Genomic DNA, 57,671 nt, shown 5'->3' with positions numbered 1-57,671 from the left:
ATTCCCCTGTTAATGAATTATAACTATTCTCTAAATCAGGTTCGACTCCCCATTTATATTCAAAAGACACGAAATCTTTAGCCTTAAAATTGGCATACCTAAACTTTTCCTGATAGTAAACGATGCAATAAATTAAAAATGGAATTACTACTGTTAAAATTAAAAATATCTCTTTACCTCTTGAACTCATATATTAATTTCCGCTGTTTCTTCACTATTTGGATCAAATTCACCTTCCCATTTGGCAATCACCACAGAAGCCAAGCAGTTACCGATAACGTTCACTGAGGTTCTTGCCATATCCATCAGTTCATCAATTCCTAAAATGATAAAAATTGGCCACGTTGGTAGTCCAAATGACGCCGCTGTACCTAGTAATATTACAAGGGACGCTCTAGGCACTCCAGCAACTCCCTTGCTGGTTAACATTAACGTAAACACAATGATCAGTTGATGTCCTATAGAAAGATCAATATTTGCCGCCTGGGCAACAAAAATTGAAGCTAAGGCCAAATAAAGTGTGGTACCGTCTAGATTGAAACTATATCCAGTAGGCATTACAAAAGCTACGATTTTACGCGGAACCCCAATACTGACCATCGCTTCCATCGCACGCGGCAACGCAGCTTCCGAACTTGTAGTGGCAAATGCAATCGATACAGGTTCGGCAATTGCTTTAATAAACTTCCGAATAGGAAGCTTGATAATTAACGCAACCGGAACAAATACCAGCAAAATAAAAACAGTTAACGCCACATATAGCGTAAGCAAAAGCTGAAATAAGTTAACAAGGACCCCGAGTCCCATATGACCTACCGTATAAGCCATGGCCGCTCCAACACCTATCGGCGCAAAAAACATTACGATGTTCGTAAACTTAAACATAGTTTCCGATAAACTCTCCGTAAGGCCTAATAAAGGCTTACGCTGCGCCATAGGAACCATAATCAATGCAATACCGAATAATACACTGAAAATGACAATTTGTAACACATCCCCACCTGCCATCGACTTGACAATACTATCTGGAAAAATATGTAGAATAACCTCCTTAGCTGTTTGAGCTTCAACCTTTGGTATTTCTTGAATAACTGCATCAGCTTGTTTAATACCCACTCCTGCCTTGCTAATGTTAATGGCGGCAAGACCAATGAAAAGCGCGATGGTAGTTACAATTTCAAAATACAACAATGATTTCCATCCCATTCTACCCACTTGCTTAATATCTGAGTGACCAGCAATGCCATAAACTAACGTAGCAAACAGTAGCGGAGCTATAATCACCTTAATCAACTTTAAGAAAATCTGACTAAATATTTGCAAACTTTGACCGAAGAATGGAAAATCGTGCCCAATTGAAATACCTACCAGCAAGGAAACCAAAATCCAAAAAGTAAGCGTCTTTTTAACAAAGCCATAAAAGACAATTATTCCTAGTAATACCCATCTTAATACGTAGAAAAACTGCTCTATCGCAACAGTCATATTAAGACCAAAATCAAACTGTGCATTTAAAAAAAGAAGGGCGTTATAAGATAAAAAGGAAATTAACAACAGCGAAAAAACGCCAACCATTAATTTCTTAGGTAAAAAATACAATAACAAACCACCAATACCTAAACAATAAAGTGGCAGATAATCCGAAATCATCAATGCATCAGCCGAGTCCTTCCCTCCATTAAGCACTTGAGAAACCCCAAGTAAGTTAATCAACACAGCTAATAAAAAAACGCAGCAAACTGCGATAAACATAGGTTTGTTTCTTGTCATAAAATGATTTGGTTAAATACAAAAGTAATTATTTGTGCAAAGTAAGCAAACAAATCTTATTTTTGAGCATAATACAGGTGTAACATCCTGGGTGAAATATTATCTAAACGAACAGGACAACAACTTAATGACCCAAAAAGACGTTTTATTTAAAGAAATATTCGATAAAAACTCTAAGAAGATTTTTCACTTATGTTATGGGTATACTGGTGATAAAGACTCTGCAAACGATCTTTTGCAAGAAACATTTTTAAAAGTTTGGCAAAACCTGGATAAGTTTAGAAATAAATCGCTTATTTCCACTTGGATCTATCGCATTGCCGTTAACACTTGCCTAACTTATTTACGATCAGAGAAGAGACAGGCAAAGGATGAGCTGACCGAGAACATTATTGAAAATAAAATCGAAGAATTCTCTGAAAAAAATGAGCAGGTTGCACTTTTGTACAAATCCATCTCTAAATTGGAAGAAAATGATCGCTTAATCATTACAATGGTACTGGATGAACTTCCTTATAATGAAATTGCAGATATCTCTGGTATCAGCGAAGGAAATTTAAGGGTTAAAATTCATCGTATTAAACAAAAATTAACCGAATTATACAATCAGCATGCAAGAATTTGATCAAATAGAAGCACTTTGGGCATCGCATACGGTTGACGTTAAGATATCTTCCGATGAGATGCTTAGACAAGCAAAAAAGGAGGTAAGCAATATGCGTACGAAATCGCTCTTAAATATAGGCGGTATGGTACTCTCTCTGTTGATTGTAGCCAGCTTATGGCTCTTCAATTTCGAATCGTCAACGACTCATATCGGAATTACTATTCTTGTTGTCGCCATTGCGGTATATACCGTTATCCTCTACAATGATTATCGCATTATTGCCAAAAGTGATTTCACCATTAATCCCTCCGAATTTATCTCACAATTAAAACTTTATCAATTAAATCGCCATCGCCTTTATAATCAACTCTACTGGTTTTATGCAGTTGCGTTGTCACTAGGCACCACTCTTTATTTTTTCGAATTACTCACGCACTTACAGTTGTGGGCGCAAATTCTTTTTGTAGGGTTGAGCTTTGGCTGGATGATATTTTGTTCGACGTTAGTCCGCAAAGCCGTAATAAAAAAGGATAAAGAACGAATTGCCTTATTAATAGAAAAATTTGAGCGGATTAGCGGACAATTTAAAGAACAACAATAATTTATTGGCACAGCTTTCGTTAGAGTAAAATCTATGAAGAGGAGTTGTAAAAAAGTGTTGGTCACTTTAAGCCTATTAGGTACGATCTTATTTTCCGGTTTTAATACCCAAGAACAAGAGGTTCTCCCAGAAAAAATCAATTGGCACTCGCACTTTTTGGCATCGCCTGATGAGCATTCACCTTATTTTGCACTAACTGCTACCCGTTGGCAATACAGTTATAATGCTCACATAAGAGGAAATAACCTCCATATCGATTTTAATTTTTTTGCAGGTGTAGACCCTGATAAATCATGGGTTAAACTAAACAAACTCAGAGGAGCAGAAAGTAAAAGGAAATTGCTTAATCATGAGCAAGGCCATGTAAATATCAATTTCCTGCTTTTAAAAGACGGAGAACAAAAAGTTCGTTTTCAACGATATACAATTCGTAACTATAAAAAATCAATTAAAGAAAACGCCAATAAAGTTAGTGCCTATTACACAGCCATGCAAAAGCAATACGATGAAGAAACTAAGCATGGGTCTGATGATATAAATCAAAAAAGATGGGATCGCCTTATTGAAAAAGAATTAATGAAGTATTTAGAATAGCTTTGACCTTATTCAGGCTTAACTTCTTTTGTTGAAAAGCGATTATCATTAAGTTTGTACTCAATCTTTTTAACTATTTTATCATTGTTACTCAAAGTAACGGGTACCGATCTAAAAAGCCCCCCATTTCTAACAAAGAATTTATCATTCCCATCATAACCCTTTTTAAGATCAGCGTTTAGTCCTGGAAAACTTATTTTCTCAAAACTGTTGGAATTAAACTCGTATACATTAAGATCATTCACGTTTTTTCTAACTACATATTGAATATATAACTCAGGGTTACCGTCGTTATCTAAATCCATATTCCATGCATCAGTAATTATCCCCTTACGTTCAATGGATAGAGATCTATAGTTGTTTTTAACGGAATCAGACATCAATAATAAATAGCCCCCGACACTATCAATTCCCCTGCCCCAGCTTACAATTTCAAAATAATAACCAGGTTTAATTTCAATGCTTCTATAAAAAGGAAATGGATTTTCAGATTTAGCCACTACTACTGCTGTTTTATTGGTTTTAACAGCATCATCGCTCCCACAAGCGGCGAAAACTAAAACATACATTCCCAAAAATACAATTTTGACAGCGCTTAAAAGTTTCATTTTCTATTATAATTCCCTAATGTTAATTTATTAAAAATTTTATTTCGTTTTTACTTCCGGTGCGCCATTATCAAACACAGTTTCTGCAACAACACTCCTTTTGCCACTAGGTGCAATAACTATCGTCTTTAATACTTTCCTTTGACCTTTCGGAACGTTTATCTTGATAGCTGTAACATATGCTGTAGCATTTTCCGACGGGCGATAATTATCTAAAGTATAGAAAATCTTCCCTCCTAGAATAGGTGTTTTCAATTCAATGGTAAAATTATCGCCTTGCTGCATTTTATCAGGCTGTCCGATTGCAGTAGGCACCCAGTAGTTTGTATTGGTTTGGTCCAACCGCGCTAAATGCAAAGGCACTCGTTCCTCTGAGAAATTCTTAAAGTCCTTATTGCTAGGTTTAGTCCATGCAATTTCCGCCAGAGAATATAAACGAGGTAAAAGCATAAATTCAACCTTAGCAGGAGTTTCAATATATTCCGACCAAATATTTGCTTGCACGCCTAAAATATATTTCTGTTGATCTGCAGTTAATTCTTTCGGAATTGGATCATATGCATAAACTTTGGCATAAGAGGCCAAACCACCGATAGTAAGTGGTTCATCTGGAGAGGCAGACTGTTTGTGGTCAAAATAAAGTCCTGCAGAACCAGGTGTCATAATTACATCGTGATTTTGTTGTGCGGCAGCAATACCTCCACTTTCTCCTCGCCAGCTCATAACTGTAGCATTTGGAGCCAAACCTCCTTCTAAAATCTCATCCCATCCAATAATAGATCTGCCTTTGCCATTAATATATTTTTCCATTCTTTGAATAAAATAACTTTGCAAACCATGCTCATCCTTAAGGTTATTATCTTTAATAAATTGCTGGCAGAACGGGGATTGCTTCCAATATTCCTTCGGGCATTCATCACCACCAATATGAATATACTTAGATGGAAATAAAGTAATTACTTCATCAATTACATTTTCTAAAAATTTAAAGGTATTTTCTGATGGGACAAAAACATCATCAAAAACGCCCCATGTTTGCTGTACATGCTTACCTTTTCTACTCCCAGACCAAGGAGTTTTATCACTTACAAAAGTATCTCTATCTGGAAAACAGCTCAATTCTGGATATGCCGCAATCGCAGCAGAAGCATGACCTGGCATCTCGATTTCCGGCACTACATTGATAAACTTAGTGTCCGCATAAGCAACTATCTCCTTCACATCTTCTTGTGTATAATATCCTTTGTAAACCTCGTCGTCTGTACCTCCAGTTCCTGGATAATTGCCTATCACTGTTCCATTTCTACTAGCTCCAATGCTGGTTAATTTAGGATATTTCTTAATCTCTATTCTCCAGCCCTGATCATCAGTTAAATGCCAATGAAAATTATTCATCTTATAGGACGCAAGAAGATCAATATATTTTTTAACAAAAGAAACCGGAAAAAAATGTCTTGCAACATCAAGATGGGTTCCCCTATATTTGAAACGAGGAAAATCATTAATAGTAGCAGCTTGAATGGTAATTTTATCAGCGTTCTTTTCAGGCATTAATTGCATAATCGATTGTACTGCATAAAACAATCCAGGTCCAGAACCAGTAACTTTGATCTGATTAGTAGATATCTGAATAGTATAACCTTCTTTGGGAAGAGATTCTGCCCCCTTTGATGTGAGAATTATAGCTCGTTGGCCTCCTGGTACTGACTTAGCTTCTCTCAGGGCAAACCCACCCTTCGTCACAATAAATGCGTTCAATAAATCGGCAGTTTTAGCATTATTTACTTCGTTACTGACTAGCACAACAGTTTTATCAAGTATAAAACTACCGTTCGCTTTTACAATACTCGAAGGTGCTGGGATGATTCCCATATTCACATCATGCTGAGCAAATACGTTAACAGTGAAAGCCAAAGCGGCCAAAAACAATACTGGTTTCTTCATTCTTAAATTGGATTTTGATAGGGTAAGATAAGGAAAAAAGACCAAAAAAGGAAACAAAAAAAGCTCTTTGAATGATTTCAAAGAGCTTTTTCAATTACTATAGCTATTACTAGAACAAAACTTTCACCTCATCAGTCTTTGCTGCCAAGTAGCGTTCTGCATCAAGTGCTGCCATACATCCCGAACCCGCAGCCGTAACCGCCTGACGATAATAATGATCCTGAACATCCCCACAGGCAAACACACCTTCAATATTTGTTTTAGCTGTACCAGGGATTGTTTTTAAATAACCAGTATCATCCATCGTTAACCAGCCTTTGAAAATATCAGTATTTGGTTTATGTCCAATAGCAACAAAGAAACCTTCAATATCCAGCGTAGTCTCGTTGTTAGTCTTATTGTTTATCACTTTAAGACCAGTTACATTTTTCCCGTTTCCTAAAACCTCGACCGCTTCAGAATTGTAGATAACTTCAATATTTGGTGTGTTAAGGACACGGTGAACCATAGCTTTACTTGCTCTGAATTCATCCCTACGCACTAACATATAAACTTTTTTACAAAGCTTGGCGAGATAAGTTGCTTCTTCGGCAGCCGTATCTCCAGCACCTACAATAGCAACATCTTGTCCTTTAAAAAAGAACCCATCACACACCGCACATGCAGAAACACCAAACCCGTTGTATTGTTGTTCACTCGGCAATCCTAACCATTTGGCAGTTGCGCCAGTCGCAATAATAACAGTATCAGCTGTGATTGTTTTAATTTCATCAACTACAACTTTATGAGGAAGTGAAGAAAAATCAACAGAGCTTACATAACCAAATCGAATTTGGGTGCCAAATCGCTCTGCTTGTTTCCTAAAATCTTCCATTAATTCCGGGCCCATAATTCCATCAGGATAACCAGGAAAATTGTCTACATCCGTTGTCTGGGTTAACTGACCGCCCATTTCCATCCCGGTATACATTACGGGCTTCAAATCAGCACGTGCCGCATAAATTGCAGCAGTATAGCCTGCCGGACCCGACCCTATAATTAAGCACTCAACGTGTTCTATTTCTTGTTCTTGTTGCATGTTGTATAAATAATGATGCAAATTTAAGCTTTAAGTCCTAAAGAGCAAAGGGCTTTTAGGAAAAGATGAGAATTCCAAGATAATTAAATTAGCGACTTTTGTTGGCCCTGAGTACCCTCAAAAAATTACCGCCCAGTATTTTCTCGATCGCCTCTTGTTTATACCCTCTCTCTAACAAAGCTTTGGTAATTTTTGGATAATCTGCCACCCCATCTATTCCCGCTGGAAAAGACTCCGCGCCGTCAAAATCCGCACCAAAACCCACATGGTCCACTCCAATTAACTTAACGATGTAATCTATGTGATCTATAATTACAGATATAGGTGTTCTTATAGCATTCGCCTCAGCGTGGTGCTGGGAAATCAGGGTGTCAATGGCATTGCTCCTACCATATTTTTGAGTTAAATTTTTCAACGCTACATCATGCTTTTCTAAAAACATTCTTTGTTTTCTATAATAAGTAGAATCTAAAAATCCGTTATAAAAATTTAATGAGATAACGCCTCCATTTTTTCCTACCGCAATAATTTGTTCATCCTTTAAATTTCGCGCCACTGGGTTCAGCGCATATACACAACTATGCGATACCAATACCGGCTTGCTGGTAACCTTCATCGCATCATAAAAGGCACGCTCTCCCACATGAGATAAATCAACCATAACACCCAACCTATTCAGTCTTTTCACCACTTTCCTTCCAAAATCACTCAATCCTGCATCCTCAGGTTTAACCTTTCCCGAAGTTTCTTCAGCAGCCGAACTGGCCCAAGACGTGCTATTGTTCCATGTTAAAGTTAAATAAATCATTCCACGCTTTGCTAACTGATCAAGGTTTCTTAAGCTATTTTCAATCATGTGCCCTCCTTCAACACCAATCATCGCCGCCAACTTTTTTTCTTTAACTGCCTGCATCAATTCCGCATAATTACGAACTAAAGCTATCTGACTGGGATACCGGTTGATTAAACTGTACAAGGAATCTATTTCCCGATTAGCTAAGGCATACCCCCCGGTTTCATCGCACCAGATGGAGAAAACTTGAACATCAAGCCCCCCCATCCGTGCCCTTGGTAAATCAAAATTCCCAGTAGTCTGTAATTTACCAATATCGATTCCGGACTTAATTTGGTTAAATAAGATATCTCCATGCGTATCTACCAATATCGCATTGTTGTGAATGGCGGTTGCAGATTGTGCATAACCAGCATAGCTTACACAAAAGAGCATGATGAAAAGTAGAATTTTCTTTAGGAATTTCATTAGTTTAATTTATTTTTCGACTTCCTTCCCAACGGTAACTGAATAACTCCGTCAATGTAGGTATCTTTTACTTTGCCGTTCAACCATTCCCCATCCTTCTTATCAAGTTTATAAGTTCCAGAAGTCATAAGTTTTCCTCGCTTGCTATAAGTTCCCGTAAAGCCATGTCTTATGCCCATTACATAAGTGATCACACTAAAAATTTTTCCATCTGGATAAAAATTAATCCACCGTCCATTTTGATAACCATCAACATAGGAACCTTTTCCAGCGATAAATCTTTCTTTACCTTCTATAAAGAAAAATGTGTCGTGTACCAAATTAAATCCCTCAATACTATTATAATATACGAAATTCCCATGTGGTATTTTCAAGTCTGCATCCTTAAATGAGCCAGTATAGATTAAATTGTCCGCTAGATCATAGGTTTTTAAAATAAAAAATTCCTCACCACTCAACTTCCCGTAAATACCGTAGGAAGTTGCTTTTGTAGAATCACTTATTACGTTGTCGCCAAGAAAATAAATTGGCTTTAACTGGGCAAATGCACAAAGATTAAAACCGAACAACACGAAAAAAAAAAGCCGCTTCATATCAATAAAAATAAGAGTTAAGTTTGAATAACCCCAACATTAAATGCTTTTTTTATAGGTGATTGATTAGCTGCTTCAATGCCCATCGAGATTACTTTACGTGTTTCGATGGGATTTATGATGCCATCAACCCATAGTCTGGATGCGGCATAATAGGGTGTGGTTTGACGGTTATACCGATCGGTTATTTCTTTTAACAATTCAGCTTCCTTTTCGGGGGTAATTATTTCACCTTTGGCTTTTAAGGTGGCCTCCTGAATTTGCAAAAGCACTTTTGCCGCTTGTGCGCCTCCCATTACAGCGATTTTTGCACTTGGCCAAGCATAAATTAAGCGAGGGTCATAGGCCTTCCCACACATAGCATAGTTACCTGCTCCATAGGAATTGCCTATCACAATGGTAAATTTCGGAACAACTGAATTAGCCATTGCATTGACCATCTTTGCTCCGTCTTTAATAATTCCACCCTGCTCTGAACGACTCCCCACCATAAAACCAGTTACATCTTGTAAAAAAATAAGTGGAATTTTCTTTTGGTTGCAGTTCATAATAAATCGGCTTGCCTTATCTGCACTATCCGAATAGATAACCCCACCAAATTGCATCTCACCATTTTTTGATTTCACAACCTTACGTTGGTTAGCCACAATCCCTACTGCCCATCCTTCAACTCTTGCTAAACCACAAATAATACTCTGTCCGTAAAGTTTTTTATATTCTTCAAACTCACTATCATCAACTAGTCTTTCTATAACCTCCCTCATCTCATAAGGCTTCTCTCTATTATCTGGTAAAATGCCATATAAATCATCTATTGATTTCTTAGGAGGGACCGCTTTAACCCGATCAAATCCGGCGTTCAATGGTGCGCCAAGCATACTCATAATCTTTTTGATGCTATCTAAACAAGCCTGGTCGTTAGGATGCTTGTAATCTGTGACCCCTGATATTTCACAATGGGTGGTCGCCCCTCCCAAAGTTTCATTGTCAATATCTTCACCTATAGCCGATTTAACCAGGTAAGACCCCGCTAAAAAAACAGATCCCGTCCCTTCCACAATCATCGCTTCATCGCTCATAATGGGTAAATATGCACCACCTGCAACACAAGACCCCATAATGGCGGATATTTGCACAATGCCATCTGCAGACATTAATGCATTATTTCTGAACATCCTCCCAAAATGCTCCTTATCAGGAAAAATTTCATCTTGCATGGGAAGAAAAACCCCCGCACTATCGACCAGATAAATCACAGGCAATCGGTTTTCCATAGCAATTTCCTGCGCACGTAAATTCTTTTTGGCGGTCATAGGAAACCATGCGCCCGCCTTTACTGTAGCGTCATTCGCTACAATCATACATTGTCTTCCGCTTACATAACCAATGCCACAAACCACACCTGCACTCGGACAACCGCCCTGCTCAGCATACATGCCGTCTGCGGCAAAAGCACCCACTTCTAACCATTCGCTGCCCTCATCCGTTAAATAAGCAATTCTTTCCCTGGCTAAAAGTTTGCCTTTTTCCTTTTGCTTAGCGGCATTTTTCTCTCCCCCGCCTGCATATATTTTCTGCAACCTAGTTTTTAATTCGTAAACCAGTTGCTTATTTGCATCCTCATTTTTATTGAATTCTATATTCATGCTAGCAAGTTAAATCTTATATCTTTAAAACTCAAACCTGTTATGGTATTTAGTTTAACCCAGTGCGGAAACAAAAACTAACAACAATATTTAAATTAATACGTTATTCACACATGAAATACTTTTTTCTATGTTTTTTCATCGGTTTAAAAGTCTGCGCTGCCCAAACATTTAGCTATCCGAAGTTTGTTAAACAAGGCAGAACATTAGAAAAGTTAGTCCCACAAAACTGGAAAATTATAGACACCGCCTATGGGGATCTAAATAATGATCAAACTGATGATCTAGCATTTGTCGTAGAATATCATTTGCCAATTGCCGAGAACAGGGCCTATGGGGATAATGAAACTGAACTGATTAAAGAATTTCAAAAACCAAGGGTCTTGGCAATTTACTTTAAAAACCCACAATCTGGCAATTTTGCATTCGCATTACAGAATAACAATTTCATTTTAAGAGCACACGAAGGCGGAGGAATGGGAGATCCATTCAAAAACATCAATATTGCCAATCAAAATCTTCAGCTATCATTTGAAGGAGGTAACAATTGGAGGTGGAAACTTGATTATGATTTCAACTACCGGAATAAAGATTGGAGCTTAATCTTAGCTAATAATATTTATTACCATATCGGATCGGGAGAAATGACTGAAAAAAAGTATAATTTTCTGGATCGAAGAACTTATCTTGTAACAGGAAATATTTTTAATAGAAATAGCGGCAATCAGCGTACTGAAGAGGTTCTTTATTTCAGCGATTTAAGAACTTTCGACACCTTTAAAAAACCGTGGACTTGGGAAATAACCAAGGATAATTTTCTATAATTTGTGTATTCTTAAACACAAATAAATTAGTTTTCATAACTTTAAAGTCTGAGCAATTAATCCATACCTATGCATTTAGCCAAAAAGACTTTATTGTCTACATTTTTTATTTTTTTTATTTTTCAACTAGCCAAAGCCCAAACCGCAGATGAACTTTTTATAACTGCTAGAAAAAAAGCATTTGACGAGAAAAATTATCCGGAGGCTATTGAATTAGCCAAAACAGCATTGACAAAATCTCCAGATTATGCAGATATAAGGGTGTTTTTAGGGAGATTATATACTTGGACAAAAAAACTTGATAGTGCCAGGGCCACATTCAATACCATTATTACCAAACAACCCGACTATGAAGATGCCTATGTAGCCTGGGGCAACTTAGAGTTCTGGAATTACGATACAAAAAAAGGAATTGAGATCGTAGACCAAGGTCTAAAAAATATTCCTGGTTCAGAAACCCTTTTATTGCTTAAAGCAAAGCTTTTAGCCGATTTAAATGAATGGCAGAGCGCAGAGAGCATTGTTAATCAGGTTATCAAAAACAATCCTCAGCAAACGGAAGCAAGAGCGCTATCGGCTAAAATTAGAGAAAACAGCGCCTTAAACAAATTCGGAATAAATTATGATTACATTCATTTCGACAAACAGTTTAATGATCCCTGGCATCTTTTAAGTATAGATTATGGTCGACAAACGAGCATAGGCGCCGTTATCGGAAGGATTAATTACGCTAATAGATTTAATAGCAGCGGCCTACAGTTTGAAATGGATTCCTATCCAAAAATCGCTCGTAACCTCCAAGCTTATGTAAATGTTGGCTATTCTCCCGATATGGGAATTTTTCCTAAATATAGAGCAGGCTTCTCCTTATACGCAAGCTTACCGCTAAGTCTGGAATTAGAAGCTGGTTTACGTTTTTTACGCTCTCAAGACAACACCTGGATCTATACTGCATCGGTAGGTAAATACTATAAAAACTTTTGGTTCAATTTAAGAACCTTCCTTACCCCCTCTACCACTAGCTTATCTCAATCTTTTATATTGCAAACACGCTACTACCTGAGAGGTGCTGATGATTATTTAAATTTAAGTTTAAGCACCGGATTGTCCCCAGATGAGCAACGCAATAACATCCTCATAAACGCAACCAATTATAAGTTAAAATCAAATGGGATAATGTTGGGCTACCGAAAATCATTCAAAGCTTTCAACATCGTCAATTTTAAAGCTGGTATCGAAAACCAAGAATATTTTAAAGACACAAAAGGAAACCAGCTGATCCTCGGAGTAGGATATATTAGAAGATTTTAGCATTAGCCACAGATGAATTATAAAAAAATAAAAATTGCTCTCGGGTTAATAATATCCCTGCCCTTCTTAATGTTGCTCTGTTGGTTTGTTAGTCCAAAGCAAAAATTAGTTATAGCTATCGTAGATAAAACCGTACTCGATCAAAAGGGACAGGAACATATTTCTTTAAACTGGATTTTAAACCATCATAAATATGCGAAAAATAAGACCGAAGGCTATAAAATAGAACGAGACTATTATGGCTTTTTCCCAAAGGATGACGAACAATTTAGCATCCGGGGTTTAGAAAGATTCTCGCCATCGCAGTTAGCAAAATTAAGTGAAGATGCAGACCTGGCCTATTTTACTGACACTTATGGCATTTACAATAAGGAGTGGTACCAACAAAAAAACGATCAAAGAAGTTCAGGTATCCTATATGGCGGATTAAGCAATCGCGATTTAGCATTCATAAAATTGATGAAAGACAAGAAAAAGTTGATCATCACGGAGTTTAATACAATTGGCTCACCCACATCACCGGAAATCCGCACCCAATTCGAATCTTTGTTTGGGATGAAATGGAGCGGTTGGACCGCTAGGTATTTTAATAGCCTCGATACCAATATTAATAAGGAATTACCGGTATGGATGGTTAAAAATTATAAAGCCATCAACAAAAATAGATGGCCGTTTAAAAAATCAGGTATCGTATTTGTAAGTGAATTAGATCAAATAGTCATTCTGGAAGACTCCACCCACCTTGCTCATTCCATGCCTTATATCCTTAGTACCCCTAGTGCGCAACATCAATTTGGCCTACCCGAAAAAATAAAATATCCCTTTTGGTTTGATGTAATCATCCCTAATGAAAAAATCAATATCATTGACGCCAAGTTTAATTTAAGTCTTAATGCAAGTGGAATTGCAGCCTTAAAGAAATTTGGTATTCCCCCTTCGTTTCCTGCTGTACTCAGACAAAATGCTGCTAGCCCGAAGTTCTATTACTTCTCTGGCGATTTTTGCGATAATCCCATCAGCTTAACGACATCTTATTTTAAGGGTATCTCTTTCTTTAAATTTTTGTTTTATGACACGGAAGATCCCATGGAACGAAACAGCTTTTTCTGGAACTTCTACAAACCCCTTATCACTAATATCTTAAAAACAGAACAAATGAATCAACGCAATTGATAGCGTTTAATAATACTGTCAGGAAGCAACTTGCCGCCATTGCTTATCTTATCATTTTTACGTTTAAAATTATCAAAGGCATTGTTCAGTTGCTTTAATTTCTTTTCGTCTTGAATCGGCGTTTCTTCAAGATCTACATTAAGTTTAAATAACTGATTCCCGTTAAGATGATAATCCCCTTGAATAAAATCTACCATTGCTGTTTTGGTTTGCATAAGGGGATAGCTATGTATATTTCTAAATGATCGTGCTGTATCTAGTCCGCCACCCATCCAACCAGCTCCAGTTGGAAGATTCAATTTACTGCTTTTTTTCAAGAGCCTCAACAGGCTCGGTGTAATATCGAAATGTGTAGAAATAGACTCGAATTGCGCTGTACGTTTTAACAATGGAGAAAAGATAATTAAAGGAACATGAAAACGATCAATTTTATTTCTCAAGGGTATCTCTGCCATGCGATGATCTCCGGTAATGAGAAAAATCGTATTGGCATAATCTGGTCTTTTCTTATACGCATTGATAAAATCCCTAATTGATTCGTCAGCATATAGTACACTCGAGTACTGATTAGCGAAATTCCTATAATTCATTTTTTTAGAATCATCAAATCCTAACAAGCTCATTCGCTGCTCAAACTGCTTCTTATACCTATCCTGATTCGGAACTAGAAAAGGATCATGGGTTGCCACTGTTAAGATAACACTCAGGGTTGGGCTTCCCATTGGATGATTACCTAAGTAATGTTTGTAAACTTGGTCATCAGCATATCCCCAGGTAAAACCATTAGCCTTTGCTGGTAATTTACGATAATTTGATGGAATGGTTTTAAGATCTTCAACTGCATTAACCCCATTTTTCTTTAAAAAAATAGCCATATTGTCAAACTTGGAATCGCCACCATAATAAAAGGAAGTCCGATATCCATTATAACTTAACAAGCTATACAACGAAAGATGATCAGGCATTTGGGCTCCCATTTCTAAAATGCCATTTTTCGAAAAAGGCATCGAACCCATCATAGCAGGCAAAACCCCAAAAGTTCTTCCACCAATGCTTAAAAAATTCTTCCAGTATAAACTTTCGCCCGCAAGCGAATCCAAATAGGGAGTGAAATTACCTAAATAGGCTCCTTCGTTGGTAAAAGCGCGACCCAAACCTTCAACCATTAAAATGACAATATTTGGTGGCGATTGAATTGGCTTAAAGAAGGGAGATAGAACATCAGGAGCCTCGTTGGTATGATAAAAGGGAAAAGCTGCTTCACTCGGATAAACAAATGCATCCCCCAAACTTTCGTTCCCTTCATATTGTTCAATATATGCATCCGCATAAATATCTGTTTCCCGACTAGCCGGCAAAAAATAATTTACACTGGAAGTTAAAAAATAATCAGCCTTATTGAGGGAGAGGTTTTGATCATATTCATTTCGCAGGTCAATCATACTACTGTACTGCTGAACATTCGTTAGCAATGCCAAAAATGCGATAATCGAGATGATCAGTACAAAAGATAGCTTTACTTTGATTCTTCTAGATAAAAAAATAAGGACAAAGCCAAATACAACCAGCATCAAAATCAGACTGATGATCGTAACAATATTTAGCGCAGAAGATGCTCCTAGCGTTTGTTGAATGTCGGCTAGGGAATAACCGAATAAATCTGCCCCCAGAGGAACGAGGGAAGTATTAAAATAGGTAATCAGCAGCAGCTGGGAAATTGACAACAGAAAAAGGGCAATAAGTCCTGTAACCCTCGCTAGCGTCGGTTTGATAAAGTAAAGAACGATATAAACAACAGTGATACACACAACTACTTTTAGCCAAAACATAATGTCAAACCATACTGATAACGCAATAAGCTTTAACATAGATTCGGGAAAGGTTCTTGTGATACCGTTGTATAATACTTCAAAAATCCTTAAGATCAATAAGATGACCAACCAGGCCAACATTAACTGCATGATAGAGGTAATGGCCTTAAAAAACTTCTCTCTAAATAGCTTAATATTCATCATCAGTTATCTCAATTTTCCTTTTTTGGAGTGTTAAAACCCTGTCTCGTCATCTCGCCCCAGGCGTTCTTCTTTTGAATTAAGTCTATATTCCCCATTACAGCCGACCATACCACATATGGATGAAAAACAAATGGTTCAATAAAAGCAGTGAGGATTAGCTTGAGGATATCCTTTCTACGTTTGTACTGATTATAAGTTAGCACTTCCATCAAAATTGCAAACACGGAATACAAAAATCCAAATGTAAATACCACGGCTAACAATCCGAAAAAGAAGCGCCAATTCGTCAAGCCTAACACACTAAACAATATAAAAAAGAACATCCCCACAAATTCGATAATAGGCGCTAAAAACTCGAATAAAAACCAATAGGGATAACTCACCATCCCTAAAAATCCATACTTAGGATTAAAAAACATCACTTTATGCATCTTTAAAGTCTCTATTGTACCCCTTGTCCAACGATTACGTTGCCTGCCCAATATCTTAAAATCAGCAGGTGCTTCTGTCCAACATAACGGATCGGGTATAAACGCAACTTTATAAGGAAGGTCTAATTCTTCCATATACCTTCTCATCCTCACCACGAGCTCCATATCTTCACCAACCGTATGGTGGTCATAACCTCCACATTTAATCACGATCTCCTTATCAAATGCGCCAAACGCACCAGAAATCAACAACAAGCCATTTAGTCTGCTCCAAGCCATTCTGCCAAGCAAAAAAGCTCTGATATATTCGAGCGTTTGTACCCTCGGAAGCATCTTTTTAGGCAAATTAACCGCTACCAATCTTCCTCCTTCAACTACGCAATCATTCGCTATTCTAATTACACCACCAGTTGCAATAACTCGCTGCTTGGTATTCTCTAAAAATGGTTTGGCTAACTTAAGTAAAGCGTCCTGCTCTAAAATACAGTCTACATCAATACAAACTATATAATCCTTTTGGGCAATATTAACACCTACATTTAAGGCATCAGCTTTACCTCCATTTTCCTTATCCACCACAATAAGCTTCTTGTAAACCTTATTCCTGCTTTTATAAACACCTCTAACAACCTTTGTTTTTATCTGCTCATTTACAAAATATTCAGTTTTGTAAAGATTGTAAGCCTCAATTAACTTCGAAAGTGAATCATCCTTACTCCCATCATTTATAATAATAACCTCGAGGTTTGCATAATGAATAGATAGCAAGGAGCGCACATTCTCAATCACATTCGCACCCTCATTATATGCCGGGGCTAATATACTCATACCGGGTGCCTGACTAGCACTTGCTAATTGCCGGAAGTCTGTAAAGCTGTTTTTAAAAAGATGGGTTTTAACTTCTCCAATAGAATAAATCCCAATAAAAATATAACAGCTAAATAGCAAAACAGAATAAGCCAGGAGCCCATAAGTAAATATGTCAACTATAATACTCTGCCAACTCATGTTAGAAGTTCTCCCTCAATTTGTTTAATAATTAAGCTCAAGGGCGCAACGTTCGATTCTGGCAATAAACGCAATTGAACAAGTCCATTCGGTGAAATATTTGCTATGGTTCTCACTAGTGTACGCTTTTGTTCTGGCTCTTCCTGAGCTATAAACGAAACCAATACTGGTAGATCCTCTTCCGAACCAATTTGCTGAAGCGCCTTCGCTATAGCAATCCGGTTTTTAAGTACTTCTTGATCATAACGCTCCAATAGTATAGCAGAAGTAGATTCGTTATATATTTTTTCGAGCGCCGTAATTGCTTGATAACGAACTCTATCCGATGAACAAGCTAAACAATCTACCACTTGCTCGTGTAATTCAAACCGATGAAAATTCTTAACCAGTTTCAAAGCGAAAATAACAACACTCTCATTATTTGACAACAGCCAATTTTCTATCCCGTTAAAATTACTTGCCGGCAAATAACTCAACTCATTCAACAGTTTAATTTGTTGCCAATCGTTAATCTGATAACTCACTACATCCAAAAATCTTAATCCCTCAAAACCAGTTAATTTTATGACCGCAATTTGAGCTTCCATCCTGACTAACTCATTCCGATGATTAGTTTGCCTATATATTTTGCTCAAGTAGTTTTTCAAGTTCATAATGCCCAAGTCTTGAAGCGCTTTTGCCTTTATGTACCATTTTTTACTCGAAAGATCTTCCAATGCAAATTCATCCAGTTTTAACTGTAAATAAAGCCGCTGTAGAAATAATGCCGCAGTGCCCGACATATTCTTCTTTGCCGACAATATTTCCTGCGTTAATAGATTACGGAATCTCTTATTCTTAAGCAAAACGGTTGTTCTATGGTGAATGGGAAAATGAACTAGCCCAGGATCAGCCTCCTCATTAAAAATCGCATCTCTTACCAGGATTTCTGCTATATTCTTCCATTTCCTGTGCTTACTGCCTTGAACATTTATAATTTTTAGATAAACTAATATAAAGGCGATTATTAAAACAGCAAGAACAAAGAAACTTAATGCAACTACTTCAAAATAAATCATTTTTGAGATGCCATAGCAAACCGCCTTACTCTAATAGAAAGTTCACTAGGACTAAACGGTTTTGTAATAAAATCATCAGCACCCAGCTGAAAAGCTTCTAACACTACATCCTCCTGTCCCATACCAGACAATATTATAATGGGAGTATATTTAACTCTTTCTCTTAATGCTGCTACAATTTCCAAACCAGAAGTATAAGGCATCATAATGTCTGATATGACTAGATCTGGACTAGAATCTTCAATTCTTACTAGAGCATCTCTCCCATCTCTCGCAATAATAACCTCGTGTCCATCTTTTTTAAGACGCATTTCTAAGGTTCTTAAGGTTAAATCATCGTCTTCAGCAATCAAAATTTTCATAACTAGATACTTACAAATGGAAATGCAAAAAGTTTTATATTAGCTACCTAAAAATTATACTTTTACCTCACTAAGATAAGAATTAACCGCTGATTAATTAAACTTAAGCTTCAAATTAATAGAAATATATACGCATATTTGCGTACAGCTAATAATCGTTCGTGATGATAAACCGCTACAATCAGAAAAACCGGAAAATTAATTACTCCTACATCACATTATCATTTTTAATGTTAATATTGTGCGCCTCTTGTAAAAAAGAACTTATAATGGAACCAATAAAGGATAAAAACACTTTACCATCAAATACTGAGGCAAAGAGAAATCCGGTAAATGAAAATGTAGCAATAAGCAACAGTATTAGTTTCAGTTGTTATCAATGGAAAACTACCGATTCACCAAACGACAGAAAAGCGCCAGGAAATAACTATTGGAGCAGTAAAGGCGTATGGGTAGATCAAAATGGATATCTCCACTTAACTTTAACAAAAGATCCTAAATCAAATAAGTGGTATTGCACTCAACTAGTTTCCGAACTTAAATTTGGAAAGGGGATTTATGAATTTTGGATAGAAGGACGCGTAGACCAACTAGACAAGAACGTGGTATTTGGCTTATTCAATTATGCAGGGGTTGACTATTTCGACGAAATGGATATTGAATTCTCTAAATGGGGCACTGCTAAAAATCCAAACCTCCATTATACGGTGTATCCGGAAGAATTTTCTACCGCTAAGATATGGAGTTCATCTTTCAACTTTTCTTTAGATGGACCTTATTCAGTACATCGGATCATGAGGTCGGATGCCACGGTGAAATTTGAGAGCCAATACGATTTCCAAGGTACAAAAACGAATGTACAAACCTATAGCTCACCATATATCAGTAAAAAAGAAATGCCAATCTATATGAATCTATGGCAATTCCAAAATAAAGCACCCTCCAATAAAAAAGAAGTAGAAATAATTATTAGAAAATTCGTATTTACACCGCTGCTGTAGCGTATTTAAGTCAAATTTCGATCCCTAAACCAAACATCGTCTGGCGTAGCGGTAAAACTTTGCATCTTATCCAATAAAACCTTAGCATCAGTTTCATTAAATACCAGATCCCTATTATTTTGTTTTAAGAAGCGATTTTTTACCATTACATCCAACTGCAAAAATAAGGGATCATAAAAACCCCCTACATTCAGCACACCAATAGGTTTAAAATGCAAACCTAACTGCAGCCAGGTTAACACTTCAAAAAACTCCTCCATCGTACCAAATCCCCCTGGCAGAATAATAAATCCATCAGATAAGTCGGCCATTTTCTGCTTGCGCTGATGCATATTCTCAGTCACAATCATTTCAGTAAGCCCCGCGTGACCAACTTCCTTATCCATCAAAAATTGTGGAATTACACCGGTCACTTCACCGCCTCTTTTCAAAACTTCATCAGCAATAACCCCCATCACTCCAACGCTTCCACCTCCAAAAACCAAGGTAATATCTCGTGATGCCATTGTTTCCGCTAAGTCTTCAATTGCATTTTTTAAGATCGGATCGCCATTGAAATTCGAGCCACAATACACACAAATAGATTTCATTATTCTAACGGGTATAATTAGGTGCTTCTTTGGTAATGGTAATATCGTGGGGGTGACTTTCTCTCATGCCTGCCGCTGTAATTTGAACGAATTGTGCTTCCTGTAATTTTTCAATAGTTGCAGCACCACAATATCCCATACTAGCACGTAACCCCCCAATATATTGATACATCACTTCGGCCAACGTTCCTTTAAATGGCACGCGACCCACAATTCCTTCAGGAACTAATTTCTTGATATCATCTTCCACGTCTTGAAAATAACGGTCTTTCGAACCTTGCTCCATCGCTTCAATAGAACCCATTCCACGATACGACTTAAACTTACGACCCTCATAGATAATCGTTTCACCTGGCGATTCCTCTACTCCAGCAAACAATGAACCCGCCATAACAGTACTGGCACCAGAAGCAATTGCTTTTGCAATATCCCCCGTATGCTTAATTCCCCCGTCAGCAATAACCGGTACACCCGTTCCTCTAAGTGCTTTCGCACATTCAAAAACAGCATAAAGTTGTGGAACCCCTACACCAGCAATAATTCTCGTGGTGCAAATTGAACCAGGACCAATACCCACTTTAACCGCATCGGCGCCAGCATCAGCTAAAAACTTAGCAGCGGCTCCGGTAGCTATATTACCTACAATAACCTGTAAATCAGGATATTTAGCTTTTACTTCTTTTAATTTATCAACAACACCTTTTGAATGGCCATGTGCAGTATCAATGGTAATAACATCAACCCCAGCCTTAACCAATGCATCCACACGCTGTAAAGTGTCAGCAGTAACTCCAACCGCAGCACCAACCCGCAATCTTCCTTTTTCGTCCTTACAGGCCACCGGATAATTTTTTACTTTCTGTATATCCTTGAAAGTAATTAACCCGCATAAATACCCTTCCGCATTTACAACTGGTAATTTTTCGATCTTATAATTTTGTAAAATTTCTTCCGCCTGAATTAAATTAGTTCCCTCTGGAGCTACGATTAAATTATCTTTAGTCATAACATCAACAATGGGCTTATTCATGTTTTTTTGAAAACGCAGGTCGCGATTGGTGATAATACCAACAAGCTTATTGTCGCTGCTCACCACCGGAATGCCCCCAATTTTATGTTCCTTCATAATTTTAAAGGCATCTGCAACAATTGAATTCTCCAATAAAGTAACCGGATCCTGAATCATTCCGCTTTCAGACCGCTTCACTTTGCGAACTTCTTCCGCCTGTCTGTCAATCGTCATATTTTTATGAAGCATCCCAATACCACCATTTTGAGCAATGGCAATCGCTAATTCCGCTTCAGTAACGGTGTCCATCGCAGCAGAAATCAAGGGAACATTGAGCTTTATTTTCTTGGTTAAAAACGTAGCTGTATTAACATCACGGGGCAAAATCTCAGAATATGCAGGCACTAACAATACATCATCGTATGTTAAACCAGTCGCAATAAATTTTTGGGGATCGAGTTGCATAGCAAATAAATTAGGAGTTATTATTTGCAGGGCAAAGATACGATTTAATCAGTCAATTAAAAAATATCTTTTGGGAATAAAAAAAATAAAAATATTTATGAAATCATTGTAGCGTTTTTAATCCTTCTCTCGTTTACCCAATATAAACTAGCTCAGAAAGGTCTAAAGTTGGTGAGAACTTAAACCTAAATACTGGTAAGGTTGGTGAGAACCTTAAGTTTAATTTAAGAAAGGTTGGTGAGAACCTTCACTTAAATTTTTATAAGTTATATAATAAATTAATACCTCTGTTTAAGATTACACCTAAAATATGGCTACTGTTTGCAATTCTACAAACAGTAGCCAGCGGTGTTTCCCCTCCTCCCTCCCTTTTTAAGTTTGTGAATTAATTGATACAAACTGTTTCTTATTTGTCATACTAACAAAAACTCTTCATCTTAGCTCAAAAAAAAAACATGAAGAAATTACTCAGCTTCCTAATTGTACTTACGTTTAGTTTTTCGGCTTTTGCACAAAATTTCAAATACGCATTTGTTACCGATACCCATGTGGGTGCCTCAACAGGTGAAGAAGATTTAAGACGCACTGTGGCAGACATAAATAATCAGAAAGACCTTGATTTTGTTGTCATTACCGGCGACATAACCGAAATGGGAACAAATGACGAGTTAAAACTTGCCAAAAGCATTTTTTCACTGCTGAATATTCCTTATTATATCATGCCAGGCAACCATGATACCGGATGGTCAGAATCTGGAGGGGTAAGCTTTATCAGAGAGTTTGGCTACGACAAGTTCACTTTCGATCATAAAGGTTATAGATTTATAGCTTGCGCATCTGGTCCTTACGTACGCATGAGCGATGGCCATATTCCGCGGGATGCTACCGTTTGGCTAGACCAAATATTAAAAAAAACCTCAAAAGACATGCCCATTGTCTTCCTAAATCATTATCCAATTGACAATAGCCTAGATAATTGGTATGAAGTAACAGACCGCTTAAAAACCCGTAACGTCCAATATATTATCAATGGACACGGCCATAACAACAAAGCTATGGATTTCGAAGGGATTCCCGCTACAATGGGAAGGTCTAATCTACGGGCCAAAGATACCATTGGCGGATATAACATTGTAAATATGTTGAAGGACACGGTATATTTCGCCGTTAAAAAACCTAACCAAACTTTATTGCCCGCATGGCGAAAAATTCCCTTAAAAAAATTTGTTCATCAAACCCTAAAAGCTTACGATAGACCAAGTTTTGAGATCAATAAAAAGTATGGGAATGTTAGAGAAGTATGGACTTACCATTCAAGTGCCAACGTCGTTAACACGCCCGCATACAATGATAAAGCGGTCATATTTGGTAACAGCTTAGGATTAGTAGAAGCATTAAGCAGAACAAATGGCAAGAAATTATGGGCTTTTAAAACAAAGGGCGCTATTTACTCTTCACCAGTCATTGATAAGCAACTGGTAATTTTAGGCTCGGGCGACGGTACGATTTACGCCTTGAACAACACCAATGGAAAAGTGGTATGGAAAGTTGAAACGGCAAATGCGGTATTAGGGTCACCTGTAGTTGATGGAGACAATGTGCTGATCGGAGGCAGCGACCATACATTTAGGGCAATCAATATTAAAACCGGTAAAGTAGTCTGGAAATTTGAAGACGTTGAAGGCACCATTGTGGGTAAACCTTTAATTTATCAAGGCAAAGTTATGTTTGGCTCCTGGGGCAGGCATTTGTATGCTTTGGATGTAAAATCCGGAAAGTTAGCGTGGAAGTGGAACAATGGGAATGGAAATAGAATGTTCTCTCCGGCAATGTGTACCCCTGTTGCAACAAAGGGCGTAGTTTATATTGCTGCACCAGATCGTTTTTTAACCGCAATTAATGTCAATGATGGGCAAACACTATGGCGGACTAAAGAAGCGAAGGTGAGAGAGTCTATTGGGCTTTCAGCCGATAGCACCACCATTTATGGGAAAACCATGCAAGACACCGTAGTAGCATTCAAAACAACAGCAAATTCTCCGGAATTGGCCTGGAAATTAAACGCAGGTTTTGGATATGAACACACCCCATCAGATCTTGTCGAAAAGAATGGAGTTGTTTTTTATGGAACAAAAAATGGGGTTGTTTATACTTTTGATGCCAAAACACATCAAAATTTATGGTTACATAAAATTGATAACTCAATGGTCAATACGATAAACCCTATCGATCAAAAAAATATTATTGTGAGTACAATGGATGGCAAAGTAACGCTCATAAAGGCTTACGAAGAATAACCTTCGTAAGCCTTATTCCTCAACTTCGCAATGCTGTCTTAATTGCTTAGGCCCCTGAGGCCAGATAAAGGCAGTTGTTTGCTTTTTCCAACCCATACTTTTATAAAATGGGTCGGCACCAGGCGCAGCACTTAAATTTACAAAGTGATAATCAATTAATTGGTTGTTTAAAGCCGTAACCACATACTTTCCTAACCCCTGCCCTTGGTAATCGGGATCTACCACAATGTCTGCGAGCATCGCATAATATCTACCGTCGCCCACTACCCTGCCAAAAGCAATCACCTGCCCTTCCTTATAGATAAAAATTGTAGTAGTACTAAGCTTAAATGCTGCTTCAATCTCATGAGCTTTGCGATGTTTCCATTCTATTTTATAAAACAGAGAAATAATGTGATCCCAATCAATCTTTGCTAAATCTGGATTAAGCTTATATACATAAGCTGGATTTTCTTGTAAAATATGCATCAGTCTTATGATTTTTTAAACATTTTGTTTACCTACTACCACCTCAATAAAGGTGCTCGGATCTAAATATTGCTGCGCAATTTGTTGTATATCTTCCGTGCTTATATTTTTAACTGTATGAATATAATTAGTATAGTAATCATAATTCAAACCAGAAAAATATAGGTTTTTAAACTTATCAGCATGAGAAAAAATGTTCTCCAAACTTCCCAATAATGACCCTAACATGTAGTTCCTAACTAAATCTAATTCTTCATCGCTTGCCCGATCTGACCTTAACAGTTCAATTTCTTTGTATATTTCCTTCAGCGCATCTTCGTACACATCACCCCCCACTTCGGTTGCAATGAAAAAGTAACCAGCATGTTTCAAAGAAGCAATCCCAGAACCAATTCCGTAGGTATACCCTTTATCTTCCCTAATATTTGCCATCAACCTAGATCCGAAATAACCACCTAATAGCGTGTTCAAAACCTGAAATGCCGGAAAATCCCTATGGGCACGGTTGATCGCCAATTTCCCCATTCTAATAGCGCTTTGAACCGAATCTGGTTTAGCTATAAAAATCTGCGTGCCCTGGCCTGGCTCATAATGAAATTTATTTAATTCTGTTGGTGAATGATTTTCCCAACCTTTTCCAAAAAATTCATCTAACAAAGCAAATTCCCGCTCATCGAATTTTCCTGCACAGATAATCACACAATTTTCTGGTTTAAATGCCGCTTTAAAATAACTTATCAAGTCTTCTCTTCTCAATGCATCATAATCGGCTAACGTAATATCAGATCCGTAAGCAGTATCACCAAATACACCATGTGCAAAGGTCTTTCTGGCTAAGAAATCATTCTTTTGCAAATTCACTTGCAATTTTTGCTTTTGGTTTTGAACAAAAATCTCCAGCTCCTGTTGTGGGAATATACTCTCCGTTAAGATGGCTTTTACAATAGGCAACACCGCAGAAAGGTATTTACTTAAGCTATAAAGTGTGATGGTAATGTGGTCTGCCCCATAATCGCTTTGTAAAAATGCCCCAAAATAATCTACCTTTTCCGCTATTTCTTTAGCAGATAAATTTTTGGTCCCATTATTAATCAAACTGTTAACTGTAACAGCTTGTAAAGGTTTATTTTGATCCCAGTTTACATTATTGAAAATAAATTCAATCCGTACCAATTCTTTTTGGCCTGCATTGAAATTATATACCTTAATGCCATTGCTTAATATTTTATGTTCTGGAGCAATAAAATTAATATCGTTAACCTGTTGATATGGCGGAGTAATTGTACGGTTAAGCATTGGCTAAATAGTATAAGGTTGATGATTTTTCTTTCATAAAAGTTGACTTAGCAGCCTCCATAATCTGTTGTGCGGTAACAATTGAATATTTTTCCATTTCTAAATTTAACAGATCAGCATCCCCCAATAATTCATAATAGGCTAAATTCATTGCCTTATCAAGTAAATTCATTTCAGAAAACGCCATAATAGATTCCGATTTATTTTTAACCTTGGTTAATTCTGCATCGCTTACCAATTCCGTACTTATTTTCTCCAACTCTTTCCATATAGCTTGCTCGGCATGAGCTTGATCAACACCAGAAATTAATTTGCCTTCTACGATAAATAAACCCTCGTCCAAGCTTCCAGTCATATAAGCATTGATATCACTAAATAACTGTTGTTCTTTTAACAAACTGGTATATAAACGAGATGATTGTCCTTGAGATAAAATATCGCTTAATAAATCGAACACTTGATAAGTAGGATCTTTTCTGGCAGGCATCTTAAAAGCAATGTAAATGGCATTTAGCGGCACATTAGCTTGTACTGTTAACGAACGAGCTGCCGTTTGCGGTAGTTCCTTAGGCAAATTCCGTTCATATTTATTGCCCGCAGGAATAGGCTCAAACCATTTTTCAGCAAGTCTTTTAACTTCCTCAGTCGTAACATTTCCTCCAACTACCAAAATTGCATTTTGGGGATTATAGTGTTTTTTGAAAAACGCTTTTACATCTTCCATTTTAGCATGCTCTATCTGCGCTAAGTCTTGGCCGATAGTAGCCCATTGATAGGGATGTGTTTCATAGGCCAAGGGTCTTAATTTCAACCATACGTCGCCATACGGCTGATTTAAATAGCGCTGCTTAAATTCTTCCATCACCACGTTACGCTGTGTTTCTAAACTCTTTTCAGAAAAAGCAAGGCTCAACATTCTATCACTTTCCAACCAAAAAGCAGTTTCTAAATTTGCCGAAGGTAAGGTAATATAGTAATTGGTAATATCATTACTGGTAAAAGCATTGTTTTCACCACCAACCCTTTGCAAAGGCTCGTCATAACTCGGAATATTGACCGATCCACCGAACATCAAATGTTCAAATAGATGGGCAAAGCCAGTTTTGTTCGGCTCTTCATCTCTAGCTCCTACGTCGTACAGTATATTTAGAACGGCCATAGGGGTCGTAACGTCCTCATGAACAATCACTTTTAGGCCGTTTGAAAGTGTAAATCGGTTAAATTCTACCATCTATTTTTTTTGAGCCATAAAGATATCAAAAATGAGCGCACGGCGGTAAATGATTTCACAGATTTAAGAACTTTTACCAAAGACTGACCACTTCAGACTTTTGCCTCAAGACTTTTACATATCTTTGTACATGAATACCGCTGAACTATTACAAAAGGCACTAAACTTCGACTTCTTAACCAAAGAAGAAGGAGTATTCTTATATCATCAAGCAGATACGGCAGACTTAGCCTATGTTGCCAATGAACTGCGAAAAATCCAGGTACCCAGTGGTAAAGTAACCTGGCAGATAGACCGCAATGTAAATACAACAAATGTTTGTATCGCCAATTGTAAGTTCTGCAATTTTTTCCGTCGCCCAGGGCACGATGAAAGCTATATTACCGATATAGAAACTTACAAGGTTAAAATTGAAGAAACTTTTCGCCTAGGGGGAGATCAATTGCTTTTGCAGGGCGGTCATCACCCAGATCTGGGCCTAAGTTTTTATGCCAACCTGTTCAAGGAATTAAAACAACTTTATCCAACTTTAAAATTACATGCCTTGGGTCCACCAGAAATTGCCCATGTAGCAAAGTTAGAAGGGATTTCGCATACGGAAGTATTAAAGGAACTAAAAGCAAATGGAATGGACTCGTTACCGGGTGCAGGGGCAGAAATTCTAAATGATAGGGTGAGGCGTTTAATTTCAAAAGGTAAATGTGGCGGACAAGAATGGCTGGATGTAATGCGAGCCGCCCATCAGCTAGACATCACTACGTCGGCGACCATGATGTTTGGCCATGTAGAAACAATCGAAGAACGTTTTGAGCATTTGGTATGGATAAGAGAAGTACAAAGTGAAAAACCAGCAAACGCTAAAGGATTCTTAGCGTTTATTCCATGGCCTTTTCAGGATGATGGTACCTTGTTAAAACGTTTACGTGGTATCAGCAATACCGTAACAGGTGATGAATATGTGAGAATGCTTGCCTTAAGCCGAATAATGTTGCCAAACGTTAAAAATATACAGGCCAGCTGGCTTACAGTAGGTAAAGCGGTAGCACAAATGTGTTTGCATGCTGGAGCGAACGACTTTGGATCTATTATGATTGAAGAAAACGTCGTGTCGGCAGCGGGTGCCCCCCACCGTTTCACAGCAAAGGGTATTCAAGATGCGATTAAAGAAGCTGGGTTTGAACCACAGCTACGCGGACAACAATATAACTATCGGGAATTACCTGCCGAATTGGAAGAACAAGTTATTAAGTATTAATTAATGTTAAAATAACTAAAAAATTCGTTTTTATTTTTTAACATTGAATTAGATAACTTTTATTCATGTTCAGAAAATTAATTAACGCGCTCGTTCTAGCCCTAATCTCCTCCTTTCAAGTATATGCACAAGGTAAAATTGACAGTACAGAGATGCTTACCCTACGTATTGACCCACAAAGCGCACGGGGCGCAACAGTATCCCAGCTTTTTGACGAAGTAAAATTCATTCCCTTAGAAACCACCAAAGAAAGTCTGTTCGGCAACATCGCTGAATTAAAGGTGGCCGGCAAAAAGTTTATTATTTATGACTATGATACCAGAGCTGTCCTGGTATTTAATGACGAAGGAAAATTCGTTACCAAAATTGACGCAACCAAACTTCACTCAGATAAAGAGGACAAAGAAAAAGCACAATCTTACGGCTTTAGAGCCATTCAGGAAGATGGAAACGATTATATTGTTATGTTCACGAACAATAACATTCAATATTTTACCATGGAAGGTAAATTTGTTAAAAAAGTAAAAAACTTTAGCTATTTTGATGAAGTTACGATGTCTGACGGCAATATTGCTGTTAAACAAAACCTGTCTATTAAAAAAGGAAAAGATAGTACTTTTTACAAAGTAAACTTAATCAATAAGATAAAAAAAGACACCATAGGTTATTTTACGTTCGACAATAAAATGTGGGAAAAAGATGATTGGTACGGTGATGGTGGTATTAGCCAATACGCTCCCAACGCAGCTTTTTTTTCTACTTTTTATGATTATAACTTGTATAAAATAACACCCGATGCCGTTTCATTAGCCTATAAGCTTATCCTTCCTGCGATTAATACCCTACCAAAAGATTTTGTAACTAACCCTCTTTACGTTAAAAAGCGTTTCGAATTTTTTGAGAAAAATAAAAAGGTTATCCATGGTTTAGGAAAAAGTTACTTATTAGGAGATCATCTCTACTTAAGATTTTCGAACATTTTTTGGGACAAAGACCAAAAGAAAAACTTAATCTATAATATCAAAACAAGCGAATTAATTTCTTTTCAAGATTTGGAACCCGATAGTCTCTCACATTTTTTACCAATCACCGACTCTGGTTTTGGTTATGATTTTGAAAACCGCGGATTTTTAGCCTACGAAGGGGGAAAATTTTATACGAGCTATTCATCATTGGCAATGTTTGCTTTTAAAGAACGAAGTGCCGATAAGAAAGCAAAATATCCTCCACTTTTAGAAAACTATCTTAAAACTGGCGACAGAAAAAGCAATCCAGTATTAGTAGTTTTCCAACCAAAAACTAAATAATTTATGCGCCTCCCTTTCTTTTTAACAATAGGTATCGTATGCCTATTCACCTCTTTATCGCATGCTCAGCAAACTACCGAACCCACCACAGGAACCATCAAGGGGATAGTGCGGGACACCGTTCACAACTACGTATTAAAAGCTGCGACAGTTTCTATTTATCGCGCCGATAGTTCGGTTCTAAACTATCAGTTAAGTAACAATTATGGGGAATTCAAATTTACGAATCTTCCCATCGGACAAATGCTGCGAATAGACATTAGTAATATAGGATACGAGACATTCCGTCAAAACGTAACAATTCCAAAAGGTCAAAGTACGCTTGATTTAAAGACCCTAGTGATAAACCCTAGAAATGAGACTTTGAAAGAAGTGGTAATAACCATCCCACCCATAACCTATAATAATGACACCTTAGAGATCAATGCAGCTGCATTTAAGCTAGACACCAATGCAACGGTAGAAGATTTACTGAAAAAAGTTCCAAATATCACGGTTTGGGGCGATGGAATTATTACCGTGAACGGCAAGGAAGTAAAAAGTTTATTGGTAAATGGTAAACAATTTTTTGGTGGCGACAACAAAGTGATACTACAGAACATACCGAAAAATGCCCTCGAAAAGATCCAGATATTTAATAATGCCGACCGCAACAATCCACTAGACAGTAGCCTCGTGGCCAACTTAAAATTAAAGAAAGGCAAAGACAGATCCTATTTCGGCAAAATTGGCCTCGGTTATGGAACTAATAACCATTACCAAATTGATGGAAACATTAATTTTAGTACCCCAAAATTACAACTTTCGCTTATTGGTGCTACAAACGATATCAATAAAACACCAAACGACATTAATACGTTAGTGCGGAACAGCACTTTCAAGGGTGTAGGGACTAACATAGAATATCAACCAGATTTTAGGCAAACAGGGATTAATAAAGGAACGGTTGCGGGTGCCAAGCTAAATTACAACTTCAATCCCGAGAGTAAAGACTGGAATAATAGAAGCTCGTTGAGTTCAGACTACTACTTTTCTAGCACAGAATCAATCAATAATAATCAGAGTAACAGTATCACCACTTTATCAACCAACAACCAGATTTTCTCTTTTTCGGAAAATGCAAGTGTGGGAAATAGGGTAAATCACCGTCAAAACTCACAATTTACCTATGCAAAAAAAAGCCATCAACTGGATATCAGCGAATCTTTTACCGACGGATACAGCAACAGTAGCCAAACCAACATTCGAAATGCTTCCAACAACAATAATCAACTAACAAGTACAAATAACGGAAGCAGTACCGATAATTCAAACAGCCAAAATTTAAATTTGAGGGCCAGTTACGGGTATAATAATTATAGCAACTGGAAACAAAGATTCAAGAGTTTCAACATGAGCTATAATCTCTCTATGAGCAATGGAAATACCGACAGGAATGAAATTACGGCTTTTAAAGATTTGCTAAATCCTTCCTTAAACAGAGATTTTAACAGGAATTATCAAACAGATTTCAAAAATTTGAATCAAAACATCCACGCAACAATTAGCAATCTAAAATATTTACTTTTTGGCAATAAAAACCTTGCTAACTTTGATGGAAAAATTTCTGCCAAGCTCGACCTAGCAAACAATAAGAATAAAAATATTGTTGAAGACTTAAGTGGCAACAATTACCAGATAAATAATTATCTTTCTAACAATTTACAGACCAACCAGGCAATATTTACACCCGGTTTTTCGATCTCCAAAAATTTCCACAAGCAATTAAGCAATCGGTACAGTAAAAATTTAAGCTTTGAATTAACCGCTGCTCAACAAATAAGCTATCAGGATAATAAGTCGATCAAGAATTTCCAGAATATCAAGAAAAACTATAACAACTTTGTACCCACTGCAAGTATAAACTATAGTAACTATCAATACGGCACTCAACAAACAAGTGTTTCCTTAGTCTATAATACAACAATCGGTATTCCAACTATTAACCAGTTAGCCCCTTTAACAGATAGTACCAATTTATACAACCTGCAAAGAGGAAACATCAACCTTATCGAATCAAAAAACAAATCTATAAGCGTCAATCTTTACCGCTATGATATGCGAAACAAGAATACCCTCAACTTCAATTTCAATGGCGCAATTGGCCTAATTGAAGACGCAATTATTGACAGTTCATTTATAGATGCTAATAATAGAAGAAACAATTACCTGGCAAATGCAAATGGCAGCAAATATGCCCGCATGTACGGAGATGTACGAAAATCTCTTAAACTTAAAGCTGCAGAACTAAAATTTGGTTACACCATTAATATTAACTTTAATCGAACACCTAATTATCTGAATGGAATTTTTAACTTCTCCAATAATTTCTCAACAGATAATAAGATCTCTACAAATTTTACCTTTAAAGATAAATTCGCTTTAGAGGGCACGCAAAGTGTTGCAACAAGTTCATCCAAGCAGCAAACATTAAACACAGTTTATAAAAACGTCACGCTAACATCTGGGTTAAGCGCCAATTATAATTTCACTAAGAGATTCTCTGTAAACAGCAACATAAGTTTAAACAGTAATAACCCCTCAATCGGGGAAACCATAAACTTTACAATTTGGAATGCTGAAGCGAACTATCGATTCACAAAAGGCAATAATGCAGAAATCAAACTGTCGGCCTTAGATTTACTAAAACAAAACAGGTCGATAAATAATTTTGCCGGCACCAACACTTTTACAACATCTACCAGAAACGTACTGCAACAATACTTCATGGTTACCCTCTCGTATTATCCTCGAAAATTCGGAAAAGATGCCGCAAAGCGATAAAGCCCAAAATTAAAAAAAAGGGAGGCATAACCTCCACTTTTCTAAAAAAAACAAATCAATAGGTAATCTAAACTTTTATTTTATAAAAAGGCTGGCAATAGCCAGTACTTCTGCTTTTGTTAATGCTTCATCAAAAGATTCGGCAGCGATCGCAGCGGTTATCGCCGAGTTTCCATTTATCCCGACAATATTTATACCTGCTTGCATACTCGTATTCTCACGTACATAAATTGGGTCCACGGCAGCAATTCCTGTATCATTTGATGCACCTCCCGCACCTAAACTAATCCACGGTTTTAAACCAGTAGCACCATTTGCCGCCAACATCTGGCGTAAATGGGAAGCATGTCGGGCCTCTACTGAATGAATTTGCAAGGCCGTTGTTAAAACAGCGTTACCTTTTAACACAGTAGCCTGTCCTTTATAAGCTCTAACACCAGTATCTTCAAAAGCAGTTGCAACCTTTAAAAACGTTAAGTAATTGCTATATACATCTGGAAAAGTCCCCTTACCCGTAAAATCAAAATCGCTATAAGCTAAAGGAGCTCTTGCCGCTGCACCCAAAGCACCTTTCAATAAATTAACATGCGCCAATTCATGGTCGCGAATGGTAGTAATGGCGCCCAGTGGAGCTCCGGCTGGAATTAAACCCGGGGCCGCAACTACAGCGTGGTTATAGAAATGATACTCTAAATACTCTAAGGTTAGGGCAAAATTTAGTACATCACTAATTTGAGAGGGCGTAGTTTGACCATATGCCTTTTTAAATACAGAACCTAACGCTAAAGGCATTGCGGCAAGCGTGATTTTTTTACCCATGTTAAAAAAGTCCTTCATTGCCGCTCTTCTCGGATTTAATCTCTCATAGATCTCACCGTCAACTTTTTCTATTTCTTCTAATATATTTACGATATTCATGATTGCTAATTTTAAGATTAAAGATTAATAACATTGATTTTGGTTTTGATGTACTTCGAGGCTGCACCAAGTACTACATCTGGCGTAAAAGCTTTGTCTAAGCCGTTCGCATCCACCACTTCGGCATTGGCAAAACTTCCGTTGGAAATCAGATCACGCACATAGGCAGCATGTCGAGCCTCAACAGAAACTATTTGCCCTGCGATAACAATATATGCATCGGTTTTTAAGCGCACTCCTGCACCATTATAAGCTGCAACCCCCAAATCTTCAAAAGCTTTTGCCGCCGCCAACACACTTGCACGGTCCGAAAAATTAATGCTCGAAAAATCTACTTCCAACCCACCGATTGCTGCCGTTCCCAAAGCATTCTTAAAGAATTCTCGGTGAGCAACCTCATGATACTGTATATCATTAAAATAATTACGTTCAGCAGTACTGAAACCTGAAGGAGGTGCCGATGCCACTTTGATGTAAAATGCAGCTTCCAACTGTTCCAACGCATAGGCATAATTTAGTACACCGAAATCATCTTTGAAGTCTAGTGTTACCCCTGTAGGTACAACAACTCTATCCTTTTTACAACCCGCGGCAGTTAATGCAACAATTGCCGCACCAGCACCTGCATATTGCAAGAATGATCGGCGTTCTAATTTGGCCTCCAAAATACTACCTTCTACAGACAGCATGTTTTGGTTTCTCTCATTTAAATTTTCCATAGTCAATTTTTTATAAAAGTTTTATTAAGATTATATAATTAGGTTTGCTTTTAATTACGAGAAGAAATTGCATTCGGTTTTTATATTGGTAAATATTTTTTTATATACCCCTCTTTTTAAATCAAGAAATATTTTCTAATCGCCATTTTTTTAGATAAATTCAACTTTATAAACTCAAAACTGTGCTAAACGCAATTATTGTTGATGATGAAGAATTCGCTAGGTCTTCTCTCTATTTTCTGCTTCAAGAAAATTGTGAGGAAGTTCACGTCGCGGGTATTGCTAAATCGGTAAATGAAGCCAGAGCGCTTCTCAATCAGCACCCAATAGACCTGATCTTTCTAGATATTGCCATGCCTGGCGAAAACGGCTTCGAACTTATACCGCAGGCTGAAATTGCCAATGCTACCGTAATTTTCACAACTGCCTATGATCAATATGCATTAAAGGCTATAAAGGCGAATGCGCTTGATTATCTATTAAAACCTATTGATATAGATGAATTAACGGCTGCCGTAGAAAAAGCTGCCAAATATGTAAAAAATGAGCACAATCGGAATGAAAGCCTCAAAAACTTAGCAAATGACTTGACGAACAAATCGTCTATTAAAAAGATTACCATACCAAACGGACAAGGATATCGTTTGGTAGATATCGACGATATCATACATATTGAGGCAGATAGCAATTATTCAGTATTTAACTTAGTCACATCCGAAAAAATAGCTGTTTCCAAGGTATTAAAGGATTATGAAGAAATATTGCCGGAAAATAGATTTGTCCGCATCCATAAATCTACCATCGTTAATTTAGCTTATATCAAAGAATATAACTCCAAAAACGGCTTACAAGTCATACTCAAAAATGGAGAAAGCATTACCGTTTCAAGGCGGCGAGCGAGCGATTTTTTTGAAAAGATCAAAGCATTTACCAATTTGCAAAATGAAGGTTAATGTTTTAAGATATGTGATTTTCACGCTAATTGCCCTATGTTTTCAGGCAAGAACAAATTACGCACAAACTCTCTATTTACCCCATTATACAACAAAGGAAGGTTTACCTAGTAACAACTGCTATTTTACACTCCAAGATCAAAAGGGTTACATATGGATTGCGACGGACGCAGGAGTAAGTCGCTTTGATGGTTCAAATTTTGAAAACTTTTCGGTAGATGATGGGCTACCCGACAATCAAATTCTTCAGTTGAAAGAAGACAGCAGGGGTAGAATTTGGTTCTTAGCATTAAATGGTCAGCTTAGCTATTTCTACAACGGAAAAATTTATAATACAGAAAACGAACCTAAACTTAAATTCCTAAACCTAAATGCTGTTGTCGTCTCTTTTTTTGAAGATAGCAGGGGAAGAATTTGGTTTGGCACCAACAAAAACATTATTGCCTGTTGGAATGAAAAGTCCGTGTTGAAATATGTTTCTCCTAATCCTCAAAAACAGTTTATCAATGCTTTTATTCATGAAGATAGCAAAAGCAACATCTGGGCCTACAGTACGCAAGGATTGCATGTATTTATTGAAAGAGATTTCGTGCTAATCAACGATACAGTTTTACCATTATCTTATAAAACCAGCCTTAATCTTAAAAATAAAAGCATGTACTTTTTGGATAAGGGAGGCTTAAACTTAAAAACCGGCTTCACGGTTAAAAAAATCCTGAACATCAGTAGCGATCTGTTAACCAATAGCCCTGGTTATATTTATACGAACGAAAAGGAATTATGGCTCAGTAATAATAGTGGAGTTTATATACTTGGCTTTGATGGCTCAAGCAATCATATTTTAAAAGAAATTGATGTTAATCAGGTCATTAAAGATCGAAATGGAAATATGTGGTTTACCACCAAAAATGGTATTTACCGGCTTCCCGACCGTAAAGAACGATTGTACATTCTAAATACACAAGACGGCTTATCAAATAATATTGTTAAAAGCGTTACGAAAGATCGCAAAAACAGGCTCTGGCTAGGTTTAAATAATGCCAAAATAGACTTAGTAGATGTAAACACAAAAGACGTTAAACATCTTAGTATTCCCGATAAGAAGCGGTATAATAATATCAAACAATTTAAGCTAGACACTTCCCGAAACACGATGTATTTCGCCTCAGATTATGGCTTGGGGAAAATTGAAAATATCTACAACTTTAAACCCAGCATCAGCTATCTGAAAGAAACGAACAACTCTGTATTTGTAGTCAAGAATTTCACTTTAGATCAGCATAAAAAACTTGCCTTGGCATTGTCATCCGGCGTAGTGATCATTAACAACCGCTTAGATAAATTTGAATTTAATGCGTTAAATTATAAAGAAAACCAAGATTACTTCAAGGAGCGAGCCTATAGCGTCTATTTTGATCAACAACAAAACCTATGGTTCGCAAATTTAAATGGAGTCTCGCAATTCGGAAACGGCATTATCAAGAAACATTATGTCCAAAATTCGATGTTATCTAAACGAATTAATGACATAAAGGAGTTACCTAATAAAGTATTTGCCATGGCTACTGATGGCTATGGAATTTTATTGATGGCAAATCAAAAAATTATTAAACACATAACCCAAAAGGATGGGCTTAATAACAACATCATCAATAGGCTATTTGTAAAAGGCGATTATTTGTGGGCCATAAGCAATAATGGCGTAAACCGAATATTATTTAAGCACAATAAAATTAGCATGAACTCATTCGATTATGCAAATGACCTCTTATCAGATGACCTGAACGACCTCTACATTGATGATTATACGGCCTATTTTGCAACCAATAACGGATTAGTTTATTTTAACCACAACTTAACTTCGCAATTAAAAAGTGTACCCGAAATATACATCTCCTCGATCACTCACAACAAAGTACCCCTGGATTTAAGCTCAACTAATTTTGTTTTCGAACCAGATGACCATAACATCGTTTTCAATTATAGTGCGGTAGACTTTAAAACCCAACAACTAACTTACCGCTACCGGTTAAAAAGCGATGCCAAGTGGACGGAAACCAAAAACAGGAGATTGGAACTTTCCTCATTAGAACCCGATACCTATGTTTTTGAAGTAAGTGCAAAAAGCCAGGACAATCAATGGAGCGAGCCCGCGATCATTACTTTTAAACTCGAAAAACATTTTTGGCAAACTTGGTGGTTTATCGCTATTTTGCTTGCTATAGGTGCATCTTTACTGTATATCATTACCGTAAATATGACTAAGCGGCAAAAGAATAAAGAACAAGAACAACTTTTGTTAAAGAATAAAACCCTTATGCTCGAGCAAAGGGCATTGCAGGCAATGATGAACCCTCATTTCGTATTCAATGTAATGAACTCCATCCAGCATTTTATCAATACCAGCAACACTTCATCGGCAAACCGTGTGCTAACTGGATTTGCCAAGCTTATTCGAAAAAATCTGGAGATTTGTACAAAAAGCTATATCAATTTAGAAGAAGAGATAGAATATCTCAATCTCTACTTGAGCCTCGAGAAAAATAGATTTGGAGATAAATTCAAATATAAAATAGCTATTGACCCACAGATTGACAAAGAAGAATCGTTCATACCCTCAATGCTATTACAGCCTTACATCGAAAATGCTATCTGGCATGGCATTATGCCAAAAGAAGAGGGAGGAGAAGTAGACATTCATATCGACTTAAAAGAGGAAGGTTATTTACAGATCAGCATTATTGACGATGGGATAGGCATCGACAACTCCATGTTCCAAAAAAAATCGGGACATCAGAGTAAAGGAATGGATTTAACCCAGGAAAGAATCAATTTACTAAACAAAATTGAAGCAAAACCTATACAGTTATCTATAAAACAGAACGGTCAAAGCGGTACAATCATCACCATTACTGTCCCATTAACCTAAATATTACCGTTTACTCAATTATCATTACCACTCACTCATTTTACTAGATAGGTAGTGATAATAGCACTAAACTTGTATTAAGATATTAAACAAACGTTAAATGTTTTGTTTTAACGCGTTCTTATAGGATTGACTAAGATATTTTTTAACCTAACCTAAAACTATATCTCAATTCAGGTTTCATTTGTGTGTTAAAAGCGTCCCAATAACAATTAGGACGCTTTTTTTTTGCCCCGGACCGCGCAATGTCCTTTCTACGCCCTTTTATATAAGTCTTTATGAATGGAAAGCATATCGAAAATGCTAAACCCTTGCGTTTCAGTCCAAGAAAAATTTAAAAAAAGTTTTAAGAAAAAGCTTTTTCTCTTAATTTTGAACTAGATAAATAAAATCTAAAAAAGACGTTTCTTTCTATTTAAAAAGATTTTGCGTAATTTAGATAAGCAGTAGAACTTTCGTACAATTAATATTTTTTGTGTTATGAAAACGCCAAAAAAACCAAGCCAGAAAACGCCAATTAACAAACCCCTGTCCAAAAAGGAGTCAGATGAAGAAGATGATGATGACATTCAAGATAATGAAGTCTTGGCGGAAGAAGAAGATGATTTCGATATACCGCTAGATGACCTTGATACTTTTGAAAGTTTTGATGACGAGGATGACGACGACGATAGGTACTAAATATTCCCAAAAATTTTATATCATAAAAGCATCCTTCTAGGGTGCTTTTTATTTTAATATCTCCGAAAAATGCAAATTGAAGTCGTTGAAGATAAAACAACAAAGAAAGCTTTTTTAAATGTTGTTCAAGAAATTTATGCAGCAGACCCTCATTTTATCCGTCCTTTAGATCAAGATATCGAAAAAGTATTCGATCCAGCTAAAAACCCTTTCTTTAACCATGGAAAATGCATTCGGTGGATATTGAAAGATAGTGCAGGAAAAGTTATTGGCAGAATTGCAGCTTTTATTAACGACAAAAAAGCGCATATCTATGAGCGGCCGACCGGAGGGATCGGTTTCTTTGAATGCATTAATGATCAAGATGCAGCTTTCCTCCTATTTGATACCGCTAAAAATTGGTTAGCCTCGAATGGAATGGAGGTAATGGAGGGTCCGATTAATTTTGGTGAGAACGATTCCTTTTGGGGACTATTGGTTGAGGGCTTTACCGCACCCTCTTACGGGATGAACTACCATCAACCATATTATCATCATTTTTTTACAGCCTACGGCTTTGAAACGGCTTATGAACAATTAACTAACCACATCAACCTGACCATCCCATTCCCTGCGCGCTTTACAAAAATTGCCAACTGGGTGGCGGCAAAACCAGATTATTCTTTTGAACATTTTTCTAAAAAAAATGCAGAGAAGTACATCAACGATCTGATGGAGATCTATAATGACGGTTGGAAGGATTTTGAAAACTTTGTTCCAATTAAGAAGGAAACACTTCGGGAAAGCTTTAAGCAAATGGAAGTGATCATGGATGAAAACCTGATTTGGTTTGCTTACGCGAATGGAGAACCTGTGTCGTTCGTTGTCATTATACCAGATGCCAACCAAATGATAAAGGGACTTAATGGCAAACTTGGGCTTATGGAGAAGCTAAAGTTTGCCTATAAACGATGGATTGGTGTTACCCGGATGCGTGCTATTGTGATGGGTACAAAAAGCAAATATCAAAAGCATGGCCTCGAGTCAGCCCTCATCATCAAACTCGGTGAATATGTACTTCCAAAAAATCAATACACAGAATTAGAATTATCTTGGGTAGGCGATTTTAACGATAAAATGTTGTCTTTTCATGAAGCCACAGGAGCCACATTCGGGAAACGCCATTTAACGATGAGAAAAACTATTTAGCCTGCAGCTTTGTCTTTGTTTCTCAGTTCTTCGTAAAGTTCAATTACTTTCTTTTGTAAGCTAATAATTTCTTCCTCCTTAAATGCGATTTTCTCCCGTAGCATGCTAATTTCTGCGGCATTTTCAGATTGATGATGCTCGCCTTCTTTAGAAATCAGATCAATGGTAGAAACTTCGAACAAAGTAGCTATCTGATCCAACCTGGAGATATTAACATCTGTAATACCTGTTTCAATTTTTGAAAACGCGGGTATTGATATTGCCAATCTCTTAGCCACTTCACCTTGGCTCCATCCATTTTTTTGACGGAGTGTTCTAATGTTTTTTCCAATTAAGCTCATACAGTTTCGGTTATAGTTTATTTGTTTTTAGCTATTCAACTCATATGCCAACTTTATCAAATCCATTCCGTCAAAATTCCCGGAACTCATCAGTAGTAAATTCGTCCCTCTGAAATCTAAGTTTCTGAGATAAGTTTCCAGTGCATTAGAGTCATCAAAAAATACCAGATCCGGATCGTTAAAAGCCTCTACAATATCATCCTTTGTTAAGGGCTCCATTTTCTTATGCCGAAACGTTTTTTCATCAATATAAATAATGCGTACATCAGCCTTATCCATGGTGTTTTTATACTGATCCAAAAATTTCGAATTCAAACTACTAAAAGTATGAAGTTCAATGCAGGCCACTAGCTTTCTATCTTTAAATTGCGCCTTTACAGCATCAACGCTGGCCTTCAACTTTGAGGGAGAGTGCGCAAAATCCTTGTATATATTCGTATCGTTCACACTATTTAACAGTTCTAAACGCTTTGAAGCTCCAGTAAAACTAGCGATCGCATCCCTAAATTCTTCCTCACTTATTCCTAACTCCGAACAGACTAAACGTGCCGCATTTAGGTTCAATAAGTTATGGTTTCCAAAAATTTCTAAGGGAGTGTTCGGCAACAAAATGGTCTCTCCATCCACTATTTTATTTGGAGGAATAAGGTAGGGTATTTTTTCAATATTTGCCTTCGTATTTAAAACAATTTGCTTCAAATTTTCGTCGCTCTCACAATAAATCAATTTTCCATTGGGGAAAATTGTGTAAATAAACTTATCGAACTGTGAAATATATTCCCCAAAAGTGGGAAATACGTTGATATGATCCCAGGCAATTCCACTAATTACTGCAATATTTGCCCTGTACAAATGAAATTTTGGTCTCCTATCTATCGGTGATGCCAAATATTCATCTCCTTCAATGATAATTATTGGCGCACTTTCGGTAACCTTAACCATGGTTTCGAAACCCGCTAACTGCGCACCCACTAAATAATCGAAATCTTTATGATGATAATTAAGTACGTGCAAAATCATAGAGGTAATCGTAGTTTTACCATGACTACCGCCAATCACTACCCTTAACTTTTCTTTGGATTGCTCGTAAATATATTCAGGATAAGAGTAAATCCGCAAACCCATTTCCTGGGCTTTCAATAATTCTGGGTTATCTATACGCGCATGCATGCCTAAAATTACCGCATCCAAATCTGGCTTTATATTTCCAATGTTCCAGCCTTCTTGTGCAGGCAATAGCCCATATTTAGCCAAACGGCTACTCGAAGGCTCAAAAATCACATCGTCAGATCCCGAAACTTCATAACCTTTTTGGTGTAAGGCTATCGCCAGGTTATGCATTGCACTCCCACCTATTGCAATAAAATGTACTTTCATATTCAGTTAGCCCTTAACAAATTTAGCCGCTACCCAATCGCCGATCCTTTTATGATCAACATAGGCAAGCTTAAATTGTTCGCAGTGTGCAGTAATTATTCCTAAATCAGGAGTTTCATAGAAACCACTAAAAAATATATTTCCCCCATCTTTTAAGACGTTTGCATAATGTGCTATCTGATCCAGCAAAATATTCCGATTGATATTAGCTAAAATCAGGTCGAAATCTAACGCAGGAATTGCTTCTTTACCCCCACAGAGGGAAGTCAAATTAGTGATATTGTTCAGCGCAGCATTCTCCATCGCACTTTCATAACAAACGTCATCATTATCGATCGCGAATAACTCCATTGCACCTCTTTTTGATGCTAAAATAGCTAAGATTCCTGTCCCTGCGCCCATATCCAAAACCACTTTGTCTGTCATATCTGTTTCCAGGATATATTCCATCATCATGGTAGTGGTTTGATGGTGGCCAGTGCCAAAAGCCATTTTTGGATCGATCACAATCTCATAAGGATATTCCGGTTGTGCTTCATGAAAAGTTGCCCTTACATAACATTTATCTGCGATAATAAGGGGCGTAAAATTCTTTTCCCACTCTTCATTCCAATTCTCCGGTTCAATATCCTGTACACTATACCTATATTGTAGCTCATCACCAAAACTCATTAAAACTTCATTCAACGAAGTCTCGTTAAATTGAGTAGCTACCACAAAGGCATCAAACCCTGTATCCGTATCTTCAAAGGTATCGAATCCAACAGTTGCCAATTCGGCAATGAGTAAATCCTTCTGGTATTCTTCAATCCCACTAAAGCTAAATGCTACTTTCTTATATTCCATTATGAATTTAATGCCTTTATAATTTCTGTAAAGTCGCGCGATTTAAGCGATGCGCCACCAATTAATCCGCCATCAATATCATTTTGTGCGAATAACTCCGAAGCATTTTTAGGATTACAACTACCACCATATAAAATAGTGGTATCGTCAGCCAATTGCCAACCGTATTTTGCTTCAATTTCCGAGCGTATAAAGGCATGAATATCCTGTGCTTGCTCGGGAGTTGCAGTTAAACCAGTGCCAATTGCCCATACTGGCTCATATGCTAACACAACCTTGGCAAAATCTTCGGCATTCAATAAAAATATACCGTTTTCTAACTGCGACTTCAATACTTGATAATAACTTCCATTATTGCGCTCATCTAACGTTTCACCGATACAGAAGATTGGCGTTAAATTGTTTTTTAAAGCAATAGCAGTCTTTTCAGCTAATAGCACATCGCTTTCTGCAAAATATTGTCTGCGCTCTGAGTGCCCTACAATTACATATTCGCAACCCGTTGATTTAATCATTTTAGCAGATATCTCACCGGTATAAGCACCGCTCTCGTTTTGGTGGCAATTCTGCGCACCAATTTTCACTATACCAGACGACAATTGTGCCAGGCTATTCAAATGGATATATGGAGCACAAATTACAGCAATCTGATCGCCCTTTTTCTCATCTCTAACCATGTTTACAATCTCAGAAAAGGTAGAAATTCCTTCACTGTAGTCCATGTTCATTTTCCAGTTCCCTGCAACTATTTTTTTTCTCATATAATAGGATTATTAAGTATTGTTTAGGATTATTAAATTTTATTATTTTATCGTCATTGCGAGGTACGAAGCAATCTTAAAAGAGATTGCTTCGTACCTCGCAATGACGTATTGTGCCTCGCTGATGTATGTACCTCATTGACGTATCGTGCCTCGCAATGACGCCCACTTAAAACCTTCTGTACCTCTTGGTTTCCTCAAAAACATGTGCCAAGATCGCTTTCTCCACCTCATCCAACACCATCGCCCTTCGTTCGAAAACCTTTTCTGCAGTTTCAAGCATTTTAGTGAGTGCGTAAACTTCAAAGCCATGCGCACCTCCCCAAGCAAAGTCTGGTATAAAATTACGTGGAAAACCTGCTCCAAAAATATTCGCACTTACCCCCGCCACTGTGCCGGTATTAAACATCATATTAATGGCGCATTTAGCATGATCGGCCATAATTAAACCACAGAACTGTAATCCCGTTTTACGGAAACTCTCCTTTTCGTAATCCCACAGCCTTACTTCAGCATAGTTATTTTTAAGGTTCGAATTATTGCTATCAGCACCAATATTACACCACTGCCCCAATACGGCATTCCCCAAATATCCTTCGTGGCCTTTTGATGAATAACCCCAAATTACGGCATTGTTAATTTCGCCTCCAACCCTGCTGTGCGGACCAATAGTAGTTTGCCCGTATATTTTGGCACCCATTTTTACCTGCGAATTATCGCAAAGCGCAAAAGAACCTCTAATATGGCAACCTTCCCAAACCTCCGCATTTTTACCCAGATAAATTGGTCCATGTAAGCTATTAAAGGTAGAACATTCCGCCTTTGCCCCTTCTTCTGCAAAAAATTGGTCGCCCAAAAATGTATTCGTACTACTTAAAGTAGCTGATTTTCGTCCCTTGGTAATAATCGCAAAATCTTTGACCAACTCCGCATGATTATTCTTAAAAATATCTTCAGGATACTGGATATGGGTAAAAGCAGCCAGATAGTTTATATTTTTAAATTGAGTAAGGGCATGAAGCTTATCTAAGTCAATTTTCTCAGTGCGATAGGCAATGACCATATCCTCCTTAATCAATACCTCTTCTGCATTTAGCTTGTGCACTGCGGCAATGAGTTTTTCATCCGGACAAACAGCCCCATTAATGTAAAGGCTCGCATTAATTGATGGATATTTTGTTTGCAGGTACCCTTGTGTAATAAACCCAAAATCTGCTTCCAGGTATTTCGCCCATTTCTCGGCAATCGTTAATATACCCAATCTTAAATCGGCTACCGGTCGGGTTAAGGTTAACGGTCTAAGCGATAACCAGGCTTTGTCATCAAATAAATTGATCTTCATAAGCAACAAAAATAAAAAAAGTCCCGAGCAATGCATCGGGACTTCCAAAATATTTTGTTTACGGTTAGAATTACTTCTTAGCGTAACGAGTTTTAAATTTATCGATACGACCTGCAGTATCAACTAACTTCATTTTACCTGTATAAAAAGGATGTGAAGTGTGAGAAATCTCCAATTTATATAATGGATACTCATTACCATCTTCCCATTTAATAGTTTCTTTAGTCTCAACACAAGATTTAGTTAAAAACTGATACTCGTTAGACATATCTTTAAATACTACAAATCTGTAGTTTGATGGATGCAAATCTTTTTTCATTTCTATATTTTTTTATGTTTATGAAGCCATCGTAAGCATTTTATTGCTTTTTGCAGGTGTGAACCAACGGCAGTTTCATGGTTTTTATTTATTCATCTTATTTTAGAGGATGCAAATATCGAGATTTTATTTTTTAATTGCAAGGGCAAATTAATTATTTATATTTAATTAATCATTCCATCTTTACTATGAACAGAAGAAATTTCCTCAAAAACGGCGCAGCCGCTAGCGTTTTATCAACCTTAAGTTTTTCGGCGGCAGCAATGCCCCTATCGTTGGCTACAACTGAAGCAGGTTTTGCAGACGATTTTGAATTAAACGAAATCACGGTTAGCGAATTACAAGCAAGGATGCAAAGGGGCAAATTATCTTCAAAAACACTGATTAAACTATACTTAAAAAGAATTGAAAAAATCGATAAGAACGGACCAAAGCTAAACTCCATCATAGAGCTAAATCCCGATGCCCTGGCAATCGCCGCACAAATGGATGAAGAACGTAAACAGGGAAAAATCAGCGGTCCCCTTCACGGAATTCCGGTCTTAATAAAAGACAACATCAACACAGGCGATAAAATGCAAACTACCGCTGGTTCGTTAGCGCTAGTAGGCAACATCGCATCGGCTGATGCCTTTATAATTAAAAAACTACGTGAAGCTGGCGCAGTTATCCTAGGCAAAACGAATTTAAGCGAATGGGCAAATTTCCGGTCAACACGCTCCTGTAGTGGCTGGAGTAGCCGTGGCGGACAAACCAAAAACCCTTACCTTTTAGAACGTAGTCCGAGTGGTTCCAGTTCTGGTTCCGGCGCAGCCGTATCGGCAAATTTATGCGCCATTGCTATTGGCACCGAAACCAATGGTTCTATCATTGCCCCTTCTTCTTACAGTGGTATTGTAGGTTTCAAACCCACCGTTGGCTTATGGAGCCGCAGCGGTATTATTCCAATTTCTAAAACACAAGATACCGCAGGCCCAATGTGCCGAAATGTTACCGATGCCGCCATCCTCTTAGGCGCATTAACCGGCGTTGATGAACAGGATGAAATCACTAAAACGAGCACTGGCAAAACCTATGCAGATTATACCCAGTTTTTAAACGTAGATGCTTTAAAAGGAAAGAAGATTGGAATCGAAAAATCTTTTTTAAATGGCCATGAGGGTATAGTTGGATTATATAAAGCAGCTATTGAAAAGCTGAAGGAATTGGGTGCTCAAGTAATTGAAATAGAATTATTAAAAGAGATGCGCGCTATAAATGCCAGCGTGCTACAACCCGAATTTAAAGCTGGTGTAAACGCTTATCTGGCCACAGCCAATGCTCAGGTAAAAACCTTAACTGAGGTAATTGCCTTTAACAAAGCGAACGAAAGCACTGCTATGCCCTATTTCAAGCAAGAAACTTTAGAAGCAAGTGATAAAGCAGTGGATTTAAACAGCGACACTTACAAAGAATCATTGGCAAAGGTATTGTCATCCCGGAAAATCATCAATGAGCTAATGGAGAAAAATCAATTAGATGCCATAGTAGGGACAAGCTTCGGCATTCCATCTTTAATCGATCTTTTTAATGGTGATTATAGCGGTGGCTTTTATTTTGCTTCACCGGCTGCAATGGCTGGCTTTCCTCACATTACAGTGCCAATGGGAAGGGTTTTTGAACTGCCGATTGGTCTGTCTATTATGGCTGGCGCTTACCAAGAACCCGTAGTATTAGCTTTTGCCTATGCATTTGAGCAAGCTACTAAACACAGAGCAGCACCTAAATTTTTAAAAACCAGTAATTTTTCAAGCGGGATTTAGTTTTTTATATCCTTAAATTTGTGTATATTTAATCGAGTTTCTACACGGACGTTCGGTCCCAATAATTCCTAAACTTCTTAAACTTCATTTGTTCGGCTTTCATTCGAAAAAGCTAGGTAACAACGCCTACTCTTAAAAGCATTTTAAGAACAGTGAGTCCCAGTTGAGTCCCACTTGAGTCCCAGTTCAGTCCCACTTTCTCATTAAAAACTGGGAATCATCAGGGATTTTACTTATATTCAACTGTGAAACATGGTTAACCAGTCCCATAGCAGATATTATCCTGATAGGAACAAGGTCTAAATACTTATAAACCACAATATGGCACATATTAAAGGGAAGTTTATTCATGGTAAATTGAGTGAAGCCGTTTATCGCGAGCTCAATGGTAAGCAAATTGTTCAAAGCTTACCAATTACCAATGAAAAGAAGCGTACCGAAGGTACAAAAAAAGCAGCGACTTTGTTTGGAAAAGCAAGCAAATTAGCAGCCGAAATACGAGTTGGCTTACACCATATCTCCAATCGGTTTTACGACGGACAAATGATTGCCAGACTAAGCAAGGAAGTGCTTTATTCTTTAAACGCAGCAAAAATCACAGAGACGCAGGGCTTTAACTTCAAAGAAGATAGTTTTCGTTCGTTAGTAGGTTTTGAATTTAACATAAAGTCTCCCTTAAAAAACAATTTCTTAGTAGCGCCTACCCTTAGCTTAGATGGCACCATGCTTAAGGTAACCATACCTGAAATAAACGTTCCTGTAGACCTTAAATTCCCCGAAGATCGTCTTGAGGGATGTAAGCTTTTGGTGTTAACTACGATACTCGATCTAGTTCATGGACGAACCAAAAAGACTATACCACAAATTATGGATATCCCCTATTCGTATAAGCCCAAGGTATTACCGGGCAAAACTTTCGAATTCGAGGTTACTCCTGGATGTTTATGTATTACAGCTATTTCGCTCCAATATACCAAATCGTCCTTTGCAGGAGACATAATCGTAAACAATAAATTATTTAACCCAGCGGCTATTATACATGCATTTATTCCGCCAGGGACAAGCGATAACGCAGTTGTTGAAAAATGGTCGCTACATAGTTATTTGTCTGATGGGCTTTTCCTGTGTTTATTAATCCATTTCATTCTCCTATCTTTGCCCCAAAATTTAATACCCTTCCTTTGTGATTAATGTAAATAATATCTCCGTTTCATTTGGCGGAACAACGCTGTTTAGTGACGTAACCTTTTCGATTAACGAAAATGATAAAATAGCCCTGATGGGCAAAAATGGTGCTGGCAAATCTACAATTTTAAAAATCATCGCTGGTGCAACCAAGCCCACTTCGGGTAACGTAACAGGCCCCAAAGAGGCGGTAATTGCGTACTTGCCGCAACACTTGCTTACGCAGGATAATGTAACGGTATTCGAGGAAACATCAAAAGCTTTCCAAGAAGTTAATCAAATGCAGCAAGAACTGGATGAGCTAAACGAGCAGTTAACCATCCGGACTGATTACGACAGCGACGATTATATGAAGCTGATTGAACGTGTATCTGAGTTGAGCGAGAAATTTTATTCGATTGAGGAAACCAATTACGACGCAGAAGTAGAAAAGGTATTAAAAGGATTGGGTTTTGAACGTAAAGATTTTAACCGCCAGACTTCAGAATTTTCGGGCGGATGGCGCATGCGGATTGAGCTTGCAAAAATTTTATTAAAAAAGCCCGATCTTATTTTACTGGACGAGCCTACTAACCACATGGATATTGAAAGTATTCAATGGCTGGAAGATTTCCTCATCAATTCGGCCAAGGCGGTGATGGTCATTTCGCACGACCGGGCCTTTGTAGACAATATTACCAATCGTACCATTGAGGTAACGATGGGCAGGATATACGATTATAAGGCGAAATATACGCACTACTTACAGCTTCGTGCCGACCGCCGTGTGCACCAATTAAAAGCTTACGAAGAACAGCAACGCTTTATTGCCGATAACCAAGAATTTATAGATCGATTTAGAGGCACTTACTCTAAAACCCTACAAGTTCAATCACGCGTAAAAATGTTAGAGAAACTCGAAGTTATTGAGATTGATGAAGTCGATACTTCGGCCTTGCGACTGAAGTTCCCTCCGTCTCCACGCTCAGGTAAATATCCGGTAATTGTAGAGGATTTAACGAAAAAGTATGGCGATCACGTAGTATTCGAAAAAGCAGCAATGGTTATCGAACAGGGTCAGAAAGTGGCTTTCGTAGGCAAGAATGGAGAAGGGAAGTCGACCATGATTAAAGCCATTATGAGTGAAATTGATTTTGAAGGCGGTTTAAAAGTTGGCCACAACGCCAAGATCGGCTACTTTGCTCAAAATCAAGCAGCGTTGCTCGATGAGCATTTAACCGTTTTTGAAACCATCGATCAAATCCCATTAAGTGATGGAAGTATTAAAATTAAAGACCTTTTAGGTGCTTTTATGTTTAGCGGGGATGATATCAATAAAAAGGTAAGAGTACTTTCGGGAGGTGAAAAAACCCGCTTAGCGATGATTAAACTTTTGCTAGAGCCAGTAAATTTGTTGATTCTGGATGAACCTACCAATCACCTCGACATGAAAACAAAAGACATTATTAAAGATGCCCTGCAAGATTTTGATGGTACTTTGATTCTAGTATCACATGATCGGGACTTTTTAGATGGACTAGCTGAAAAAGTGTTTGAATTTGGTAATAAGCGCGTTCGGGAACACTTCGAAGATATTAAAGGTTTCTTAGCCTATAAGAAGATGAATAGCTTGAAAGAAATCGAAAGTTAAAGGGGGCGCACAGCGTCATTGCGAGGAGTTGTGAGGCATGAAGCATAGCGTCATTGCGAGGTACGAAGCAATCTTAACTTAGGATGGATTATACCGCTTTGAGATTGCTTCGTACCTCGCAATGACGGGATATCTCGCAATGATGGGCACCTCGGAATGACAGGTAACTCGCAATAAGGCTGAACTCTCTCATTGGATCTGCTGATAATAATTGATCTCCAGGAATTTCTGATGTTTTTTTTCTCCTTCAGTCTTAACTTCCATGTTCTTAATTACACCGGCGACTTTGATCATTGTTGCTGGCAGTTTTTCTTTTCCACGATAGTGGGCAATTAGGAAAGTTTCCGATGAATGATCATCCCTGATTTCATAAATATCGTATTGATCGATAATCGGCACAGGAACAAATGTCATTGCTTTACCAGTTGAAATTGGAACCAAGATAAGTCCTTTGAACTCTGATTTAGCATCTTTAAGTCTAGGCACTCCCGTAATAATCGCATTTGCAGAAAGCACACCGTTTGCTTCGGCTTCCGATGCCATCAGTTCTTGCGCCTTATATTTGAGAAAGTCTTTTCTCAATTTATCTTCCAGCTTAGAAATGATATTAATCTGATCATGCTTCGGTAATTGAGACATCGAAAGCTCTAAGAATAACACCAATTTTTGCCTTTCATTAAACATCCCAGCTACTTTTGCCAATTCGCCAGCGGTAATTTGGCCATTTTCTGCTCTGGCAAATAAGTTATAAAATCGCCCGCCGTTGTCCAGCTGACCTAGTGCTTCGGTTATATTCTGATAAGGGATAATTTGTTTCATAATTCGCTAAGTTAAAAAACTACCAGCCTATTCCATAGTCTTCGCCATGATTACTTGATCCACCCCATAAGCTGCCATGCTTCCAATCAAAGTAAATAGCATTAATTGGTCCACTAGTCCGTTCAGCAAAACTAAGATCATAGCCCATTTTCTTAAGTTCTGCGCGAACTGTTTCTGAAGTATTACGGTTCAATAAAATCTGCCCAGGCTTAGGGGCACGATCGCTTGATTTAGTTCCACCAAGCGATAACCAGAGCTGGTTGGTATTGAAGTTAGCTGCCTCAGTAGCTTTTTGCACCGGCATACCAAATTCAGCAACATTTAAAAAGAACTGTAACAAATTTTGATCTTGTGTATCTCCACCTTGTACTGCAGCTGATAAAAATGGCTTCCCATCTTTTAAAAATAAAGAAGGCGATAAGGTTACCCGAGGTCGCTTACCCGGGGCCACCACGTTAAATGGATTTAAAGCAGAGTCGAGTACAAAGCTCTGCATCCGCTGACTCATTCCAATACCAGTATTACCGGCAATGCAGGCAGGCAACCAGCCGCCGCTAGGCGTAACCGACACTACCCAACCCTCTTTATCTGCTGCTTCTATGGAAGTTGTTCCTCTCCATAAGCGATCTTCATAATCAGCCTTTAAGGAATTATTGCCCAAATCGTGCACCGGTGCAAAATTCCTTTTGGTGCTATCCATTTCAAAACCTCTAGTTTTAAGCAGGTTGATATAAGGGTTGTTTTTATTTTCAAAAGGATAAGGGTTTCCGGGACCAACATGTGCATCGTTTTTGTCGACACGGATTAATGCAGCCCGTTGTTTCGCATAATCTTTACTCAACAAGCCTTTCATTGGTTCGGCAGGTAAAGCATATGGATCGCCATAATAGAAATCACGATCCGCAAAAGCCATGTTCATTGCTTGGTAAACGGTATGGATATATTTAGAGCTGTTATAACCCATAGCTTTTAGATCAAAATTCTCCAAAATATTTAGCGCTTGTAGCAATACGGGGCCCTGGGTCCACTGCTTCAATTTATAGGCTTCAATTCCTTTATAATTTACCATCAGCGGCTCTTCTTCAATCGGCTTCCAATTGGCCAAATCTTGCATGGTAATTAAACCTCCCTGCTCTTTACTGCCACGTACAAATTCCTGAGCAATATCTCCTTTGTAAAAACGATCGTAAGCTGCCATTAGGGCTTCTTTTCTACTTTTTCCTTTTTTTAATGCTTCCCGTTCAGCATTCACCATTTTGGCAAGGGTTTGTAAGAGATCTTTTTGTACGAAGATCTCGCCTCCTTCGGGTGCTTCACGTTTTTCGCCCAAGTGTGGAAGGAAAACTTTTTTACTATATGGCCATTGTTTAATCAGTGCTTTGCCACGCTCCATGCTATTGGCGGCTTGCGCTTCGATGGCATAACCTGCCGCCATTTGCATAGCCGGAGCCAATACTTTTTCTAAACTTAAAGTTCCATAGTGGATCAGCATATAAATGAGGCCACCAGGTGTTCCGGGTGTAGTAGCTGCGAGTGGGCCATATTCTGGCGGAAAATCATAACCTTTGCTTTTAAAAAATTCGGTAGTTGCTCCGGTTGGTGCCACACCCAGCGCATTTATTGCAATAACTTTCTTTGTTTTGGGGTTGTAAATCAAAACCTGCGTTTCACCGCCCCAACTTAATGTATCCCACATGGTACAGGTAGCGGCAAGCATCGCGCAGGCTGCATCTACTGCATTTCCTCCGCTTTGAAATGTCATTGCACCCGCAGTAGCTGCCATCGGCTTCCCTGTTATAGCCATCCAATTACTGCCGTACAGCATTGGTTTTTGGGTTTGCGCAGTAGCCGTTAAGGATAATGTGATAAGCGCAATTAGAAAGGAAAAAGATTTCATGACACTAATATAAGGAAGTATCAAGTATGTAGGAGTCGGGAGGCAATATTTTAATTAGACCCTCATCATTGCGAACGCAGTGAAGCAATCCTAACTTAGAAGGGTTACACCGCTTTTGAGATTGCTTCGTGCCTCGCAATGACGGGCGTTTGTTTTGTAACTCCTCGCAATGACGGACGTTTATTTTTCGTCATTGCGAACGTAGTGAAGCAATCTTAACTAGAAGGGTTACACCGCTTTTGAGATTGCTTCGTGCCTCGCAATGACGGGCGTTTGTTTCGTAACTCCTCGCAATGACGGGCGCTTCTTCAAGCTTGGCTATACTTTTTCCAGGTTTCAACTTTTGCTTGTTGTCGTTCAATATAGGCATCTGCGATGATCTCTGCAGTGCTTTTACCTTCGGCATGTTCGAGTAGTTCTTTAAGTTTGTATTGATCCACGTCCGCTTTGTAAAGAATTTGTAGCAATTTCTGAAAATCATCATCCACCAGATATTCGAAGGTCTTAACCAGTGCGTCCCGAAGTTGCGAATCGCTGATGCTTTCAGGGAGGTCGAAATCCTTTGAAACAATTTTAATTAAAGACGTCATGTGTTTGCTTGTTTGTTTATCATGGATTGATCGTTTCTATCTGATCTCTAGCGTCATTTCCGTTACCAGCACTTTTATGATCTTTGTTTTCTTCCCGATCAGAGTCCTGGTTTTTTGATTGTTTCTGCGTTGATTCATTGGTAGACTTTACCTCCTTCTCAGTATCAGGTGTTACTGTTTCAATGTTTAATTGAACCTCATCGTTTGGTTGGGGGTTTTGGGGCATCGATTTATTTCCTTGTTGTTGATCTTGAGCTTCCATGGCATTTAAGTTTCTTATTAAATACCTAAAACCCGGATTTTGTTTGAATTTAAACCCATTTTATTTCCTGGCAAAGCTCAATCAACACCCCACTTGTATCTTTTGGGTGCACGAAGCAAACCATTTTATTGTCTGCACCTTTTTTGGGCTGTTCGTTTAACAATACAAATCCTTCCTTCCTAAGTCTTTCCATTTCTTCTATAATATCATCTACAGCAAAAGCAATATGGTGAATACCTTCTCCTTTTTTCTCTATAAATTTAGCAATTGCACTTTCGGGCGATGTGGCTTCGAGCAATTCTACCTTATTTTCCCCAGTTTTAAAAAAAGCCGTATTTACGTGCTCAGAGGCAACCAGCTCCGTTTTATAACAGTCTGCATCCAGTAAACGCTGATAAATGTCTATTGATTTTGTCAGGTTTTTTACGGCAATACCGATATGTTCGATCTTATTCATAGTTAAAATGGTTAAGTGAATGTAAAAATGCATGTTTTAAAGCTAGTTTCATAGATACATTTTACATTTGTTCGCAAAAATATTTTGTATCTTTGTATTAAGATTAAAGCAACTGCTAAAAGTAGAAAATCATCTCCGCAAGGAGAGTTAAATAAAAATTAAACAAAACAATGGAACTTCCAATTTACTTAGATAATAATGCTACTACCCCGCTAGATCCTAGAGTTCTGGAGGCGATGTTGCCATACTTTACCAACAAATTTGGCAATGCCGCTAGTCGTAACCACGCTTTTGGCTGGGTTGCCGAAGAAGGAGTTGATTACGCACGCGAGCAAGTTGCTAAATTAATTGGTTGTACTGAAAAAGAAATTATTTTCACTTCTGGTGCTACAGAAGCTGACAACTTAGGGATTAAAGGTGTGTATGAAATGTATGCCGACAAAGGCAATCACATTATTACTGCTACTACCGAACACAAAGCAATTTTAGATACTTGTAAGCATTTGGAAAAACAAGGTGCAAGGGTTACTTATCTAAAAGTTAAAGAAGATGGGTTAATTGATTTAGCTGAATTAGAAGCTGCAATGACTCCGGAAACCATTTTGGTAACCATCATGTATGGTAACAATGAAATTGGTGTAATTCAACCTATTAAAGAAATTTCTGCTATTGCCCATAAACACGGTGCTTTATTCATGACAGATGCTACACAAGCTGTGGGAAAAATCCCAGTTGATGTAAATGCAGATGGCATTGATTTGATGGCATTTAGTGCACATAAAATGTACGGACCGAAAGGGGTTGGTGCCTTATATGTACGTCGTAAAAATCCGAGGGTAAAAGTAACTTCGCAAATTGATGGTGGTGGCCACGAGCGTGGAATGCGTTCTGGAACCTTAAATGTACCGGGAATTGTAGGTTTAGGTAAAGCTTGCGAGTTGTGTCGCTTAGAAATGGATGAAGAAGCTAAACGTTTATCCGCTTTGCGTGATAAATTGGAAGCTGCTTTAACTACTATGGAAGAAAGCTACGTAAATGGCAACACAGAGCATCGTTTACCACATGTAGCCAACATTTCATTCAAATATGTTGAAGGGGAAGGCTTAATGATGGCAATGAAAGACTTGGCTGTATCTTCTGGTTCTGCTTGTACATCTGCCTCTTTAGAACCTAGTTACGTATTAAAAAGTTTAGGCCTTTCTGATGATTTGGCACACTCTTCGATACGTTTTGGTTTAGGTCGTTTTACCACGGAAGAAGAAGTTGATTACGCAATAGAAAATACAAAAAAAGCTGTGAACCACTTAAGAGACCTTTCTCCACTATGGGAGATGTTTAAAGAGGGTATCGACTTGAGTAAAATTGAGTGGGCAGAACATTAATAATTTAAAAAATTGAAAAGATGGCATATTCAGAAAAAGTAATGGAACATTATACCAACCCTCGCAACGTTGGTACTTTAAATAAAGACAGTAAATCTGTTGGAACCGGTTTAGTTGGCGCTCCGGAATGCGGAGACGTGATGCGCCTTCAAATTGAAGTGGATGACAATAATGTAATCACCGATGCTAAATTCAAGACATTTGGTTGCGGTTCGGCAATTGCTTCTTCTTCATTAGCTACAGAGTGGTTAAAAGGAAAAACAATTGATGAAGCTTTAACAATCGACAATATGGACATTGTGGAAGAATTGGCTTTGCCACCTGTTAAAATTCACTGTTCGGTTTTAGCAGAAGATGCCATTAAATCGGCTATTAACGATTACCGCGTTAAAAATGGTTTAGAAGCATTTGAATTAGCTAAATCGCACCACTAGCTAACTACTTTATACTCACTCCTAAGTACTAAAAAAATGATTACCATAACCGATAAAGCAAAAAGCAAAATTGATCATCTCATGCAGGATTCGCAAATGGGTTCTGATTACTTTTTACGCGTTTCTGTAAAAGGCGGTGGTTGTTCTGGTTTGTCGTACAATTTGGATTTCGACAATGAAGTTCAAAAAGGAGATCAATTTTTTGAAGACCGTGGGATTAAAATCGCACTGGATATGAAATCGTTCCTCTATTTGGCAGGAACGGAATTAGATTTTACTGATGGATTAAATGGTAAAGGCTTTGCCTTTAATAATCCTAACGCAAGTCGCTCTTGTGGCTGTGGCGAAAGTTTTTCTGTTTAAATACCAATTTCTCATAAGTTGAAAGAGGCGCCTAAAGTTTAGGTGCCTCTTTTGTTTTTCGGTAAAAGTTAATATACCCCCTCACAGTAATTAACATCTAGTTAATGTATAGCCGTTAGTTTTGCTAACATGATTAGAAGAGATTTTTTAAGAACTGGCGGACTTGCCCTATTGGGAGCGTCATTAACAAGCGCCATAGAACCTACCCGTAATTTACTTTCAGGAGCTGAGGAAAAAGTTGCTGGGACAGCTAAAAACGTTATCTTTTTAGTAAGCGATGGCATGAGCAATGGAACACTTACAATGGCGAACCTTTTGTCTGAACGTATGTATGGCCGTGAAAGCAAGTGGATTTCTCTATACCAAGAAAACAAAGTGGTAAGAGCTTTTATGGACACGGCTTCAGCTAATGCAATGGTTACCGATTCTGCCGCATCGAGTTCTGCCTGGGGAGGCGGAGTTAGGGTAAACAATGGAAAACTAAATGTTAACGCAGATGGTTCCTATAACACCCCTATATTGCAAAAATTTAAAAATGCCGGCAAGAAAGTAGGCTGCGTTACCACTGTACCAATTACCCATGCTACTCCTGCTGGCTTTTGCATTACCAATAATTCAAGAGGTGAGCAAAGCGAAATTGCCTTACAGTACCTTCCATTGAGATTTGATGTAATGATGGGTGGAGGAGATAAATATTTTAACCCATCCAAACGAAGCGATAAACAGGATGTATACGAGGAGTTCGAAAAAGCTGGCTATCAGCTCGCTAAAACAAAGGCCCAAATGCTGGAACTTGATCACAAAAAACCTATCCTAGGAGTTTTTGATGAAGATGCATTACCATTTAGCGTTGATTATGCACATGATAAAAACTTAAGAAATCAGGTCCCCACTTTAGCAGAGATGACCGTAAAAGCAATCGACTTGATGAAAGATCATACAGATGGTTTTGTGTTACAGGTAGAGGGTGGTAAAGTTGACTGGGCGGCCCATTCCAATGATACGCCTGGTTTATTATTTGATCAGCTTGCATTTGACCTTGCCGTAGAAAAAGCCATTGAATTTGCTGAAAAAGACCAAAATACGCTGGTAATTATAACCACAGATCACGGAAATGGAAATCCAGGTCTTTTTGGAGACCACAATAGCAATCAAAAATTTGATCTTCTCCAGAAGTTTAAACATAGCAATGATTGGGTTTTAAATGCCATCAAGCCCAATTTCAGTCATGCTTCAGTGATCGAGTTGATAAATAACGCGCAAGGTTATACTATTTCAAATGAGCAAGCTAAGGGCTTATTAACACATTACACAACATCAGATACCAAACTACCTTTTGAGCTTTTAGGTAAAATACAGGCAGATTATACATCAATTGGTTGGGGATCTATGGAGCATTCTGCAGACTATGTAGAATTAGCAGCCTACGGACCTGGCAGCACCCTCATGAAGCCTTTTGTACGCAATACTGAATTGCATAACCTGATGTTAAATGCTACTGGCGTTAATACCCATTAACGGATCGGTAGTGCCAGGCTTACCGGTCTCAACCTTTCCGGCATAGTGTTGGCTAAACGAATGATCCCCATCAATTGTTATCGAGAAATCATACCAGTATCCGCTTTGCTGGGTCTCGATAACAATTTGATGATATTTATCTTTATTTACCACGACACTTTTTACCGCACTTCCATAAGAATTGTCGGTGATTATAACCTTTACCGGTTTATTCACAAACAATTTCACCTGCAAGTTGCCCGTAGCTATTTTACTGTTCAACATTTCCGCAGAAACCTTCACATTTAAGCCCATAGCGTCCTTTCTTCCCTTAAAAGATCGATAAAAGCCAT

53 protein-coding genes (2 of these 53 running past the window's edge) are annotated in these 57,671 nt (G+C 37.9%); 22 read left to right on the top strand and 31 right to left on the bottom strand.

Going from position 1 to position 57,671, the window contains the following annotated elements; all coding sequences use genetic code 11:
* A protein-coding gene (locus BM207_RS04185; protein ID WP_090992318.1) for a hypothetical protein crosses the window boundary here: on the bottom strand, positions 1-190 show its start. 323 nt of this gene lie to the left of the window's left edge; 190 of the gene's 513 nt are visible here — the first part of the coding sequence; it begins with the start codon at positions 188-190; its stop codon lies off the left edge, out of view.
* Positions 187-1,770 carry a dicarboxylate/amino acid:cation symporter gene (locus tag BM207_RS04180; protein WP_245768020.1) on the bottom strand — a complete coding sequence of 528 codons (1,584 nt, stop codon included), beginning with the start codon at positions 1,768-1,770 and terminating at the stop codon, positions 187-189. Before BM207_RS04180 ends, BM207_RS04185 begins: the two co-directional genes overlap by 4 nt.
* A 127-nt stretch (positions 1,771-1,897) precedes the next feature.
* Here BM207_RS04180 and BM207_RS04175 point away from each other — a divergent pair, with 127 nt between their 5' ends.
* From BM207_RS04175 to BM207_RS04165, 3 genes are read left to right on the top strand one after another with little or no spacing between them, the layout of a single operon-like run.
* A complete protein-coding gene (locus tag BM207_RS04175) occupies positions 1,898-2,395 on the top strand; it encodes an RNA polymerase sigma factor (RefSeq protein ID WP_090992507.1) in 498 nt (165 codons plus the stop codon).
* The gene (locus tag BM207_RS04170; protein WP_090992317.1) at positions 2,382-2,978 is read left to right on the top strand and encodes a hypothetical protein; all 597 of its coding nucleotides are present in this window, start codon (positions 2,382-2,384) and stop codon (positions 2,976-2,978) included. Before BM207_RS04175 ends, BM207_RS04170 begins: the two co-directional genes overlap by 14 nt.
* Before the next feature lie 33 nt (positions 2,979-3,011).
* Positions 3,012-3,572, top strand: coding sequence for a DUF922 domain-containing protein (locus BM207_RS04165; protein WP_090992316.1), 561 nt, complete (start codon positions 3,012-3,014; stop codon positions 3,570-3,572).
* Between the two features lie 8 nt (positions 3,573-3,580).
* On the opposite strand, the gene BM207_RS04160 is transcribed toward BM207_RS04165, so the two are convergent.
* From BM207_RS04160 to BM207_RS04135, 6 genes are all read right to left on the bottom strand, one after another.
* On the bottom strand, positions 3,581-4,180 hold the full coding sequence (locus BM207_RS04160; RefSeq protein ID WP_090992315.1) for a hypothetical protein: 600 nt from the start codon (positions 4,178-4,180) through the stop codon (positions 3,581-3,583).
* 39 nt (positions 4,181-4,219) lie between these two features.
* Entirely contained in the window at positions 4,220-6,124 is a 1,905-nt protein-coding gene (locus BM207_RS04155; RefSeq protein WP_090992506.1) for a beta-N-acetylhexosaminidase, read from the bottom strand.
* A 109-nt stretch (positions 6,125-6,233) separates the two neighbouring features.
* Complete coding sequence (trxB, locus tag BM207_RS04150; protein WP_090992314.1) at positions 6,234-7,202, bottom strand: thioredoxin-disulfide reductase; 969 nt, start codon at positions 7,200-7,202, stop codon at positions 6,234-6,236.
* A gap of 88 nt (positions 7,203-7,290) precedes the next feature.
* Positions 7,291-8,463, bottom strand: a complete 1,173-nt coding sequence (locus BM207_RS04145; protein ID WP_245768019.1) for a dipeptidase — start codon at positions 8,461-8,463, stop codon at positions 7,291-7,293.
* A complete protein-coding gene (locus BM207_RS04140) occupies positions 8,463-9,056 on the bottom strand; it encodes a toxin-antitoxin system YwqK family antitoxin (RefSeq protein WP_090992313.1) in 594 nt (197 codons plus the stop codon). The genes BM207_RS04145 and BM207_RS04140 overlap by 1 nt, the downstream gene beginning before the upstream one ends.
* Positions 9,057-9,073: 17 nt before the next feature.
* Entirely contained in the window at positions 9,074-10,702 is a 1,629-nt protein-coding gene (locus BM207_RS04135) for an acyl-CoA carboxylase subunit beta (RefSeq protein WP_090992312.1), read from the bottom strand.
* 113 nt (positions 10,703-10,815) lie between these two features.
* Between BM207_RS04135 and BM207_RS04130 the strand changes: the two genes are divergently transcribed.
* The 3 genes from BM207_RS04130 (at position 10,816) to BM207_RS04120 (ending at position 14,010) form a co-directional block, all read left to right on the top strand.
* Positions 10,816-11,526, top strand: a complete 711-nt coding sequence (locus tag BM207_RS04130) for a hypothetical protein (protein ID WP_090992311.1) — start codon at positions 10,816-10,818, stop codon at positions 11,524-11,526.
* Between the two features lie 69 nt (positions 11,527-11,595).
* Positions 11,596-12,837 carry a YaiO family outer membrane beta-barrel protein gene (locus tag BM207_RS04125; protein ID WP_090992310.1) on the top strand — a complete coding sequence of 414 codons (1,242 nt, stop codon included), beginning with the start codon at positions 11,596-11,598 and terminating at the stop codon, positions 12,835-12,837.
* 12 nt (positions 12,838-12,849) lie between these two features.
* Positions 12,850-14,010, top strand: a complete 1,161-nt coding sequence (locus tag BM207_RS04120; protein ID WP_090992309.1) for a hypothetical protein — start codon at positions 12,850-12,852, stop codon at positions 14,008-14,010.
* On the opposite strand, the gene BM207_RS04115 is transcribed toward BM207_RS04120, so the two are convergent.
* The 4 genes from BM207_RS04115 to BM207_RS04100 are packed head-to-tail and all read right to left on the bottom strand — an operon-like array spanning position 13,998 to position 18,884.
* Positions 13,998-16,025 carry an LTA synthase family protein gene (locus BM207_RS04115; protein ID WP_090992308.1) on the bottom strand — a complete coding sequence of 676 codons (2,028 nt, stop codon included), beginning with the start codon at positions 16,023-16,025 and terminating at the stop codon, positions 13,998-14,000. The genes BM207_RS04120 and BM207_RS04115 overlap by 13 nt on opposite strands.
* Positions 16,026-16,033: 8 nt before the next feature.
* Complete coding sequence (locus BM207_RS04110) at positions 16,034-17,464, bottom strand: glycosyltransferase family 2 protein (protein ID WP_090992307.1); 1,431 nt, start codon at positions 17,462-17,464, stop codon at positions 16,034-16,036.
* Entirely contained in the window at positions 17,461-18,522 is a 1,062-nt protein-coding gene (locus BM207_RS04105; protein ID WP_090992306.1) for a HEAT repeat domain-containing protein, read from the bottom strand. Before BM207_RS04105 ends, BM207_RS04110 begins: the two co-directional genes overlap by 4 nt.
* The gene (locus BM207_RS04100) at positions 18,519-18,884 is read right to left on the bottom strand and encodes a response regulator transcription factor (RefSeq protein WP_090992305.1); all 366 of its coding nucleotides are present in this window, start codon (positions 18,882-18,884) and stop codon (positions 18,519-18,521) included. The genes BM207_RS04105 and BM207_RS04100 overlap by 4 nt, the downstream gene beginning before the upstream one ends.
* A gap of 269 nt (positions 18,885-19,153) precedes the next feature.
* Here BM207_RS04100 and BM207_RS04095 point away from each other — a divergent pair, with 269 nt between their 5' ends.
* Complete coding sequence (locus BM207_RS04095; RefSeq protein WP_143095913.1) at positions 19,154-19,885, top strand: LamG domain-containing protein; 732 nt, start codon at positions 19,154-19,156, stop codon at positions 19,883-19,885.
* A 5-nt stretch (positions 19,886-19,890) separates the two neighbouring features.
* Here the strand turns inward: BM207_RS04095 and BM207_RS04090 are convergent, their stop codons facing one another.
* Together BM207_RS04090 and guaB are read right to left on the bottom strand one after the other, a co-directional pair.
* Complete coding sequence (locus BM207_RS04090) at positions 19,891-20,475, bottom strand: LOG family protein (protein ID WP_090992303.1); 585 nt, start codon at positions 20,473-20,475, stop codon at positions 19,891-19,893.
* A 4-nt stretch (positions 20,476-20,479) separates the two neighbouring features.
* Positions 20,480-21,949 (bottom strand): IMP dehydrogenase, encoded by a 1,470-nt coding sequence (gene guaB, locus BM207_RS04085; RefSeq protein ID WP_090992302.1) that lies wholly within the window; start codon positions 21,947-21,949, stop codon positions 20,480-20,482.
* A 455-nt stretch (positions 21,950-22,404) separates the two neighbouring features.
* On the opposite strand from guaB, the gene BM207_RS04080 reads away from it, so the two are divergent.
* Positions 22,405-24,246 carry an outer membrane protein assembly factor BamB family protein gene (locus BM207_RS04080; RefSeq protein ID WP_090992301.1) on the top strand — a complete coding sequence of 614 codons (1,842 nt, stop codon included), beginning with the start codon at positions 22,405-22,407 and terminating at the stop codon, positions 24,244-24,246.
* 12 nt (positions 24,247-24,258) lie between these two features.
* Here BM207_RS04080 and BM207_RS04075 read toward each other — a convergent pair whose 3' ends face one another.
* The 3 genes from BM207_RS04075 to BM207_RS04065 are packed head-to-tail and all read right to left on the bottom strand — an operon-like array spanning position 24,259 to position 27,241.
* Positions 24,259-24,714 carry a GNAT family N-acetyltransferase gene (locus BM207_RS04075; protein WP_090992300.1) on the bottom strand — a complete coding sequence of 152 codons (456 nt, stop codon included), beginning with the start codon at positions 24,712-24,714 and terminating at the stop codon, positions 24,259-24,261.
* 15 nt (positions 24,715-24,729) lie between these two features.
* Complete coding sequence (locus BM207_RS04070) at positions 24,730-26,010, bottom strand: M16 family metallopeptidase (protein ID WP_090992299.1); 1,281 nt, start codon at positions 26,008-26,010, stop codon at positions 24,730-24,732.
* Entirely contained in the window at positions 26,003-27,241 is a 1,239-nt protein-coding gene (locus BM207_RS04065) for a M16 family metallopeptidase (protein ID WP_090992298.1), read from the bottom strand. Before BM207_RS04065 ends, BM207_RS04070 begins: the two co-directional genes overlap by 8 nt.
* 130 nt (positions 27,242-27,371) lie before the next feature.
* On the opposite strand from BM207_RS04065, the gene BM207_RS04060 reads away from it, so the two are divergent.
* From BM207_RS04060 to BM207_RS04050, 3 genes are all read left to right on the top strand, one after another.
* On the top strand, positions 27,372-28,496 hold the full coding sequence (locus BM207_RS04060; protein ID WP_090992297.1) for a CofH family radical SAM protein: 1,125 nt from the start codon (positions 27,372-27,374) through the stop codon (positions 28,494-28,496).
* Between the two features lie 65 nt (positions 28,497-28,561).
* The gene (locus tag BM207_RS04055) at positions 28,562-29,803 is read left to right on the top strand and encodes a 6-bladed beta-propeller (protein ID WP_090992296.1); all 1,242 of its coding nucleotides are present in this window, start codon (positions 28,562-28,564) and stop codon (positions 29,801-29,803) included.
* 3 nt (positions 29,804-29,806) lie between these two features.
* Positions 29,807-32,626, top strand: coding sequence for a TonB-dependent receptor (locus BM207_RS04050; protein WP_090992295.1), 2,820 nt, complete (start codon positions 29,807-29,809; stop codon positions 32,624-32,626).
* Positions 32,627-32,701: 75 nt separating this feature from the next.
* Here the strand turns inward: BM207_RS04050 and BM207_RS04045 are convergent, their stop codons facing one another.
* Both BM207_RS04045 and BM207_RS04040 read right to left on the bottom strand, forming a co-directional pair.
* Positions 32,702-33,544: a ferritin-like domain-containing protein gene (locus tag BM207_RS04045; RefSeq protein WP_090992294.1), complete on the bottom strand. Its 843-nt coding sequence runs from the start codon at positions 33,542-33,544 to the stop codon at positions 32,702-32,704.
* A 17-nt stretch (positions 33,545-33,561) separates the two neighbouring features.
* Positions 33,562-34,263: a ferritin-like domain-containing protein gene (locus BM207_RS04040; protein WP_090992293.1), complete on the bottom strand. Its 702-nt coding sequence runs from the start codon at positions 34,261-34,263 to the stop codon at positions 33,562-33,564.
* A 182-nt stretch (positions 34,264-34,445) separates the two neighbouring features.
* Here BM207_RS04040 and BM207_RS04035 point away from each other — a divergent pair, with 182 nt between their 5' ends.
* The 4 genes from BM207_RS04035 (at position 34,446) to BM207_RS04020 (ending at position 40,014) form a co-directional block, all read left to right on the top strand.
* Positions 34,446-35,216 carry a LytR/AlgR family response regulator transcription factor gene (locus tag BM207_RS04035; RefSeq protein WP_090992292.1) on the top strand — a complete coding sequence of 257 codons (771 nt, stop codon included), beginning with the start codon at positions 34,446-34,448 and terminating at the stop codon, positions 35,214-35,216.
* The gene (locus tag BM207_RS04030) at positions 35,206-38,145 is read left to right on the top strand and encodes a ligand-binding sensor domain-containing protein (RefSeq protein WP_177217048.1); all 2,940 of its coding nucleotides are present in this window, start codon (positions 35,206-35,208) and stop codon (positions 38,143-38,145) included. Before BM207_RS04035 ends, BM207_RS04030 begins: the two co-directional genes overlap by 11 nt.
* Positions 38,146-38,625: 480 nt before the next feature.
* Positions 38,626-38,826: a hypothetical protein gene (locus tag BM207_RS04025; RefSeq protein ID WP_090992290.1), complete on the top strand. Its 201-nt coding sequence runs from the start codon at positions 38,626-38,628 to the stop codon at positions 38,824-38,826.
* A gap of 69 nt (positions 38,827-38,895) precedes the next feature.
* Positions 38,896-40,014, top strand: a complete 1,119-nt coding sequence (locus BM207_RS04020) for an N-acetyltransferase (RefSeq protein ID WP_090992289.1) — start codon at positions 38,896-38,898, stop codon at positions 40,012-40,014.
* Here the strand turns inward: BM207_RS04020 and BM207_RS04015 are convergent.
* The 6 genes from BM207_RS04015 to BM207_RS03990 all read right to left on the bottom strand — a co-directional run bounded on the left by BM207_RS04015 (position 40,011) and on the right by BM207_RS03990 (position 45,000).
* Entirely contained in the window at positions 40,011-40,355 is a 345-nt protein-coding gene (locus tag BM207_RS04015; protein WP_090992288.1) for a helix-turn-helix domain-containing protein, read from the bottom strand. The genes BM207_RS04020 and BM207_RS04015 overlap by 4 nt on opposite strands.
* 27 nt (positions 40,356-40,382) lie before the next feature.
* The gene (locus tag BM207_RS04010) at positions 40,383-41,732 is read right to left on the bottom strand and encodes a UDP-N-acetylmuramate--L-alanine ligase (protein WP_090992287.1); all 1,350 of its coding nucleotides are present in this window, start codon (positions 41,730-41,732) and stop codon (positions 40,383-40,385) included.
* A gap of 6 nt (positions 41,733-41,738) precedes the next feature.
* Entirely contained in the window at positions 41,739-42,578 is an 840-nt protein-coding gene (gene prmA, locus BM207_RS04005) for a 50S ribosomal protein L11 methyltransferase (RefSeq protein WP_090992286.1), read from the bottom strand.
* The gene (gene tpiA / locus BM207_RS04000; protein WP_090992285.1) at positions 42,578-43,339 is read right to left on the bottom strand and encodes a triose-phosphate isomerase; all 762 of its coding nucleotides are present in this window, start codon (positions 43,337-43,339) and stop codon (positions 42,578-42,580) included. Before tpiA ends, prmA begins: the two co-directional genes overlap by 1 nt.
* 169 nt (positions 43,340-43,508) lie before the next feature.
* Complete coding sequence (locus tag BM207_RS03995) at positions 43,509-44,681, bottom strand: putative sugar nucleotidyl transferase (protein ID WP_090992284.1); 1,173 nt, start codon at positions 44,679-44,681, stop codon at positions 43,509-43,511.
* Positions 44,682-44,751: 70 nt separating this feature from the next.
* On the bottom strand, positions 44,752-45,000 hold the full coding sequence (locus tag BM207_RS03990; RefSeq protein ID WP_055133715.1) for a type B 50S ribosomal protein L31: 249 nt from the start codon (positions 44,998-45,000) through the stop codon (positions 44,752-44,754).
* A gap of 188 nt (positions 45,001-45,188) precedes the next feature.
* Here BM207_RS03990 and BM207_RS03985 point away from each other — a divergent pair, with 188 nt between their 5' ends.
* The 3 genes from BM207_RS03985 to BM207_RS03975 all read left to right on the top strand — a co-directional run bounded on the left by BM207_RS03985 (position 45,189) and on the right by BM207_RS03975 (position 49,617).
* Positions 45,189-46,802 carry an amidase gene (locus BM207_RS03985; protein WP_090992283.1) on the top strand — a complete coding sequence of 538 codons (1,614 nt, stop codon included), beginning with the start codon at positions 45,189-45,191 and terminating at the stop codon, positions 46,800-46,802.
* Positions 46,803-47,123: 321 nt separating this feature from the next.
* Positions 47,124-47,993: a hypothetical protein gene (locus BM207_RS03980; protein WP_090992282.1), complete on the top strand. Its 870-nt coding sequence runs from the start codon at positions 47,124-47,126 to the stop codon at positions 47,991-47,993.
* Positions 47,986-49,617 (top strand): ABC-F family ATP-binding cassette domain-containing protein, encoded by a 1,632-nt coding sequence (locus tag BM207_RS03975; protein ID WP_090992281.1) that lies wholly within the window; start codon positions 47,986-47,988, stop codon positions 49,615-49,617. The genes BM207_RS03980 and BM207_RS03975 overlap by 8 nt, the downstream gene beginning before the upstream one ends.
* 189 nt (positions 49,618-49,806) lie before the next feature.
* Here the strand turns inward: BM207_RS03975 and BM207_RS03970 are convergent, their stop codons facing one another.
* The 5 genes from BM207_RS03970 to mce form a co-directional block, all read right to left on the bottom strand.
* Positions 49,807-50,436, bottom strand: coding sequence for a hypothetical protein (locus BM207_RS03970; protein WP_090992280.1), 630 nt, complete (start codon positions 50,434-50,436; stop codon positions 49,807-49,809).
* A gap of 19 nt (positions 50,437-50,455) precedes the next feature.
* Complete coding sequence (locus tag BM207_RS03965) at positions 50,456-52,333, bottom strand: gamma-glutamyltransferase family protein (RefSeq protein WP_090992279.1); 1,878 nt, start codon at positions 52,331-52,333, stop codon at positions 50,456-50,458.
* A 308-nt stretch (positions 52,334-52,641) separates the two neighbouring features.
* Positions 52,642-52,923 (bottom strand): hypothetical protein, encoded by a 282-nt coding sequence (locus tag BM207_RS03960; RefSeq protein WP_090992278.1) that lies wholly within the window; start codon positions 52,921-52,923, stop codon positions 52,642-52,644.
* Between the two features lie 19 nt (positions 52,924-52,942).
* Positions 52,943-53,185 (bottom strand): hypothetical protein, encoded by a 243-nt coding sequence (locus BM207_RS03955; protein ID WP_090992277.1) that lies wholly within the window; start codon positions 53,183-53,185, stop codon positions 52,943-52,945.
* Between the two features lie 49 nt (positions 53,186-53,234).
* On the bottom strand, positions 53,235-53,642 hold the full coding sequence (mce, locus tag BM207_RS03950) for a methylmalonyl-CoA epimerase (protein ID WP_090992276.1): 408 nt from the start codon (positions 53,640-53,642) through the stop codon (positions 53,235-53,237).
* 170 nt (positions 53,643-53,812) lie between these two features.
* Here mce and BM207_RS03945 point away from each other — a divergent pair, with 170 nt between their 5' ends.
* The 4 genes from BM207_RS03945 to BM207_RS03930 all read left to right on the top strand — a co-directional run bounded on the left by BM207_RS03945 (position 53,813) and on the right by BM207_RS03930 (position 57,339).
* Positions 53,813-55,024 (top strand): IscS subfamily cysteine desulfurase, encoded by a 1,212-nt coding sequence (locus BM207_RS03945; protein WP_090992275.1) that lies wholly within the window; start codon positions 53,813-53,815, stop codon positions 55,022-55,024.
* A 20-nt stretch (positions 55,025-55,044) separates the two neighbouring features.
* On the top strand, positions 55,045-55,458 hold the full coding sequence (gene iscU / locus BM207_RS03940) for a Fe-S cluster assembly scaffold IscU (RefSeq protein ID WP_090992274.1): 414 nt from the start codon (positions 55,045-55,047) through the stop codon (positions 55,456-55,458).
* A 36-nt stretch (positions 55,459-55,494) separates the two neighbouring features.
* Complete coding sequence (locus BM207_RS03935; RefSeq protein WP_090992273.1) at positions 55,495-55,821, top strand: HesB/IscA family protein; 327 nt, start codon at positions 55,495-55,497, stop codon at positions 55,819-55,821.
* Between the two features lie 129 nt (positions 55,822-55,950).
* A complete protein-coding gene (locus BM207_RS03930) occupies positions 55,951-57,339 on the top strand; it encodes an alkaline phosphatase (RefSeq protein ID WP_090992272.1) in 1,389 nt (462 codons plus the stop codon).
* Here the strand turns inward: BM207_RS03930 and BM207_RS03925 are convergent.
* A protein-coding gene (locus BM207_RS03925; RefSeq protein ID WP_090992271.1) for a phosphocholine-specific phospholipase C crosses the window boundary here: on the bottom strand, positions 57,310-57,671 show its 3' end. 2,155 nt of this gene lie beyond the right edge of the window; 362 of the gene's 2,517 nt are visible here — the last part of the coding sequence; the start codon falls outside the window, past its right edge — the gene reads right to left on this strand; its stop codon occupies positions 57,310-57,312. The two genes, BM207_RS03930 and BM207_RS03925, sit on opposite strands and share 30 nt — an antisense overlap.

This window comes from Pedobacter insulae, from assembly GCF_900113525.1.
GTDB classification, from domain to species: Bacteria; Bacteroidota; Bacteroidia; order Sphingobacteriales; family Sphingobacteriaceae; genus Pedobacter; species Pedobacter insulae.
Note: the sequence above shows the minus strand (reverse complement) of the source record. Positions and strands in the feature narration are given on the sequence as shown.

Bases quoted from the DNA above. Each gene is read 5' to 3' on its own strand.
- BM207_RS04180 (WP_245768020.1), bottom strand. From the start codon at position 1,770: ATGACAAGAAACAAACCTATGTTTATCGCAGTTTGCTGCGTTTTTTTA.
- BM207_RS04175 (WP_090992507.1), top strand. From the start codon at position 1,898: ATGACCCAAAAAGACGTTTTATTTAAAGAAATATTCGATAAAAACTCT.
- BM207_RS04170 (WP_090992317.1), top strand. From the start codon at position 2,382: ATGCAAGAATTTGATCAAATAGAAGCACTTTGGGCATCGCATACGGTT.
- BM207_RS04165 (WP_090992316.1), top strand. From the start codon at position 3,012: ATGAAGAGGAGTTGTAAAAAAGTGTTGGTCACTTTAAGCCTATTAGGT.
- BM207_RS04160 (WP_090992315.1), bottom strand. From the start codon at position 4,180: ATGAAACTTTTAAGCGCTGTCAAAATTGTATTTTTGGGAATGTATGTT.
- BM207_RS04155 (WP_090992506.1), bottom strand. From the start codon at position 6,124: ATGAAGAAACCAGTATTGTTTTTGGCCGCTTTGGCTTTCACTGTTAAC.
- trxB (WP_090992314.1), bottom strand. From the start codon at position 7,202: ATGCAACAAGAACAAGAAATAGAACACGTTGAGTGCTTAATTATAGGG.
- BM207_RS04145 (WP_245768019.1), bottom strand. From the start codon at position 8,463: ATGAAATTCCTAAAGAAAATTCTACTTTTCATCATGCTCTTTTGTGTA.
- BM207_RS04140 (WP_090992313.1), bottom strand. From the start codon at position 9,056: ATGAAGCGGCTTTTTTTTTTCGTGTTGTTCGGTTTTAATCTTTGTGCA.
- BM207_RS04135 (WP_090992312.1), bottom strand. From the start codon at position 10,702: ATGAATATAGAATTCAATAAAAATGAGGATGCAAATAAGCAACTGGTT.
- BM207_RS04130 (WP_090992311.1), top strand. From the start codon at position 10,816: ATGAAATACTTTTTTCTATGTTTTTTCATCGGTTTAAAAGTCTGCGCT.
- BM207_RS04125 (WP_090992310.1), top strand. From the start codon at position 11,596: ATGCATTTAGCCAAAAAGACTTTATTGTCTACATTTTTTATTTTTTTT.
- BM207_RS04120 (WP_090992309.1), top strand. From the start codon at position 12,850: ATGAATTATAAAAAAATAAAAATTGCTCTCGGGTTAATAATATCCCTG.
- BM207_RS04115 (WP_090992308.1), bottom strand. From the start codon at position 16,025: ATGATGAATATTAAGCTATTTAGAGAGAAGTTTTTTAAGGCCATTACC.
- BM207_RS04110 (WP_090992307.1), bottom strand. From the start codon at position 17,464: ATGAGTTGGCAGAGTATTATAGTTGACATATTTACTTATGGGCTCCTG.
- BM207_RS04105 (WP_090992306.1), bottom strand. From the start codon at position 18,522: ATGATTTATTTTGAAGTAGTTGCATTAAGTTTCTTTGTTCTTGCTGTT.
- BM207_RS04100 (WP_090992305.1), bottom strand. From the start codon at position 18,884: ATGAAAATTTTGATTGCTGAAGACGATGATTTAACCTTAAGAACCTTA.
- BM207_RS04095 (WP_143095913.1), top strand. From the start codon at position 19,154: ATGGAACCAATAAAGGATAAAAACACTTTACCATCAAATACTGAGGCA.
- BM207_RS04090 (WP_090992303.1), bottom strand. From the start codon at position 20,475: ATGAAATCTATTTGTGTGTATTGTGGCTCGAATTTCAATGGCGATCCG.
- guaB (WP_090992302.1), bottom strand. From the start codon at position 21,949: ATGCAACTCGATCCCCAAAAATTTATTGCGACTGGTTTAACATACGAT.
- BM207_RS04080 (WP_090992301.1), top strand. From the start codon at position 22,405: ATGAAGAAATTACTCAGCTTCCTAATTGTACTTACGTTTAGTTTTTCG.
- BM207_RS04075 (WP_090992300.1), bottom strand. From the start codon at position 24,714: ATGCATATTTTACAAGAAAATCCAGCTTATGTATATAAGCTTAATCCA.
- BM207_RS04070 (WP_090992299.1), bottom strand. From the start codon at position 26,010: ATGCTTAACCGTACAATTACTCCGCCATATCAACAGGTTAACGATATT.
- BM207_RS04065 (WP_090992298.1), bottom strand. From the start codon at position 27,241: ATGGTAGAATTTAACCGATTTACACTTTCAAACGGCCTAAAAGTGATT.
- BM207_RS04060 (WP_090992297.1), top strand. From the start codon at position 27,372: ATGAATACCGCTGAACTATTACAAAAGGCACTAAACTTCGACTTCTTA.
- BM207_RS04055 (WP_090992296.1), top strand. From the start codon at position 28,562: ATGTTCAGAAAATTAATTAACGCGCTCGTTCTAGCCCTAATCTCCTCC.
- BM207_RS04050 (WP_090992295.1), top strand. From the start codon at position 29,807: ATGCGCCTCCCTTTCTTTTTAACAATAGGTATCGTATGCCTATTCACC.
- BM207_RS04045 (WP_090992294.1), bottom strand. From the start codon at position 33,544: ATGAATATCGTAAATATATTAGAAGAAATAGAAAAAGTTGACGGTGAG.
- BM207_RS04040 (WP_090992293.1), bottom strand. From the start codon at position 34,263: ATGGAAAATTTAAATGAGAGAAACCAAAACATGCTGTCTGTAGAAGGT.
- BM207_RS04030 (WP_177217048.1), top strand. From the start codon at position 35,206: ATGAAGGTTAATGTTTTAAGATATGTGATTTTCACGCTAATTGCCCTA.
- BM207_RS04025 (WP_090992290.1), top strand. From the start codon at position 38,626: ATGAAAACGCCAAAAAAACCAAGCCAGAAAACGCCAATTAACAAACCC.
- BM207_RS04020 (WP_090992289.1), top strand. From the start codon at position 38,896: ATGCAAATTGAAGTCGTTGAAGATAAAACAACAAAGAAAGCTTTTTTA.
- BM207_RS04015 (WP_090992288.1), bottom strand. From the start codon at position 40,355: ATGAGCTTAATTGGAAAAAACATTAGAACACTCCGTCAAAAAAATGGA.
- BM207_RS04010 (WP_090992287.1), bottom strand. From the start codon at position 41,732: ATGAAAGTACATTTTATTGCAATAGGTGGGAGTGCAATGCATAACCTG.
- prmA (WP_090992286.1), bottom strand. From the start codon at position 42,578: ATGGAATATAAGAAAGTAGCATTTAGCTTTAGTGGGATTGAAGAATAC.
- tpiA (WP_090992285.1), bottom strand. From the start codon at position 43,339: ATGAGAAAAAAAATAGTTGCAGGGAACTGGAAAATGAACATGGACTAC.
- BM207_RS03995 (WP_090992284.1), bottom strand. From the start codon at position 44,681: ATGAAGATCAATTTATTTGATGACAAAGCCTGGTTATCGCTTAGACCG.
- BM207_RS03990 (WP_055133715.1), bottom strand. From the start codon at position 45,000: ATGAAAAAAGATTTGCATCCATCAAACTACAGATTTGTAGTATTTAAA.
- BM207_RS03985 (WP_090992283.1), top strand. From the start codon at position 45,189: ATGAACAGAAGAAATTTCCTCAAAAACGGCGCAGCCGCTAGCGTTTTA.
- BM207_RS03980 (WP_090992282.1), top strand. From the start codon at position 47,124: ATGGCACATATTAAAGGGAAGTTTATTCATGGTAAATTGAGTGAAGCC.
- BM207_RS03970 (WP_090992280.1), bottom strand. From the start codon at position 50,436: ATGAAACAAATTATCCCTTATCAGAATATAACCGAAGCACTAGGTCAG.
- BM207_RS03965 (WP_090992279.1), bottom strand. From the start codon at position 52,333: ATGAAATCTTTTTCCTTTCTAATTGCGCTTATCACATTATCCTTAACG.
- BM207_RS03960 (WP_090992278.1), bottom strand. From the start codon at position 52,923: ATGACGTCTTTAATTAAAATTGTTTCAAAGGATTTCGACCTCCCTGAA.
- BM207_RS03955 (WP_090992277.1), bottom strand. From the start codon at position 53,185: ATGGAAGCTCAAGATCAACAACAAGGAAATAAATCGATGCCCCAAAAC.
- mce (WP_090992276.1), bottom strand. From the start codon at position 53,642: ATGAATAAGATCGAACATATCGGTATTGCCGTAAAAAACCTGACAAAA.
- BM207_RS03945 (WP_090992275.1), top strand. From the start codon at position 53,813: ATGGAACTTCCAATTTACTTAGATAATAATGCTACTACCCCGCTAGAT.
- iscU (WP_090992274.1), top strand. From the start codon at position 55,045: ATGGCATATTCAGAAAAAGTAATGGAACATTATACCAACCCTCGCAAC.
- BM207_RS03935 (WP_090992273.1), top strand. From the start codon at position 55,495: ATGATTACCATAACCGATAAAGCAAAAAGCAAAATTGATCATCTCATG.
- BM207_RS03930 (WP_090992272.1), top strand. From the start codon at position 55,951: ATGATTAGAAGAGATTTTTTAAGAACTGGCGGACTTGCCCTATTGGGA.